The organism is Zwartia vadi (assembly GCF_030410375.1).
Taxonomy (GTDB): Bacteria; Pseudomonadota; Gammaproteobacteria; order Burkholderiales; family Burkholderiaceae_B; genus Zwartia; species Zwartia vadi.
In genome coordinates, this window is sequence record NZ_JAUHHE010000011.1 from 1 (window position 1) to 57,048 (window position 57,048).

54 protein-coding genes are annotated in these 57,048 nt (G+C 51.1%); 31 read left to right on the plus strand and 23 right to left on the minus strand.

Annotated features, from left to right (window positions below):
- Positions 1-123: 123 nt before the first annotated feature.
- Positions 124-1,383, minus strand: coding sequence for a Zn-dependent hydrolase (locus QWY27_RS10425; RefSeq protein ID WP_290197425.1), 1,260 nt, complete (start codon positions 1,381-1,383; stop codon positions 124-126).
- A 151-nt stretch (positions 1,384-1,534) separates the two neighbouring features.
- On the opposite strand from QWY27_RS10425, the gene pyk reads away from it, so the two are divergent.
- From pyk to QWY27_RS10440, 3 genes are all read left to right on the plus strand, one after another.
- Positions 1,535-2,986, plus strand: a complete 1,452-nt coding sequence (pyk, locus tag QWY27_RS10430) for a pyruvate kinase (RefSeq protein ID WP_290197427.1) — start codon at positions 1,535-1,537, stop codon at positions 2,984-2,986.
- Between the two features lie 187 nt (positions 2,987-3,173).
- Positions 3,174-4,031, plus strand: a complete 858-nt coding sequence (locus tag QWY27_RS10435; RefSeq protein WP_290197429.1) for an SAM-dependent methyltransferase — start codon at positions 3,174-3,176, stop codon at positions 4,029-4,031.
- A gap of 125 nt (positions 4,032-4,156) precedes the next feature.
- Positions 4,157-5,506, plus strand: coding sequence for an APC family permease (locus QWY27_RS10440; protein WP_290197431.1), 1,350 nt, complete (start codon positions 4,157-4,159; stop codon positions 5,504-5,506).
- Here QWY27_RS10440 and QWY27_RS10445 read toward each other — a convergent pair.
- From QWY27_RS10445 to QWY27_RS10455, 3 genes are all read right to left on the minus strand, one after another.
- Positions 5,503-5,823, minus strand: a complete 321-nt coding sequence (locus QWY27_RS10445; protein ID WP_290197433.1) for a hypothetical protein — start codon at positions 5,821-5,823, stop codon at positions 5,503-5,505. The two genes, QWY27_RS10440 and QWY27_RS10445, sit on opposite strands and share 4 nt — an antisense overlap.
- Before the next feature lie 28 nt (positions 5,824-5,851).
- On the minus strand, positions 5,852-6,766 hold the full coding sequence (locus QWY27_RS10450) for a recombination-associated protein RdgC (RefSeq protein WP_290197434.1): 915 nt from the start codon (positions 6,764-6,766) through the stop codon (positions 5,852-5,854).
- A gap of 61 nt (positions 6,767-6,827) precedes the next feature.
- A complete protein-coding gene (locus QWY27_RS10455) occupies positions 6,828-7,460 on the minus strand; it encodes a TetR/AcrR family transcriptional regulator (protein WP_290197437.1) in 633 nt (210 codons plus the stop codon).
- A gap of 118 nt (positions 7,461-7,578) precedes the next feature.
- On the opposite strand from QWY27_RS10455, the gene QWY27_RS10460 reads away from it, so the two are divergent.
- From QWY27_RS10460 to QWY27_RS10500, 9 genes are read left to right on the plus strand one after another with little or no spacing between them, the layout of a single operon-like run.
- Positions 7,579-8,166, plus strand: coding sequence for a hypothetical protein (locus QWY27_RS10460; RefSeq protein ID WP_290197439.1), 588 nt, complete (start codon positions 7,579-7,581; stop codon positions 8,164-8,166).
- A complete protein-coding gene (locus QWY27_RS10465) occupies positions 8,163-9,455 on the plus strand; it encodes an NAD(P)/FAD-dependent oxidoreductase (protein WP_290197441.1) in 1,293 nt (430 codons plus the stop codon). The genes QWY27_RS10460 and QWY27_RS10465 overlap by 4 nt, the downstream gene beginning before the upstream one ends.
- Positions 9,448-10,251, plus strand: a complete 804-nt coding sequence (locus tag QWY27_RS10470; protein WP_290197445.1) for a DUF1365 domain-containing protein — start codon at positions 9,448-9,450, stop codon at positions 10,249-10,251. The genes QWY27_RS10465 and QWY27_RS10470 overlap by 8 nt, the downstream gene beginning before the upstream one ends.
- The gene (locus QWY27_RS10475) at positions 10,248-11,480 is read left to right on the plus strand and encodes an SAM-dependent methyltransferase (protein WP_290197447.1); all 1,233 of its coding nucleotides are present in this window, start codon (positions 10,248-10,250) and stop codon (positions 11,478-11,480) included. Before QWY27_RS10470 ends, QWY27_RS10475 begins: the two co-directional genes overlap by 4 nt.
- On the plus strand, positions 11,456-11,974 hold the full coding sequence (locus QWY27_RS10480; protein WP_290197449.1) for a chalcone isomerase family protein: 519 nt from the start codon (positions 11,456-11,458) through the stop codon (positions 11,972-11,974). Before QWY27_RS10475 ends, QWY27_RS10480 begins: the two co-directional genes overlap by 25 nt.
- Positions 11,971-13,248, plus strand: coding sequence for an MFS transporter (locus tag QWY27_RS10485; RefSeq protein ID WP_290197451.1), 1,278 nt, complete (start codon positions 11,971-11,973; stop codon positions 13,246-13,248). Before QWY27_RS10480 ends, QWY27_RS10485 begins: the two co-directional genes overlap by 4 nt.
- Positions 13,245-13,793 carry a DUF3833 domain-containing protein gene (locus tag QWY27_RS10490; protein WP_290197453.1) on the plus strand — a complete coding sequence of 183 codons (549 nt, stop codon included), beginning with the start codon at positions 13,245-13,247 and terminating at the stop codon, positions 13,791-13,793. Before QWY27_RS10485 ends, QWY27_RS10490 begins: the two co-directional genes overlap by 4 nt.
- On the plus strand, positions 13,790-14,569 hold the full coding sequence (locus QWY27_RS10495; protein WP_290197454.1) for an SDR family NAD(P)-dependent oxidoreductase: 780 nt from the start codon (positions 13,790-13,792) through the stop codon (positions 14,567-14,569). The genes QWY27_RS10490 and QWY27_RS10495 overlap by 4 nt, the downstream gene beginning before the upstream one ends.
- An 8-nt stretch (positions 14,570-14,577) precedes the next feature.
- Entirely contained in the window at positions 14,578-15,006 is a 429-nt protein-coding gene (locus QWY27_RS10500) for a nuclear transport factor 2 family protein (protein ID WP_290197455.1), read from the plus strand.
- Positions 15,007-15,077: 71 nt separating this feature from the next.
- On the opposite strand, the gene QWY27_RS10505 is transcribed toward QWY27_RS10500, so the two are convergent.
- From QWY27_RS10505 to QWY27_RS10530, 6 genes are all read right to left on the minus strand, one after another.
- On the minus strand, positions 15,078-17,207 hold the full coding sequence (locus tag QWY27_RS10505) for a VC_2705 family sodium/solute symporter (RefSeq protein ID WP_290197456.1): 2,130 nt from the start codon (positions 17,205-17,207) through the stop codon (positions 15,078-15,080).
- A gap of 1 nt (position 17,208) precedes the next feature.
- The gene (locus QWY27_RS10510) at positions 17,209-17,472 is read right to left on the minus strand and encodes a DUF4212 domain-containing protein (protein WP_290197457.1); all 264 of its coding nucleotides are present in this window, start codon (positions 17,470-17,472) and stop codon (positions 17,209-17,211) included.
- Positions 17,473-17,582: 110 nt separating this feature from the next.
- Positions 17,583-18,149, minus strand: a complete 567-nt coding sequence (locus tag QWY27_RS10515) for a tetratricopeptide repeat protein (RefSeq protein ID WP_290197458.1) — start codon at positions 18,147-18,149, stop codon at positions 17,583-17,585.
- On the minus strand, positions 18,146-18,442 hold the full coding sequence (locus tag QWY27_RS10520; protein ID WP_290197459.1) for a hypothetical protein: 297 nt from the start codon (positions 18,440-18,442) through the stop codon (positions 18,146-18,148). Before QWY27_RS10520 ends, QWY27_RS10515 begins: the two co-directional genes overlap by 4 nt.
- A 169-nt stretch (positions 18,443-18,611) precedes the next feature.
- Positions 18,612-20,003, minus strand: a complete 1,392-nt coding sequence (locus tag QWY27_RS10525; RefSeq protein ID WP_290197639.1) for a sensor histidine kinase — start codon at positions 20,001-20,003, stop codon at positions 18,612-18,614.
- 154 nt (positions 20,004-20,157) lie between these two features.
- Positions 20,158-20,835, minus strand: a complete 678-nt coding sequence (locus tag QWY27_RS10530) for a response regulator transcription factor (protein ID WP_290197460.1) — start codon at positions 20,833-20,835, stop codon at positions 20,158-20,160.
- A 245-nt stretch (positions 20,836-21,080) separates the two neighbouring features.
- Between QWY27_RS10530 and recA the strand changes: the two genes are divergently transcribed.
- The 10 genes from recA (at position 21,081) to QWY27_RS10580 (ending at position 31,237) form a co-directional block, all read left to right on the plus strand.
- Entirely contained in the window at positions 21,081-22,250 is a 1,170-nt protein-coding gene (gene recA, locus QWY27_RS10535) for a recombinase RecA (RefSeq protein WP_290197461.1), read from the plus strand.
- Positions 22,251-22,264: 14 nt separating this feature from the next.
- Entirely contained in the window at positions 22,265-22,792 is a 528-nt protein-coding gene (gene recX, locus QWY27_RS10540; protein ID WP_290197462.1) for a recombination regulator RecX, read from the plus strand.
- Positions 22,793-22,929: 137 nt separating this feature from the next.
- A complete protein-coding gene (locus QWY27_RS10545) occupies positions 22,930-23,505 on the plus strand; it encodes a DUF2889 domain-containing protein (protein ID WP_290197463.1) in 576 nt (191 codons plus the stop codon).
- A 49-nt stretch (positions 23,506-23,554) separates the two neighbouring features.
- A complete protein-coding gene (gene sucC / locus QWY27_RS10550) occupies positions 23,555-24,715 on the plus strand; it encodes an ADP-forming succinate--CoA ligase subunit beta (RefSeq protein WP_290197464.1) in 1,161 nt (386 codons plus the stop codon).
- Positions 24,716-24,734: 19 nt separating this feature from the next.
- Positions 24,735-25,616 carry a succinate--CoA ligase subunit alpha gene (gene sucD, locus QWY27_RS10555; RefSeq protein ID WP_290197465.1) on the plus strand — a complete coding sequence of 294 codons (882 nt, stop codon included), beginning with the start codon at positions 24,735-24,737 and terminating at the stop codon, positions 25,614-25,616.
- 342 nt (positions 25,617-25,958) lie between these two features.
- Entirely contained in the window at positions 25,959-26,891 is a 933-nt protein-coding gene (hemC, locus tag QWY27_RS10560; protein ID WP_290197466.1) for a hydroxymethylbilane synthase, read from the plus strand.
- A gap of 6 nt (positions 26,892-26,897) precedes the next feature.
- Positions 26,898-27,710, plus strand: a complete 813-nt coding sequence (locus QWY27_RS10565) for a uroporphyrinogen-III synthase (RefSeq protein WP_290197467.1) — start codon at positions 26,898-26,900, stop codon at positions 27,708-27,710.
- Positions 27,711-27,789: 79 nt separating this feature from the next.
- Positions 27,790-28,968 carry a uroporphyrinogen-III C-methyltransferase gene (locus QWY27_RS10570; RefSeq protein WP_290197468.1) on the plus strand — a complete coding sequence of 393 codons (1,179 nt, stop codon included), beginning with the start codon at positions 27,790-27,792 and terminating at the stop codon, positions 28,966-28,968.
- A 2-nt stretch (positions 28,969-28,970) separates the two neighbouring features.
- Positions 28,971-30,503, plus strand: a complete 1,533-nt coding sequence (locus QWY27_RS10575; protein ID WP_290197469.1) for a heme biosynthesis HemY N-terminal domain-containing protein — start codon at positions 28,971-28,973, stop codon at positions 30,501-30,503.
- Positions 30,504-30,538: 35 nt separating this feature from the next.
- Complete coding sequence (locus QWY27_RS10580) at positions 30,539-31,237, plus strand: fumarylacetoacetate hydrolase family protein (RefSeq protein WP_290197470.1); 699 nt, start codon at positions 30,539-30,541, stop codon at positions 31,235-31,237.
- A gap of 11 nt (positions 31,238-31,248) precedes the next feature.
- Here QWY27_RS10580 and QWY27_RS10585 read toward each other — a convergent pair whose 3' ends face one another.
- The 6 genes from QWY27_RS10585 to QWY27_RS10610 all read right to left on the minus strand — a co-directional run bounded on the left by QWY27_RS10585 (position 31,249) and on the right by QWY27_RS10610 (position 37,870).
- Positions 31,249-32,196 carry a hydroxymethylglutaryl-CoA lyase gene (locus tag QWY27_RS10585; RefSeq protein WP_290197641.1) on the minus strand — a complete coding sequence of 316 codons (948 nt, stop codon included), beginning with the start codon at positions 32,194-32,196 and terminating at the stop codon, positions 31,249-31,251.
- 79 nt (positions 32,197-32,275) lie between these two features.
- Positions 32,276-33,466: a CaiB/BaiF CoA transferase family protein gene (locus QWY27_RS10590; protein ID WP_290197471.1), complete on the minus strand. Its 1,191-nt coding sequence runs from the start codon at positions 33,464-33,466 to the stop codon at positions 32,276-32,278.
- A 22-nt stretch (positions 33,467-33,488) separates the two neighbouring features.
- On the minus strand, positions 33,489-34,145 hold the full coding sequence (gene leuD, locus QWY27_RS10595; RefSeq protein WP_290197473.1) for a 3-isopropylmalate dehydratase small subunit: 657 nt from the start codon (positions 34,143-34,145) through the stop codon (positions 33,489-33,491).
- Positions 34,142-35,566 (minus strand): 3-isopropylmalate dehydratase large subunit, encoded by a 1,425-nt coding sequence (gene leuC, locus QWY27_RS10600; RefSeq protein WP_290197475.1) that lies wholly within the window; start codon positions 35,564-35,566, stop codon positions 34,142-34,144. Before leuC ends, leuD begins: the two co-directional genes overlap by 4 nt.
- 45 nt (positions 35,567-35,611) lie before the next feature.
- Positions 35,612-36,565 carry a cation diffusion facilitator family transporter gene (locus tag QWY27_RS10605; protein ID WP_290197477.1) on the minus strand — a complete coding sequence of 318 codons (954 nt, stop codon included), beginning with the start codon at positions 36,563-36,565 and terminating at the stop codon, positions 35,612-35,614.
- Between the two features lie 27 nt (positions 36,566-36,592).
- Positions 36,593-37,870, minus strand: coding sequence for an NAD(P)/FAD-dependent oxidoreductase (locus QWY27_RS10610; protein WP_290197479.1), 1,278 nt, complete (start codon positions 37,868-37,870; stop codon positions 36,593-36,595).
- 142 nt (positions 37,871-38,012) lie between these two features.
- On the opposite strand from QWY27_RS10610, the gene QWY27_RS10615 reads away from it, so the two are divergent.
- The 7 genes from QWY27_RS10615 (at position 38,013) to QWY27_RS10645 (ending at position 47,489) form a co-directional block, all read left to right on the plus strand.
- On the plus strand, positions 38,013-38,936 hold the full coding sequence (locus QWY27_RS10615) for an NAD(P)-dependent oxidoreductase (RefSeq protein ID WP_290197480.1): 924 nt from the start codon (positions 38,013-38,015) through the stop codon (positions 38,934-38,936).
- Positions 38,937-38,946: 10 nt separating this feature from the next.
- Complete coding sequence (locus QWY27_RS10620; RefSeq protein WP_290197483.1) at positions 38,947-39,939, plus strand: Bug family tripartite tricarboxylate transporter substrate binding protein; 993 nt, start codon at positions 38,947-38,949, stop codon at positions 39,937-39,939.
- A gap of 55 nt (positions 39,940-39,994) precedes the next feature.
- Positions 39,995-41,590: an efflux transporter outer membrane subunit gene (locus tag QWY27_RS10625; RefSeq protein ID WP_290197485.1), complete on the plus strand. Its 1,596-nt coding sequence runs from the start codon at positions 39,995-39,997 to the stop codon at positions 41,588-41,590.
- A complete protein-coding gene (locus QWY27_RS10630; RefSeq protein WP_290197486.1) occupies positions 41,587-42,717 on the plus strand; it encodes an efflux RND transporter periplasmic adaptor subunit in 1,131 nt (376 codons plus the stop codon). Before QWY27_RS10625 ends, QWY27_RS10630 begins: the two co-directional genes overlap by 4 nt.
- Before the next feature lie 24 nt (positions 42,718-42,741).
- Entirely contained in the window at positions 42,742-45,936 is a 3,195-nt protein-coding gene (locus tag QWY27_RS10635; RefSeq protein WP_290197489.1) for an efflux RND transporter permease subunit, read from the plus strand.
- Positions 45,937-45,998: 62 nt separating this feature from the next.
- Positions 45,999-46,910 carry an NAD(P)-dependent oxidoreductase gene (locus QWY27_RS10640; RefSeq protein ID WP_290197490.1) on the plus strand — a complete coding sequence of 304 codons (912 nt, stop codon included), beginning with the start codon at positions 45,999-46,001 and terminating at the stop codon, positions 46,908-46,910.
- A gap of 54 nt (positions 46,911-46,964) precedes the next feature.
- A complete protein-coding gene (locus QWY27_RS10645; RefSeq protein WP_290197492.1) occupies positions 46,965-47,489 on the plus strand; it encodes a carboxymuconolactone decarboxylase family protein in 525 nt (174 codons plus the stop codon).
- A 46-nt stretch (positions 47,490-47,535) separates the two neighbouring features.
- On the opposite strand, the gene QWY27_RS10650 is transcribed toward QWY27_RS10645, so the two are convergent.
- Genes QWY27_RS10650 through QWY27_RS10670 form a run of 5 tightly spaced genes read right to left on the minus strand, consistent with a single transcriptional unit; the run spans position 47,536 to position 52,946 of the window.
- Complete coding sequence (locus QWY27_RS10650) at positions 47,536-48,324, minus strand: class II aldolase/adducin family protein (protein ID WP_290197494.1); 789 nt, start codon at positions 48,322-48,324, stop codon at positions 47,536-47,538.
- Positions 48,325-48,359: 35 nt separating this feature from the next.
- Positions 48,360-49,337, minus strand: coding sequence for a 2-hydroxyacid dehydrogenase (locus tag QWY27_RS10655; RefSeq protein ID WP_290197496.1), 978 nt, complete (start codon positions 49,335-49,337; stop codon positions 48,360-48,362).
- Between the two features lie 35 nt (positions 49,338-49,372).
- Positions 49,373-50,947 carry an acyl-CoA synthetase gene (locus QWY27_RS10660; protein WP_290197643.1) on the minus strand — a complete coding sequence of 525 codons (1,575 nt, stop codon included), beginning with the start codon at positions 50,945-50,947 and terminating at the stop codon, positions 49,373-49,375.
- Between the two features lie 14 nt (positions 50,948-50,961).
- Positions 50,962-52,128 carry an acetyl-CoA acetyltransferase gene (locus tag QWY27_RS10665; protein WP_290197498.1) on the minus strand — a complete coding sequence of 389 codons (1,167 nt, stop codon included), beginning with the start codon at positions 52,126-52,128 and terminating at the stop codon, positions 50,962-50,964.
- A gap of 20 nt (positions 52,129-52,148) precedes the next feature.
- Positions 52,149-52,946 (minus strand): SDR family NAD(P)-dependent oxidoreductase, encoded by a 798-nt coding sequence (locus QWY27_RS10670; protein ID WP_290197500.1) that lies wholly within the window; start codon positions 52,944-52,946, stop codon positions 52,149-52,151.
- Between the two features lie 166 nt (positions 52,947-53,112).
- Here QWY27_RS10670 and QWY27_RS10675 point away from each other — a divergent pair, with 166 nt between their 5' ends.
- Positions 53,113-53,799 carry a glutathione S-transferase N-terminal domain-containing protein gene (locus tag QWY27_RS10675; protein ID WP_290197501.1) on the plus strand — a complete coding sequence of 229 codons (687 nt, stop codon included), beginning with the start codon at positions 53,113-53,115 and terminating at the stop codon, positions 53,797-53,799.
- Positions 53,800-53,803: 4 nt separating this feature from the next.
- On the opposite strand, the gene QWY27_RS10680 is transcribed toward QWY27_RS10675, so the two are convergent.
- Positions 53,804-54,778 carry a Bug family tripartite tricarboxylate transporter substrate binding protein gene (locus QWY27_RS10680; protein ID WP_290197503.1) on the minus strand — a complete coding sequence of 325 codons (975 nt, stop codon included), beginning with the start codon at positions 54,776-54,778 and terminating at the stop codon, positions 53,804-53,806.
- A 245-nt stretch (positions 54,779-55,023) separates the two neighbouring features.
- Here QWY27_RS10680 and QWY27_RS10685 point away from each other — a divergent pair, with 245 nt between their 5' ends.
- Positions 55,024-56,472, plus strand: coding sequence for an MmgE/PrpD family protein (locus QWY27_RS10685; protein ID WP_290197505.1), 1,449 nt, complete (start codon positions 55,024-55,026; stop codon positions 56,470-56,472).
- On the opposite strand, the gene QWY27_RS10690 is transcribed toward QWY27_RS10685, so the two are convergent.
- Positions 56,397-57,017: a glutathione S-transferase family protein gene (locus QWY27_RS10690; protein ID WP_290197506.1), complete on the minus strand. Its 621-nt coding sequence runs from the start codon at positions 57,015-57,017 to the stop codon at positions 56,397-56,399. The two genes, QWY27_RS10685 and QWY27_RS10690, sit on opposite strands and share 76 nt — an antisense overlap.
- Between the last annotated feature and the right edge of the window lie 31 nt (positions 57,018-57,048).

A 57,048-nucleotide genomic window follows, 5' to 3' on the forward strand; every position in this document is an offset into this window, starting at 1 on the left:
GCGTTGTCTTGTACGCAATCGGATTGGGGCTGCCTGATCCATCGTGAACACTTCTCCACTTGTTTTTAGTGGAGACATGTTCACTTAACCCCGACTCAGGGGCAACATGTGTTCGCCAGACGCTTACGAGGCACCAGCACGCTCCAACATTGCATGCAACAAGACATTACAACCTGCCTCAAGATGCTCTGGCCGAGCATCTTCGATCTCGTTGTGACTGATTCCATCTTTACAAGGAACAAAAATCATAGCAGTGGGTGCCACCCGAGCCAGATAGACTGCATCATGTCCAGCACCGCTCACGACATTCATCTCTGACAAGCCAATCTTTTGGGCACCATTGCGCACTGCGCTGACTAGCTCTTTCGCGAAAGCTTGGGGTGGGAAATACACCACCTGTGTAATGTTGATTTTGACCTTGCCATTCTTGGCGATCTCCTGCGCTTTGGCATGCAGGTTTTCCACCATTTTGGTGAGGATTTCATCACTGTCGGCACGGAAATCGACAGACATTTTGACTGTGCCTGGTATGACGTTACGCGAATTGGGATAGTTGTCCAGCATGCCAACGGTTCCGCGCGCATTGGGTGCATGATCCAGTGCAGTTTGATTGACTAGCTGAACCATGTGTGAGGCGGCAAGTAGAGCATCTTGACGCAAGGCCATCGGCGTCGGGCCTGCATGCGCTTCGGACCCAGTAATGACAACATCGAACCATCGCTGTCCCAAGGCGCCCGTCACAACACCGATTGTCGTGTCGTGCGCTTCTAGAACAGGGCCTTGCTCGATATGCGCCTCAAAATACGCTCCGATATGTTTGGGATCGATCTGATCTGTGCCGTGATAACCGATCGATTTGAGCGCCTCCCCGACGGAAATTCCATCGCGATCCTTTTGTTCAAGGATAAAGTCAGTTTTGAACTCTCCAATGAAGGCTCCCGAGCCCATCATCACCGGGACAAAGCGCGAGCCTTCCTCATTGGTCCAGACGACAACCTCCAATGGTGCTTCAGTCTCAATCCCTGCATCGTTCAAGGTGTGGAGAACTTCGATGCCAGCTAGCACACCATAGTTTCCGTCAAATTTACCGCCAGTAGGCTGAGTGTCGATATGGCTACCAGTCATGATTGCAGGCAAGCTGTTATTGCGACCGGCACGACGGGCAAAAATATTGCCAACGGCATCAATCCGGATAGAGCATCCTGCAGCTTTGGCTTGGGCGACAAAATAGTCACGGCCTTGACGATCCAGATCTGTTAGCGCGAGCCGGCAAACCCCTCCCTTTTTGGTTGCACCGATTTTTGCAAGCTCCATCAGGGCTTGCCAGAGACGCTCTCCATTGACGCGCAGATCAGTCAGAGAGGCAAGGGCGGTAACAGACATAATCGAACTCCGTGAAAGTTTCGTGAATCGTGTGGCAATAAAGCGACTCTAAGCATAAACAGTTTTATTGCGCTTAACCTGATATCTAGGTTAAATGATGGCATGCGTTCGCGCAATGCGTGAGCGTATTTAAATCAGATAAGGTCTAAAGATGAAACTTGATGCGATTTCGCACCGTCACCGCAATACAAAGATTGTTGCCACATTAGGTCCGGCTAGTAGTGATCCTGCCATGATTCGTCAGCTATTTGATGCTGGAGTGGATGTTTTTCGCCTGAACTTCAGCCACGGTACGCATGCTGACCACAAGTTGCGTTATGACGCGATCCGTCAGATCGAGGCTGACGTGGGTCGTCCGGTCGGCATTTTGATGGATCTGCAAGGCCCAAAACTGCGTCTGGGGAAAATTGTCGACGGCAAATTGGCCTTGACTGCCGGTCAAAAAATCCGTTTGGATTTAGACCCTACACCCGGAGATCTGAATCGTGTCCCGTTGTTGCACCCCGAGATCTTTGCTGCGATTCGCACGGGTGATGATTTGCTAATTGATGATGGCAAAGTGCGTTTGCGCGTGTTGGCGAGTACGTCGGAATATGCCGATGTTCAGGCATTGAATGCTGGTGTCATCTCGGATCGCAAAGGGGTAAACGTGCCTGGGGCGATTTTGCCGATGTCGGCGTTGACGACCAAGGATCGTGAAGACCTCGATTTTGGTTTGAGTATCGGCGTTGACTGGATCGCTTTGTCGTTCGTGCAGCGTCCTGAAGACATTATCGAGTTGCGTGAAATCGTTGGAAATCGAGCCTGGATTATGGCTAAGCTTGAAAAACCCTCGGCCATCGACTCACTGGAAGCGATTGTGGCGAACTCCGATGGGGTGATGGTCGCGCGTGGCGACTTGGGTGTGGAGTTACCACCGGAAGAGGTACCGGTTTTGCAAAAACGCATTGTGCGTGCTTGCCGCGAGGCCGGCAAGCCTGTCATTGTCGCGACGCAAATGCTTGAATCGATGATTACCTCACCTGTTCCGACCCGCGCCGAGGTCAGCGATGTGGCAACCGCCGTCTATGATGGTGTGGATGCTGTGATGTTATCTGCTGAGTCTGCATCAGGTGCCTATCCTATCGAGGCTGTGACCATGATGGACAGGATTTTGCTCAGCACCGAGCGCGATCCTTTGCAACGCGTCACGATGGATGCCGTGCACTCCAGACGGAAAAATGATGCGCGGGATGCTATTTCCGCTGCGATTCGCACTGTAGCTGAGACTTTGCCCGTGGCTGCAACGGTCGCCTATACCTCTTCGGGGGCGACCACGTTGCGTGTGGCGCACGAGCGTCCCCGTGCACCCATTCTAAGCATGACGCCAGTTGCAGCGGCTGCACGCCGCTTATCGCTGGTTTGGGGCGTGCATTCTATTCAGGCTGCCGATGTCGACAGCACAGAGGAGATTGTGATGCATGCTACGCAGGCGGCCAAGAAAAACGGATTTGGTATTCCCGGGCAGGCATTGCTGATTATCGCCGGCACGCCATTCGGGGTGCCGGGTTCAACGAACCTCCTGCGTATTTCCTGGATCGGTGAAGAGCCGGATGTTTCCTAAGCATTTCACTTCTAGGCAAGAGGGCTCCAGACGAAAGGTGTAGGGGCATCCACACTAGGAATTTTTGCGGCTGAATGCTACGCTTTTTGAAAAATATACGCTATTCCTTATCGGTACAGGCACTAAACTAGTTTCAATGCTAAAAATTTCATACTTACGCTCTATCAATCTAACTAAGAGGTTTTTTATGCGTTTTCGTTTGGCTTTAACGGCAGCAACGCTCGTTGCAAGTATGTCTGTTGCAACCTCTTTTGCTCAAGGTACAGACTCCCCCAAAATCGGCGATGAAAAATACAAGCCATCTGTCGGACAAAGCGGCAAGGATGTGATTTGGGTGCCAACCAATGACGCCGTTGCCGAAGCAATGCTCAAAATGGCTGACGTTAAACCCGGTGATTTGGTGTATGACCTCGGCTCAGGTGATGGAAAAATCGCGATTGCTGCGGCTAAAAATTTCGGCGCGACCGCTGTGGGTATTGAGTACAACAAAGACATGGCTGATCTGGCGACACGTAATGCCGCCCGAGCCGGTGTTTCGGACAAAGTCAAAATCATCAATGGTGATATTTTTGTCGAGGACTTTTCCAAAGCAAACGTTCTCACGATGTATCTCTTGCCAGATTTGAACCTCAAGCTTCGTCCGACGATCTTGAAAATGGCTCCAGGCACGCGCGTAGTCACCAACTCCTTCCACATGGGTGACTGGGAGCCAGATGCATTGATCGGTAATGGTTACACCCAAGGCTACTACTGGGTTGTTCCCGGAAATGCAGCGGGTAAGTGGACAATCAAAGGAATCGAGGGAAGCAAGTCGGCCACGCTCGATATCGCACAGCGTTATCAGCGTGTCGGGGGTACTTTATCCATCGACGGCAAATCACAACCTATTCTTGGGCCCACCTTGGTTGGAAATCGCCTGAAGTTCAGCTTTGTAGACCAGGGCGGCCAATCTAGAATTGTCGACGTCACGCTCAAAGGAAATACCTTCGCGGGTAACGTTGTCGAAAACTCTCCTCTCTACGAAGTCACAGGTACGCGTAACTAAGCAATCCTGTTTAAACTGTTTAAAGTCCCTTTGATTTGTCACCACGCCGCAATCCGTGCTGTCAGCACAGGTTGCGGCGTGAGTGCGCATGATTCCAAACCAAACACACCCATCTGCATGCCTTTATGACTCAGCCAACATCGATAGTGAATGAACCAACAAAAAGATTGACTGCTTTTAGTGCGATCGCGATTATTGTGGGCATTGTCATCGGAGCCGGTATTTTTAAAACACCCTCTATGGTTGCAGGCGTCACAGGCGATGCAGGTTGGTTATTGGTAGCCTGGTTGCTCGGTGGTGTGATTTCTTTGGCAGGTGCGCTTTGTTATGCAGAGCTCGCAACAACTTATCCTCATGCGGGTGGTGACTACCATTTTCTGGCACGTGCATTTGGCAAGGACATTTCTTTTCTCTATGCCTGGGCAAAGGCAACCGTCATCAACACAGGCTCGATTGCTTTGCTTGCATTTGTCTTTGGCGACTACATGACCAAGGCTATCAATCTGGGCCCGTATTCTTCAGCAATCTGGGCGATTGGTGTAGTTGTTGCGCTAACACTTATTAACTTGATCGGTATTTCAGCATCCTCCTGGGTGCAGACTCTGCTGACCTTGATCGAGGTGACCGGTTTGATACTGGTTGCGATCGCGGGCTTTTATATTTCCAGCGATGCGCCGGCTTCGCCTGCATTCTTTTCATCGACACCCAGTCTTGGAATGTTTGGCCTCGCCATGGTCTTCGTGCTGTTGACGTATGGCGGATGGAATGAGGCTGCTTACATCTCCGCAGAGGTCAAAGGAGGACGTCGGGCGATTGTGCCGGTGATTTTGATCAGTATTTTGATATTGACGTTGATTTATTTACTTGTAAATATCGCATTGCTTGCTGGCCTCGGTCTCGAAGGGCTTTCCAAGAGCAGCGCTGTTGCAGCAGACTTGATGGGTAAGGCCTTCGGTCCGTGGGGAGAGCGAACCCTCGGTGTATTTGTTGCGATAGCGGCGTTGACCAGTATCAATGCGACCATGATTGTTGGAGCAAGAACGAATTACGCGCTGGGTCGTGACTGGCCGGCACTTCGTTTCATGGGACACTGGGAGGGCGGCAGAGGCTCTCCAATCCGTGGGTATATGGTGCAATCCGTGATCAGTTTGGCACTCGTGATCTTTGGCGTCTGGCAGACGGATGGCTTTGGTGTCATGGTTGAATTCACGGCCCCGGTTTTCTGGTTCTTCTTGTTTTTGGTCGGTATTTCAGTTTTTGTCTTGCGGGTAAGGGATCCCAAGGCTGATCGTCCCTTCAAGGTGCCTCTCTATCCCCTTACACCGATTTTATTTGTGTTGACGTGTGGGTACTTAACGTATTCGAGCATTACTTATGCAGCGAGCAAAGGCGCTGTCCACATCTCCTTAGTGGTGATGGCGATTGGTGTGGTGGCGCTGTTGTTTACGCGTGGAGTGAAGGGCGTGAATCGCTAGTGCTTGATACCGAGTACGGAGAGCGTCTCTCCGTACAGCAAGGTATCTTCACACAAAAAGACGACGACATCCTCGGGAGACATGTTTTCTAGAATTTGGATAACTTCTTCCGGGATATCCATTCCGGCTTGTATGCCAGCAACGTGAACTTGTACGCCGCTCTCAAAGACAGTTCCGGGGACGAGTTTTTCAACAACTGTCAGATCGATTGGGGAAATCACGACGTAGGCGCGAATGGCCAAGTCATCTGCGGACACGTCGAGTAAGACTCCGCTTTCAACATTTTCTGCAAGTGTGCTTTGAATCATCAAATCCATATCTTCCCCGTGAAGTGCCACTGATTGTTTAGCTTGTCTGACTCGCGAAAGTCTTTTCTTCAAGTGCCTCGAGCAATCCAGATAAAAGATGATTCAGTTCGGCACACATCAGTGTGAATTCGCCGTCAAATTTTTCCGCATCATTCGCTGGAGCGAGTTGTTCGTTCCCATCCAGAATGTCTTGCGGTGCAATCCGCTTGATATCGAGTGATTCAGTGAGAACAAATGACACTTTGTCATGCCACGTGAGAGCGAGTCGCGTACATTGCTTGCCGGCTTGAATGTGTTTTTCGATATCGGTAATGTCTAGTGTATGTTTGACATAGCGAATCGCTGCAGCCTTGTCGCCGCCTGCTCGCAATTCAGCATCTTGGTCAATGCTGAAGTTGGCAGGAGCCTGACCACTCGTTATCCATTGAGTCATGGCGGCGGCGGGGCTGAGCGTTACCTGAATAGGTTCGACTGGAAAAGGGTAGATGGCTTTACCCAAAGCAGAGAGGATTTCCTCGGCCTTGGACGCTGAAGCTGTATCAATCACGAGCCAGTGATTGACTGGGTCAATCCATACGCGTGTATCACGTGTCAAGCTAAATGCACGAGGGATGAGCGCGTTGGTGACTTCTTCTTTGAGGTCTCTGAGCTGTTTGCGGCCGGGTTTAAACCCTTGCTGCTCTTCAAGTTCAATCGCCCGTTGTTTGACGAATTGGTTGATCACCGAGGCGGGAAGAAGTTTCTTTTCCGAACGAAAGGCGCATAGAATTTGCCGATCAACACTGTAAGCCAAACGAACATCGTCCTCCCTTGGTTGCGTCCAGCCCGAAGCAGTGGGCGTTGCTGCACCCGGAGAGGTGAATTGCTCTTTAGCCAGTAAGGCATCGAGCTGTTCTGCGGTCCAATTCCATGTATTTGAAAGACGAAACAGCTTGAGATTTTTAAACCACATAACTTACCTTGCCAAAGGTAAGGATTCTAGCTGAAGTCGGTATGACAAATTTGCTGCATGTTTATACGCGCCCAGTCATACCTTCAAAAGTGGTGTGAATCAGTAAGTCAACAATATCTTCATCTGAAAAAGCACCACCCATTTTGAGGAAGTCCGCAACGGGGTCACATGTTCGAGCAAAAATTGTGTAGAGAATGACTTCGCCTGGTAGGGAGGGCGATAAGCTGCCTTTTTCTTGTGCCTCTCCGATCCATTCGCCAAGTAGCTCGGTGAGTTCACTGAGCTTGGCCATGTAGGGCGGATGATTCAAGAGCGCTTGTTGAATACTTGAGCGCGTGGAGGGTAACAACGGCATTGTTCCATCCAGATGCAGTTTGATGGCCCAACGCACCAGTGCCTTGAGCTTGTCCAGGGGGGACGTTTTGGCAGGGATGGCCATGGCGACTTGTATGGTGTCTTCAAGCAAACGGGTCATGGAGGCCGCAGCCAATGACTCTTTTGACTCAAAATGCTTGTACAAGCTCGCTTTGGCGATTCCCACATCGGCGGCGACCTCGTCCATCGTCATCAGGTCGAAGCCTTTTTGCGCCAATAGTTTATTGACAGCATCCAAAATCGCGTTTTCACGGAATTTCAATTGCTGCTGTTTAAACGAAAGTTTATTGCTGCGTATGGTTTGGGGATTGGCGGACATTGGTGGCGTCAGTTGAATTTTGTCTGAATGGTTCATAATATTACTATTCGGTCGCAAAATATACTAATATGTTGAAAATATCCCGTAATAGTTACTTTTGAGTCACTCGCGTCAAATTATGCCCTTAACCAATAAAGTTGACGATACCTTTAGGCGTACGCCTGATGCTATCGACTTGCCTGAAGCTTTTAGCGTGCTTTGCCATGACACTTGGCGGGTGTGCGGTGAGGGTGTTTTCACTTGGAGTGTCTTCCGGTTCTATCGTGCGCGTCTGCTTACGGCTACTGGGCTGTTTGATGACAGGGAGCCTTACCTTTTAGATCTTCACTACCTGCGGTCTTTATCTGGACAGCAGATCGTGTCGACCTCCATGGACGAGATTGCAAGATTGTTCCCGCTAACTGATATGCAAAAAAAGTCATGGTCTGACCAACTGACGACAATGATTCCGGATGTGTCTCTTGGAGATCGTTTGCTGGGTTGGTTTGTGCCAGGCTTGTGTGTTCAGTTTTTTTCGGCAACACAATCTTTAGGCAAGATTGAGGATCCCGATTTTGTGCGGATGTTTAGTGCGATCTGGTTGGATGCTCGCACACGCAGTCCGCAACTGCGTACAGCTTTGCTTGGTCCCTCGCACGGTATCGAACGGACCGCTTCTCCAAATCTTGCTGTTGAAGACGTCAACGCGAAAAAGGTATTGTCATGAGTGATCAGATGATCCCTCGCAATAGTCGTATTGCTGTGATCGGTGCCGGTATTTCGGGTCTTGCTGCGGCTTGGTTGCTTAGGGATCACTCGCGGGTAACCTTATTCGAGTCGGGTGCCTATTTTGGCGGGCATTCCAATACAGTGGATGTTTCAATTGAAGGCATGACGCACCCGGTCGATACGGGTTTTTTAGTTCATAACGATTTAACTTATCCCAATCTGATTCAGTTGTTTGCCCATCTCAATATTCCCGTTCACTCAAGTGATATGTCTTTCGGGGTATCTATTCAGGAGCCCGATATTGAATGGGCTGGCTCCAATCTTGGAACTGTGTTTGCACAACGCAGCAATATTTTCAAACCAAAGTTTTTATTGATGCTGCGCGATATTTTGCGATTCAATCGCAATGCTCAACATTATCTTGATATGTGCCGGGATCAAGCTGTGACGCTGGGCGAGTTGCTTGATCGTGAGCGTTTTGGTCAAGCCATGCGCGACTGGTATTTATTACCAATGGCCGCCGCGATCTGGTCTTCGTCCGTCAAGGATATTCTTGGTTTCCCTGCCGCGACATTTTTGGCTTTTTGCCTGAATCACCGACTCTTGCAGATTGAAAACAGGCCGCAGTGGAAAACAGTCGTTGGTGGTTCGCGTGAGTACGTCAAAGCCATGGTCGCCCAAATCAGCGATGCGCGCGTTAATTGTCCAGTCCATCGCGTACAAAGAGAAAACGATCAAGTGATTGTCCGCTCGGCACAAGGTGTCGAGCATTTTGATGCGGTGATATTTGCCTGTCATGCCCCCACAGCGCTTGCCTTGCTCGATGTAAACGAAGCTGAAAGAGAGGTCTTGCAAGGTTTTCGCTATCAGCCCAATAAAGCCGTGCTGCATCTTGATATCGCGCTTCTACCTCGTCGTAAAAAAGTTTGGTCAGCTTGGAACTACATGTCTTCGCCGGGTGAGGGCGAGCAGCGTCCTGTTGCGGTGAGCTATTTATTGAATCAATTGCAACCTTTGCCTTTTCAGTCACCAGTGATCGTGACACTTAATCCCAACCAAGAACCCAATCCAGACTTGGTACTGCGCACGTTTGACTATGAACATCCCGTGATGAATCTTCAGGCAGAGCGTGCCCAAGGTCTTTTGCCCAATATTCAAGGACTCAATCGCGCTTGGTTTTGCGGTGCATGGTCTGGTTACGGCTTTCATGAGGATGGATTAAAGTCTGCGTTACGAGTGGTGAGAGACTTCCATGTAGACATTCCCTGGGTACCAGTCTATGCGTGATGAATTACTCGAAATTTGTCGTGGACGCGTGATGCATGCGCGTTTGAGACCTTTCGTGCATCGGTTTGTATACCGTGTGTTCTGTTTGCGCCTGCGGATCGATCAGTTCAGTCGTTTAAACCATTTTAATAGCTGGTTGTTTGGCATTGATAAAAAACGGATTGTGAGTTTTCAGAGCCGTGACCATGGAGCGCGAGACGGTTCGGATTTAATGGAATGGCTGTCAAATACCATGCAGTCCTCTCAAGTCTCGGTTGAGATTGGAAGCGTCTGGTTGCAATGTTTTCCTCGCGTATTCGGATACGTTTTTAATCCGGTCAGTTTTTGGTTTGTCCACGATCGACAGGGTTCGCTTCGCGTGCTCTTGGCAGAGGTAAACAACACCTTTGGACAGCGGCATCAATATGTCTTGACTGCTCCCGGCTTCGGTGTGATCGAAGAAGGTGTGACGCTGGAGTGCACGAAGGTTTTCCATGTTTCGCCTTTTTGCGATGTAGAAGGACTTTACCGCTTCAAGATGAGCGGTCATGGGTCACAAGAGCGTATGGCAATTGACTATTTTGATGAACCTGGACTGACTGAGCCTTTGCTAAAAACCGCGATCGTTGTTCAGTTACAGAGATATACAACAAGAGGACTCTTGTCGAGCCTTCTCTCTATGCCAATGATGACGTTTGGCGTGATGGCGCGCATTCATTGGCAAGCATTCAAACTTTGGCGACAAGGCGCAAAGTACCATCCGGTTCCTCCTTTACCTAAGGAAGAAGTCACTAACAATGGAAAGGTTTCCTCATGAGTGTGAATGAAGAGCGTTTGACGGGTTCCCTAGTCAAGACACCATGGGCCGGCAAGCTTCTTGTGAACTTATTGAGCCGTATTTCTCATGGCTCACTTAAGCTGATTGACCCAGCCGGTATCGAGATGATGTTGGGACAAAATGCTTCTGATCCAGAGCGTTTGGTCGACCATGCAGAGCTCAAGATTTGCGACTGGCGGGCAGCGAGTTTGATTTTGCGCCAAGGTGATGTTGGTTTTGCCGAAAGTTTGCGTCGAGGTTGGGTGGACTCTCCTGATCTGGTCGCTTTATTTACTCTGGCGATCCGCAATGATCAGATATCTGAGGCCGTCAATGGACACTGGTGGGCCTTGCTGCTTAAGCGTTTGTCGCACTGGGTTCTCAAAGACAATAGTCGAGCAGGCAGTCGGCGAAACATTTTGAGTCATTATGACGTGGGTAATAATTTTTATCGTCTGTGGCTTGACCCGTCGATGACGTATTCTTCGGCACTATTCCAAGGCGATTTGTCTCAAGAGCTCGAACGTGCCCAAGAGGCAAAATATGATCGTATTCTCGATCAAATTCAAGCTCAGGCAGGACAGACTATTCTTGAAGTCGGCTGTGGCTGGGGAGGGTTCGCGGAGCGTGCAGCGCGTCGAGGTTTGAAGGTGGTGGGTATCACCTTGTCAGATGCGCAACTCGAATGGGCGAATCAGCGCATGCATGATGCGGGCTTGAGTGATCGAGTCAGTCTGCGGCTACAGGACTATCGTGACGTTCATGAGCAGTTCGATCATATCGTTTCCATTGAAATGTTCGAGGCAGTAGGTTTGTTGCACTGGCCAGGTTATTTTCAAATGCTGGCCCGATGCTTAAAGCCAACAGGGCGGGTGGTGGTGCAAACCATCGATATCGCTGAGGACCATTTTGACGCATATCGTCGTGGGACGGATTTTATTCAGCAATACATTTTCCCAGGCGGCATGTTACCGAGTCCCTCACGCTTTAAAAAGGAGAGTGAGTCATCCGGTCTGCGCGTGCTGGAGATCCTGTCGTTTGGTCAGGACTATGCCGAGACTCTTAAACGTTGGGCTCAACGCTTTGAAGCTTCTCTCCAACAGATCCGCGAGCAAGGTTATGACGAGGCATTTATCCGTATTTGGAGAATGTATCTTGCCTATTGCGAAGTGGGTTTCAGGCAATCTCGAACGGATGTCAAACAATGGACACTATGCGCAAACTCCTGATCGCTCTCTTGTTCGCATGTACTGTTGCCATCGCGCATGCGACCCCTTTTTTCACAAGCTTATTGCCTGGCGCACAACAGGTCGGTCAAGGCGTGTTCAAGCGCTTTGGTTGGTCCATCTATGAAGCGACACTCTATGCCCCCGGCGGACGTTTTGATCCAAACAAACCCTATGCTTTGTCCTTGACCTATGAGCGTACGATTGCAGGTGATCGTTTGGTTCAGGCGTCTCTTGACGAGATGCGCAAGCTTGGCGCACCGATCGATGAACGACCTGATTGGGGGCCTGCACTCTCCAAGGTTCTACCAAGCGTTTCCAAAGGCGTCACACTGACAGGTGTCTATCGTCCCGGGGAAGGTGCCACGTTTTACCAACAAGACCGCGAAATCGGCAAAGTCGACGACGCCTTGGCTCGGATGTTTTTTGCTATTTGGCTGGACCCCCGAACCAGTGATCCCGGCCTACGTCAGGCGCTGTTGGGAGTGACGCAGTGAAAGTGCAAGGACTCGTTGCCTATGCAGCGTTGGGCTTGCCCCTCGCCATGGCAATGTTGCCTATCTATATGATCTCCCCCAAGTTTTATGGTGATGGCTTGGGACTGGACCTTGCGGCACTTGGCGCAGTGCTCTTTTTGACGCGTATGTTTGATACCGTGCAGGATCCTTTCCTTGGAAGGGTTGTGGATGTGTTTCAACGCAAACGTAAAGGTTGGTTGCTGCTGATGATCATTTCAGCACTCCTACTTGCCGTGGGCTTTGTGCTGCTTTTTTCTCCTCCTGAATGGTCTAAAACGGGATTGCTTGTGTGGTTAACGCTATCCTTATTACTCGTTTATTTTGCGCATAGTTTGTTGAGTATTTGCTATTTGACCTGGGGCGCCAGACTGACTGACGACATCAGCCTGCGCTCGCGCGTGACGGCCTGGAGAGAAGCGTTCGGGCTGATCGGAGTGGTATTGGCGTCTATTTTGCCAACTTTCTGGGTCGCTGAATGGGGACCCAGGCAGGGCTATCAATGGTTCGCTTGGATCTTTGTCATCATTTTATTTTTCGGGTTGTTCTCAACGCTGCGTTGGGCACCATCGCCTCTTGTGCCTGTCGTGAGTAGTTTGGATGGTTGGCGCGAGGCTCTCAAGCCTCTCGCGGTTCGAAGGGTGATGTGGTTTTATCTTTTCAATGCGATATCCGTTGCGATACCCGCTACGCTTGTTTTATTTTTCATCGATGATGTTGTGCAAGCGCCTCAGTACGCGGGAATGTTTCTTGGTATTTATTTTCTTGCAGGGATGCTGACACTTCCTCTATGGGTGGCGGTGTCGGATCGGATTGGTAAAACCCGGGCATGGATGTTTGGGAGTGTGTTCGCCGCAGCGGCTCTACTTTGTTCAGGTTGGGTTGCAGGGGGAGATGTCATCGCCTATGGTTTGATATGCCTTCTTGCGGGGACTGCGCTGGGTGCTGACGTTGCCTTGCCTCCAGCGATGCTTGCCGATGCCATCCCAGAACAGAATCGTAAAAGCACTGGACTGTATTTTGGAATCTGGGTCTTGATCAGCAAATTTGCGCTCGCGCTTGCTGCGGGTCTTGCTTTACCCAGTCTTAAACTCTTTGGTTATGTTCCCGGTCAGTACCAAACCACCGCTGCCTTGACTGCGCTTTATGTTTTTTTACCCATCGTCTTTAAAGGCATCGCCATCCTGGTGCTGTTGCCTCAGTTCGATGGACATTCGTCATCGCGGGTTTTTGCCCGCAAGGAGTCATTAAAGTGAAACTCAAAGCCTTGATAGCCTCAGCGACCACTGCGCTGATGACGGCGTGTGGCAGTGTGGATGTTGACCATTACGCCAAAGAAACACCCAAACTTGAGCTGTCGAGTTTTTTTACTGGCACGATTGATGCATGGGGGATTTTCCAAAAACGTAATGGAGAGGTCGCACGTCGCTTTCACGTGGAAATCCTGACTGAATGGAAGAGTCCTGATGAAGGCATACTTGATGAGCGTTTTACCTATGCTGATGGCGAAAAGCAGCGTAGGGTCTGGACATTGAAGCGTCAGGCTGACGGAAGCTGGCAAGGAACTGCTGATGATGTGGTGGGAGTTGCCACAGGGCGTGTATCGGGTAATGCGTTGCACTGGACCTATGTGCTGCGCTTGCCGGTAGATGGCAAGGAGTATTTGGTCAATTTTGATGATTGGATGTGGCAGATGGATGAGCATTCCATGATGAATCGCTCCACGATGTCCAAGTTTGGAATCGATCTTGGCGAGGTGACATTGTTTTTCCGCAAGCGTGCACCCGGTAGTCCTTCATGATGCGACCGCTCAATGCGCCAATTAAAAATTGGACAGGTAAACGAGTCTGGGTTGTTGGAGCCTCTAGTGGCATAGGGGCTGCACTTGCCAAGGCTTTACTCGATGCTGGCGCATGGGTCACGTTGTCCGCACGTCGGCAAGATCTCCTGCAGACGATTGCTGCGCACCATGGAAACGCCCACGTTGTGGCCTTTGATGCGGGTGACAAGCTTGCGTGGCAAGACGCATTTGAAAGAACATTATCTTTGATGGGTCACATAGACCTGGTTGTACTTGGCGCAGCACGTTATGATCCCACCCATAGTTGGGAGCTCGATCTTGAACACGTGCAAAAAAGTTACGATTTGAACGTGGTTGGCGTCTACAGCGGCGTGTCTGTATTGGTTCCGTATTTTTTAAAACGAGGTGAGGGTGGTTTGGCTGTCATTGCAAGTATCTCAGCCTATACAGGACTCCCCAAGGCCGTGATTTATGGCGCGACCAAGGCAGCGCTCAATAACATGGCCCAAACACTTTACTTTGAACTGCAGCCCAAGGGTTTATCCGTTTACTTGGTCAATCCGGGGTTTGTTGAAACCCCTATGACAGCTGTGAATGATTTTGATATGCCCGGCTTGATGAAGCCGGTCGATGCGGCTAAATCAATTATGGCGGGCTTTGAACGTGGTGATTTTGAAATTCGCTTTCCTCGTGGCTTTGCAGGTGCCTTGCGATGGCTGAGCTTTTTACCTGATCGCTTACGCTTTCCTTTGCTACATAAAATCACCAATCTTTGAGTGGCCAGATGTCGACTCCGCGCTTTTCTGAAATCGCCCGATGGTTTGAAACGCTATCTCCCGAATCCCTCGATAAAGTAGGTGAGGTGTATGCGGCGGAAGCGATCTTTATCGATCCGTTCAATACGCTGAGCGGTCTCGAGTCTGTCCGGGCAGTCTATCAACATATGTTTGATACGCTAGAGCAGCCAAAATTTGTGGTGACGACGATCGTCGCAGATGCCAGGAGAGCTTTTATGACGTGGGATTTTCATTTCCTGCGCAATGATGAGGCCATGAGCATTTCAGGCTGTACGCAGTTTGAGCTCGATGACCATGGACGTATTATTTTGCATCGCGATTATTGGGATGCCGCCCAGCAGATCTACGAGAAAATCCCTCTTCTAGGGAGTCTCTTGCGTGTATTGAGACGCAAGATATCACTTACGCTTAAATAAAAAAAAGCCCCCGAAGGGGCTTAAAAGCCGTTTGAGCGCAGCAGTCTCAGACGGCGGGGAACGTTTTATTTTTAGCGTGCTGCATCACCACGCAGTGTGGGATAGCGCACATGATCCACAAGATCTTGAATGTCTTTGCGTGGTTCTGGTGTCAGCAGGCTCACGATGATGATCAAAGCGAAACCGACTGGAACACCAAAGATACCGGCGGAGATTGGCAAAATACCGTACCAGAGCTCGACAGGTGAGGTCACGCCAAATACGCTACGCAACCAAGGTTGTGTTGTCACCATGTAATAGAAGGTGATACCAAGGCCACCGATCATACCGACGACAGCGCCATACTTGTTCGCACGCTTCCAGAAAATCCCCAAGGTCAGGGCCGGGAAGAATGCTGCTGCAGCGAACGAGAACGCGGCAGATACAAGGAATAAGATATCAGCCGGTTTTTGTGCCGCAACATAGGCAGCCGCCAAGGCAACAAGCAATAACAAGATTTTCGAAATCAACACTCGGCGAGCTGTCGGAGCGTTGGGGTTGATCATCTTGAAGTACAGGTCGTGAGACAGGGCGTTAGCAATCGTTAACAACAAACCATCCGCTGTTGAGAGTGCAGCAGCCAAACCACCGGCTGCAACCATGCCTGAAATCACATAAGGCAAGCCACCAATCTCTGGTGTGGCCAACACAACGATGTCGCCACCGATACGCATCTCCCCTAGCTGCAGGATGCCGTCTTTATTGATATCAACGACAGACAGCAGAGATGGGTCGACAGTGGTCCATTGGGCGATCCACCCCGGCAGTTTATCGAAAGGCGTACCCACCAAGACATGGAAGACCTCATATTTCACCAATACTGCGAGAGCAGGTGCGGTGAAATAAAGCAGGAAGATGAAAAACAGAGACCACGTGACCGACTCACGCGCCTGCTTGACTGAGGGAGTAGTGTAGTAGCGCATCAGAATATGAGGAAGCGCGGCCGTACCGACCATCAAGCAGAAAATCAATGCCAGGAAGTTACGACGCGAGGTGTCGTAGGCGACCTTTTGAGCATCTGTGCCGTTAGGATCCCCTGCAAATTGCTGAGCATGGCGTGGCATACCTGCCAAGGGAACTGCGCGTGCGTTGTTCGCTGCACGTTCTTGAGTCCACAGTTTTTGTGCTGCGGCCTCAGTCGTTGGCACAGCTGCCAATGCCTTAATCGCTGCATCTTGCTCGGCTTTAGGTGCGTTAGCGGCCTTCAAGTCAGCAACGCGCTTTTCAGCGGCAGCTTTTTCCGCAGCCATAGCGGCTGGGATATTCTTGAGTTTGGCTTCCGCTTCTTCAGCGCGTTTTTTGAAGATGGCAATCACCTCAAGCTCTTTCGGGTCCTTGAGCAACTCGGCTTCTTTGGCGGTCACTTTTTCAAGTTGATAACCGTAGATAGCCTGTGGAACAGGGACGCCTGTTTGCTTAACTGAGAGCCAAACGACTGGAATCATGTAAGCAACGATCAGGATGATGTACTGAGCAACCTGCGTCCATGTGACCGCGCGCATACCACCCAGGAAAGAACACACCAAAATCCCGCCCAGACCCAAAAAGATACCAATCTCAAAAGGCACACCTGAAAGACGTGTCGTGATCAGACCCACACCGTAGATTTGTGCCACCACATAAGTGAATGAGCAAAGAATCGCGGCAATGATGCCGAGTAGACGCGGTAAATTACCGTCATAGCGCTCACCAAGAAAGTCTGGAATGGTGAACTGACCGAACTTGCGAAGATAGGGAGCAAGAAAGAGAGCCACCAAGCAGTAGCCGCCTGTCCAACCCATAATGAAGGCCAGTCCGCTATAGCCTGTCAGGTACAAAGTACCAGCCATACCGATAAACGATGCAGCCGACATCCAGTCTGCGCCCGTTGCCATACCGTTGTACAACGCAGGAACACGTCGTCCGGCAACGTAATACTCTGCAGCATCGTTTGTGCGGCTCATAATACCGATGCCAGCGTATAACGCGACTGTTGCAGCCAGGAAGATATAACCGATCCAAGCGCGCGTCAGGCCCATTTGCTCAGCAATGGCTAACAGAATCACAAAAACGGCAAAACCGCCGGTATACCAAGTGTAGACCTTGTTGAGAGATTTTTTAAACTGCGCGTTCGTAGTGTTAGAGGCGAACAGGCCGCCTTCGTCTGGAGTCATGCCGGCCATGTTATTCCTCCTCCTCTTCGCTGACGCCACATTCTTCGTCAAGCTTGTTCATGTAATGGGCGTAGAAGCCGATGATCAGGCAATACACCACCAGAGAGCCTTGCGCCCCCATCCAGAAACTGAAGGGCCACCCAAAAAAGGTGAAACTCAATTCCCGAGCGAAATAGCTCACCACAAATGTGACAACAAACCAGATCAGCAACAGAAGCGAAGTGATGCGTAGGTTTTTTTGCCAGTACACCCGATGTTTTTCAGTCAGTTGCACGGTTAAGTCTCCTCATCGTTATCAGGCCAGGTTGCCCCGGTTCGATTCATTTGAAACAAAAAATAAAACTACTAAACAACAAACTACAAAGAAAACAGATTGGCCTTGATTCAGCCACTGAGCCCAGTTTCGCGCTCGAGTTGACGTGCGAACTTGGGTTCAAAACCTTTTAAGTGCCTAATAATTTTGGTAGCTTCATCCGGCTTTTGTCGATCGACCTGGACCCGGGCAAGCTGATACCAGGCGTAAGGACTCATAGGCTGAAGTTTGGTGTTGCGCTCAAGTGCCTCAACTGCTTCGTCAAGTCGCCCTTGTTGAATGAGCGTCAGTCCCAAGCCATACCAAGCTTGATCAAGATTTGGATTGAGTTCTAGGGCGCGGCGAAAGGCGCGTTCAGCCTCATGGGGGTGTTCAAGTTCTTGCTGTAGAAAACCAAGGTTGAACCAGGCATAGACTGGAGCATCAGGTTGCTGCAAAAGTCGCTCATACACCTCGATTGCCTTTTGCTTGTCACCGAGCTCCGCGCTCAGGTGGGCAATGCTGCCCAGTGCATAACTGTCCTCAGGGTAGTCTTTGAGCATGTCTTCAAGCAGGCTGATGGCGCGTCGTCGTTGCCCAAAGACAATTAAAGTCACGACACACCACTTGTATTTTTGCCAGTTCAGATCAATTTTCATTTGCAACCCGCCATCCCGACAGAAACGCAGTGTTCAATTTTTGCAACGGTAACCGCCAGATAAAGAGCGGCAACTAAACAAAACGCCACAAAAGCATGGTGGCGTGTGGCGATTTGTTTTGGGGAGATCAACGCAGCGAGGGAAATCCAAGGTTTGTTGATAACTTGAAATAGTTGGTAAAACAAATTTGTGTCACGTCTGGCGCCAGCGATAAGAAACAAGACACCTTGTCCCAGTAGCGCAAGCAGTCCGATGTAAAGCAATAACTGCAGAATGTTAAGAAATTGCAGCAACCCTAGTCTCCCTGCTTATTTTGTTCGCCACAGAGCGAATTTGTTTGATTGCAATGCGATGGTCGCAATGTAAGACTGATTTCTGACATCTGTCTGACAAATTTGCGAGGGTCGACACATCTGTTGCGGATCGGCAAATAATGGTTAATTTTTACCTGAAAACAAAGGGTTAACCCTCACTTTTTGGTTCTGCGTGTGTGCGCTGCAGCATGCCTGGAAAGTGGATTTCGATGCGTGCGCCAGTGGCATGAGTTTCATGATGTTGACGATGCGTATCCGTGATGAGCACATTCGCTTGATGTCGCTGAGCAATTTCTTTCACAATGGCCAGTCCGAGTCCGCTACCATCGACGCCTGAGCCCAACACCCGATAAAACCGATCAAATACGCGCTCACGTTCTTCTGGAGGGATGCCAGGGCCGGAGTCCTCGACTGCGAGAACTACCGAGTTTGTCTGCTCGTAAAGGCTGACAGTAATGTGACCGGACGCTGGCGTGTAGCGAATGGCATTGTCGATGAGGTTGTTCAGTGCCTCACCCAAGAGAAGGCTCTGGCCCTTAATATAAACAGGATGTTCTGGTCCTTCAAAACCTAAATCGATTCCATGTTTAAGGGCGACATGTATCCATTTTTGTATGTGCTCTTTAGCTAAGTGTGTCAGATCGGTCGGTGGCATGGCCATCGTGTTCGGATTTTCGGCGGTTGCCATCAGGAGTAACTGGTTCACCAGTCTTGTGGCGCGTGTCGTACCAGCAATAATTTGCTCCAGACTGGCTTGAGTATGGGAAGTGGGCTCGCCTCGCATGGCGAGCTCAGCTTGCGTGCGCAAGCCAGCCAGCGGGGTCTTGAGCTGATGCGCCGCATCTGCGACAAATCGTCGTTGCGCAAGGAGGGTAGCTTCAAGTCGACCCAGCAAATCATTCATTGCCGTAATTAACGGACCAATCTCGGAGGGGGCTTGACGCTCATCGATTGGCGAAAGGTCATCGGGTCGACGGGCTCTGAGTCTCCTTTGTAAAGCATTGATCGGAGCCACTCCGCGTGACAAACCAAACCACACCAATACCACCGCAATCGGTAGCACGATAAATTGAGGAATAATCACCCCTTTGATAATGTCATTGGCAAGTTGCGTGCGTCGATCGACAGACTCGGCGGCAACGAGAAGCACTGGCCCACTGCCGCGTGTGCTCAGATCCATCCAAGTGTAGGCAATGCGAATTTCAAAATCCCGCAGAGTGTGATTTTCATAGTAAATGGCATCCGGCTGATCGCCAGCCGTGCGCTCGGGTGTAGGGAGTTCTCCGTCCCCCCCTAGCAAATCGCCATTGGGTCCGATCGCTTTCCAAAAGACGCCATCATTTTCTCTGACGCGCAGTGCGAGTCGTGCGGGGGCCGACATCCGTAAAGCCACGACATCATCATTTGCTTCTACTTGTTGCCCCAAAATTTGCAAAGCATTGACCAGTCCTAAATCGTAAGGAATATTGGCCAGGTTTTGTGCAACAACGTACGTAATGGCAATACTCATGGGCCAGAGTAAAAACAGTGGCGCAAGCATCCAGTCCAGAATTTCGCCTAATAATGAACGCCTTGATGATTCCGCACTGGGTTTCTCAGCGCCCACTTGAAGCACGGCGAGTGCCTCGAGATTGACGGGATTTGATTTTGGCATCACAGCCAAAACGTCAAAGGGTGCCAACTACACAGGGGCATCATGTTGCGCTCGAGTCACGCTCAAGGCAGTAGCCCAGACCCCGCACGGTTGCAATTTTGACACCGCTGGGCTCAAGCTTTTTACGCAGACGATGCACATACACCTCGATTGCGTTGGAGCTGACTTCCTCTCCCCACTCGCATAGATGGTCAACGATTTGCGTCTTGCTCACCATGCGACCGCTGCGGGTCAGCAAGATTTCAAGCAGACTGACTTCGCGAGCCGAGAGGTCAAGCGCGTGTTGATCGACGGTTGCCACCCGTCCGGTCTGGTCAAACTCAAGCTTGCCATGACGCAGGATCGTGGAGCCGCCGCCCGCGCCTCTTCTGGCGAGTGCCCGGACTCTGGCTTCAAGTTCGGACAGGGAGAAGGGCTTGGCCATATAGTCATCCGCGCCGAGATCCAATCCTTTTACCCGCTGTTCGACACTATCTGCTGCAGTGAGAATCAACACAGGCAGATGAGAATTTTTGCTGCGCAAGTTACTGAGAACCTCAAGACCCGACATGCGCGGTAATCCTAGATCCAAGATCAGCAAGTCAAATTCTTGGGAGCGAAGTGCAGAGTCGGCGGCGAGACCATCGCTGACAGCATCTACAGCATAGCCGTTGAGGCGCAGAGATCGAGTCAGGCCATCTGCCAGAATGCTGTCATCTTCGGCAATCAGGATTCGCATGGGTAGGTGTCAACAATGCTTCTATCGGCGAGAAAGTAAAATTTTGATCTATTCTGGCATAGCACCAAGTTACTGCATATGGGGCAAGTCATAAATCCTTCATCGTTCAGTACAAACCCCAGTGCCCGAGAACAAAAAAACATAAAAGAACATGGAAACTATTGTCATACTGTTTATTTGTACAGTATAATTGAATGCAATAATTTCCATACTATTCGCGTTTCACTACAACTCAAGGAATTTCCATGGATGATAAAACCCTCAAGGCTGGCTCTTCTGAAAAAGGCAAGGCACTGGCTGCAGCGCTTTCCCAGATCGAGAAGCAGTTTGGCAAGGGCTCGATCATGCGCTACGGTGACAACGAAGTCGAACACGACATCCAGGTTGTCTCCACAGGCTCTCTAGGGTTGGATATTGCGCTCGGCGTCGGGGGCTTACCCAGAGGACGCGTCATTGAGATCTATGGACCTGAGTCATCCGGTAAAACCACCCTGACTCTCCAAGTGATTGCTGAAATGCAAAAGGTAGGAGGAACCTGCGCCTTCATCGATGCGGAACACGCACTTGATGTGCAATACGCTGCCAAACTGGGTGTCAACCTGACCGATTTATTGATCTCGCAGCCTGACACCGGTGAACAAGCTCTGGAGATTACTGATGCGCTTGTGCGTTCTAGCTCCGTCGATCTAATCGTGATCGACTCCGTCGCTGCGCTTGTGCCCAAGGCTGAGATCGAGGGTGAGATGGGTGATTCCTTGCCTGGATTACAAGCTCGCCTCATGAGCCAAGCGCTACGTAAACTTACCGCAAGCATCAAGCGCACGAATTGCATGGTGATTTTTATTAACCAGATTCGTATGAAAATCGGCGTGATGTTCGGAAACCCCGAGACCACGACAGGTGGTAATGCACTGAAATTTTATTCTTCCGTGCGATTGGATATCCGTCGGATTGGTGCAATTAAAAAAGGGGATGAAGTCGTTGGTAACGAAACACGCGTAAAGGTTGTGAAAAACAAGATCGCTCCTCCGTTTAAACAGGCTGAATTCGACATCATGTATGGAGCCGGTATTTCGCGTGAAGGTGAGATCCTGGATTTGGGAGTGACTGCCGGTATCGTCGATAAGGCAGGTGCGTGGTTTAGCTACAACGGTGAGCGTATTGGACAGGGTAGAGATAATGTCCGTGAGTACCTGCGTGAGCATCCTGCTATGGCAATTGAGATTGAAAATCGTGTCCGTGAACAGCTTGGTGTTGTTCCTCGCGTCGGTGGTTCTGCCTCTGCTGGTACTGCGGCGGGCACTTCAGCCAGTGCTGCCGCATCAGCTAATACTCCAGCTCCAGCTACTAAAGCCAGCTCAGCCAAAGCGAGCAAGCTCGTTGCCGCAGAGCCAGATCTTGACGAAGACCTGTAAAGTGTAGAACCCCTGTGTCTGTCGACTCAGATGACGAAGAGTTTGAAGTAGGTCCCAAGCCTGCAGCACCACGGCCTGGTCTGTCCCTCAAGGCCAGAGCCGTGGGTTTGCTGTCTCGCAGGGAGCACAGCCGAAAAGAGCTGGAGCGAAAGCTCGCTCCACACGCCGCGAGTCCAGAGGAGCTGTCCGCAGTACTGGATGAGCTTTCAGAAGCAGGCTGGCAGTCAGACGAGCGTTTTACTAATGGCTGGGTCCATCGAAAAGCATCTGGACATGGTTTATCCCGTATTGTCCAGGATCTGAAAGCTCAAGGGATTGCGCCAGAGGCTATCTCGATAGTCATGACAGAGCTCAAGGAAACTGAGTATTCTCGCGCTCAAGCGGTCTGGTCAAAAAAGTTTGGATCACGCCTGACTCAGTCACCTATTACTCAAGCCGAATACGCCAAACAAGGGCGCTTTTTAGCTTCAAGAGGCTTTTCCACTGAAATTATTCGACGCGTCTTAAAGGATGCATCCAACCCCGATTTTCCAAACGAGTGAGCGTAGCATTTTAAGTATGAGACCATGACGTCAATATGGTCAAACGAATGGCTGACCCTCTAAAGTAGGTCATAGGGAATATGGTGAGCTATACTTTTGATCTTTGTTGCAATGTGTCAACTGACAACTTATCCCGTATGCCGCTCCCAGCGCCAGCTTGCCCTCGCAAACCGATGCACAATCGTTCGATACAGGTTCACTCCTTCGAGCGCGAGGATGGTCTCTGGGATATCGAGGCCGAGTTGATTGACAGTAAATCTTACTCTTACACCAAGAGAAACGGTACATTGCAAGAGGCTGGTCAGCCTTTCCATCACATGCATCTTCGTATCACCATTGATCGTTCATTCGAGATTAAAGAAGCCATTGCGTTGTATGATGCTTCGCCATTTGGTGTTTCTTGTTCGTCCATTTCAGGTGCGTATCAGGATTTGGTTGGGATGAATTTGTTAAAAAGTTTTCGCCAGCAGATCAAAGATCGTTTCGGTCGAACTGCTGGTTGTACGCATATGACTGAGCTGGCTGCGGTGCTGCCGACTGCTGCTGTTCAAAGCATGGCGGGTCAAAAACGCGCTGAGGCTGAGTCCGCAGGACGAAAGCCTTTTCAGTTGGGTGGGTGTTTTGCCTGGCGTACTGACGGCGAAGTGACAAAAGAACATTATCCGCAGTGGTATGTAAATTCTAGTGCAACACCCCCGGTCCCTGGTACTTAGTACACCAGGCTCTCGCTTTTTTTAGTTTATTTGGACGGACAGGATTCCCATGAAAATCCATGAGTATCAAGGCAAAGAGTTGCTTCGGAAGTTTGGTGTAGTCGTTCCTAAAGGCTATCCTGCATTTAGCGTGGATGAGGCTGTAGAGGCGGCTAAAAAACTTGGCGGACCAGTTTGGGTGGTTAAAGCCCAGATCCACGCAGGTGGACGAGGCAAGGGGGGCGGTGTCAAATTGGCTCGCTCAATCGACGAAGTCAAAAAACTGGCGTCGGAAATCCTGGGTATGCAATTGATCACGCATCAGACCGGTCCTCAGGGGCAAAAGGTTCGTCGCCTGCTGGTCGAAGAGGGTGCTGACATTAAAAAAGAATACTATGTCGGCATTGTGACTGATCGTGCCACGCAACGCGTATGCGTGATGGCCTCAAGTGAAGGCGGCATGGATGTTGAAGAAGTCGCTGAAAAGCATCCTGAAAAAATTCTCAAGGTTTTTGTTGACCCCGGCAAGGGCTTGACTGATGAAGAGGCGTCAAAGCTTGCTCGCGGCATCGGCGTACCTGAGGCTTCCGTTTCAAAAGCTTGTGCAGAATTTCAAAAACTCTATAAAGCGTATTGGGACACGGATGCCTCATTGGCCGAAATCAACCCTCTCATTTTGACAGGCTCTGGCGACATAATCGCCTTGGACGCAAAGTTCAACTTTGACCCGAATGCGATGTTCCGTCACCCTGAGATTGTTGCCTATCGTGACTTGGATGAAGAGGACCCAGCCGAGATCGAGGCCAGCAAGCACGAGTTAGCTTACATTCAGCTTGATGGAAACATCGGGTGTCTGGTCAACGGAGCGGGTCTTGCGATGGCGACGATGGACACGATCAAACTGTTTGGTGGTGAGCCAGCAAACTTCCTCGATGTTGGTGGTAGTGCCACGGCTGAACGCGTGACCGAAGCATTCAAAATCATGCTTGCCAACAAAGGCACCAAGGCCATTTTGGTGAATATTTTCGGTGGCATTATGCGTTGTGACGTGATTGCCCAAGGCATCATCACTGCTTGCAAAGCCGTCAACCTGAATGTGCCACTCGTGGTGCGTATGAAAGGTACCAACGAAGAGTTGGGCAAGAAAATGTTGGCCGAATCGGGCCTGCCCATCATCAGCGCTGACACGATGGCCGACGCGGCTACCCGTGTTGTCGCAGCAGCCAAATAATTCTGCCAGGGATTCTGAAATGTCGATTCTTATCAACAAAGATACTAAAGTCATTACACAGGGAATCACCGGAAAAACCGGTCAGTTCCATACTCGGACCTCGCGTGCTTATGCCAACGGGCAGGCCGCGTTTGTCGCGGGTGTCCACCCCAAGAAAGCCGGCGAGGATTTCGAAGGGATTCCAATTTTCGCCTCTGTTAAAGACGCCAAGGCCCAGACAGGTGCGAATGTTTCCGTGATCTATGTCCCCCCCGCAGGTGCTGCTGCAGCGATATGGGAAGGGATCGAGGCTGAGCTGGATTTAGTGATTTGCATCACCGAGGGTATTCCTGTTCGCGATATGCTCGAGATCAAGCACCGTATGGCCACGATGAACAGCAAGACCAAGCTTCTGGGTCCCAACTGCCCCGGGCTGATCACACCCGATGAAATCAAGATCGGCATTATGCCTGGCCATATCCACCGCAAAGGCCGTATTGGTATCGTCAGCCGCTCCGGAACCTTGACTTACGAAGCCGTGGCTCAAGTCACCGAGCTCGGCTTGGGTCAGTCAAGTGCAGTGGGTATTGGTGGAGATCCAATCAACGGTATGAAGCACATTGACGTGCTCAAGATGTTTAATGATGATCCGGATACTGATGCTGTCATTATGATTGGTGAAATCGGCGGTCCAGACGAGGTCAACGCGGCCTTGTGGGCAAAAGAGAATATGAAAAAGCCAATGGTTGGCTTCATTGCTGGTGTGACCGCTCCTGCTGGAAAACGCATGGGACACGCCGGTGCACTGATTTCAGGTGGCGCTGACACTGCGGATGCCAAGCTTGAAATCATGGAAGCCTGCGGTATTCGTACGACCAAGAATCCATCGGAAATGGGAAAGTTGCTGAAGTCCGTACTCTAAAACCATATCGCCAGAACTGACGTTCCTTGTTCTACAAGCGCCGGCTCGTCTTGGACGTGTCGGCGTTTTATTTTGAATGTTTTTATTTCAAATCAAGCAGATTTGGCACAGAGGGTGAATTAATCCGCAGTCCGTGTTCAAATCTAGTTATGAGGGAGTTGGATCTACCGAGTCGTAGTGTTGGATCACGGCTTTATATTTATTTTGTATGAACGATAGGATGAATGATGGAAAACAACAAGCCGAAACGCAGCTTAACGATTTTGCAATGGCTTGGACTGCTTGGTGTAGTCGGGATCGTCTTGACGATCGTTTTAAACTATTTGCGCTGAGAGCATACGAGTGACTTCTAGGAAACTAGTCATCGCGACGCGCGCGAGTCGCCTCGCTCTCTGGCAAGCTGAGCATGTTCAGGCACGCCTCTTGGCTTTATATCCGGACGCACAGGTTGAGTTGCTTAAGCTGAGTACGCGCGGCGATGAGATTCTCGACCGTAGCCTCTCAAAAGTCGGTGGCAAGGGTCTATTTATCAAAGAGCTTGAACTGGCATTGCTTGATGGGCGTGCCGACTTGGCCGTGCATTCCCTCAAAGACGTGCCTGTTGATATGGAAGCACCTTTTGAGCTTTCCACTGTCCTTGCACGTGCAGACTGTCACGATGCTTTTGTTTCGAATGATTATGCTTCGCTTTCTGACTTACCTTCTGGTGCAGTGGTTGGGACTTCGAGCTTGCGTCGCGAGGCGCAACTGAAATCCCGCTTTCCGCATTTAGCGATCCAGCCTTTGCGTGGCAACCTTGATACGCGGTTGTCTAAACTTGATTCGGGACAGTATGCGGCAATTATTCTTGCAGCGGCTGGTCTTGAGCGTTTAGGGCTTGGCCATCGCATTCGCTCGCGCATGACAATAGAGGAGTCCTTGCCGGCCGCCGGTCAGGGTGCGCTTGGTATTGAGATCTTACAGACACGCTCTGACTTGCGAGAGCTACTCGCACCGCTCGCATGCTCCGAGACGACGGTGTGCACGATGGCCGAGCGCGCTGTCTCGCGCGCCTTGGGAGGCTCTTGTCAAGTTCCCTTGGCAGCCTATGCTCAACTGCATGGCTTAACGCTGACTGTGCGGGCTTTGGTTGCGACACCGGATGGTCAAACTATTTATCGCGCATCGACGAGCGGTCCTTCCGCTCAGGCTCAGGCACTTGGTTTGAACGTTGCGCAGGAGTTGATCGGGCAGGGGGCGGGTGTCATTCTTGCCAGCCTCTCTGAGAGCAACTGACGCAAGATGACACAGGATCGACTGACGGCGATACTGACCAGACCTGCCGGGCGGAACACTGTTGTGATGAACAGCCTGCAACGTCGCGGATGGTCTGTCACGGAGTGTCCCGCGCTCGATATACGCGAGGTGCCCGTTGATACTGTTTCGGTCCCTCGTCCTGAACAGTTCGATCTCGTTGTGTTTGTCAGCCGATCCGCCGTGACGGGCTATCACACACAACTTTCATCAGCGGGCTTTTCTGCCTGGCCACCTCAAACGCTTGCCGCCTGCATGGGTCCTGTGACGGCGGGTGCGATTGGCAGATTATTTGGGCAAGCAACTCCAATTCTTCATCCTGATGGAACCCATGCCCAAGACTCAGAGTCTTTGTGGCCACTTTTGCAGCAGCTGCAGACACCTTTAAACAAAGTGTTGATTGTTCGTGGACAAGATGGTCGCGATTGGCTGAGTCAGCGTCTGCGTGACAAGGGGGTTGAGGTGACGCTTCATCAGGCATATCGTCGCCAAGAAGCGCAATGGCCTACCTCTTTGTCCGAACATTTTCAGTCTCTACATCTTCAGGGTATAAAACCTTATTGGCTTTTGACCAGCCCTCATGGCGTGGAGGCGATTTTTAGAAATATCAAAACCTTGGGCTTGATCGACTGGTTTGCCTCGAGCCGTTTTATCTTGACACATGAGCGACTTCAGACAGTTTTGTGTCAGTTGCTTGAATGCCCAGTTGCGCAGCTGTCATGTATCGTTGCAAGTCCTGAGGATGTTGTCATTTTGGAGGGTTTTAAGCGCATCTCCGGCCAAGTGAGCCCGGAGGGCTAGTCCGAGCCGACACCTTCTCAGTTAGGGAGCTTTTTCGAGGAAAAGACAAAATTTTGATCGCTGAGGCTACAATATAAGCATGACCGAAACCCATACTCCCAGCCATCCCCAGCCGAGCGCTGCCTTGTTAAAAGGAAAAAAGCGTTCAGGCGGGCCGACTTGGCCTTTCATGCTAGTCATCTTGTTTTTATTGATCGCGCTCGTTGCGGCTGGCGTTGCGTGGTTTCAACAAAAACGTTTTGAGCAGATCGGCAGAGAGTTTGCAAATCAGGTTCAAACTCTCACCTCACAGATCAACGATGTGCGCCGTGATGCAACCCAGGCGCTCGGATTGGCCCAATCCCAAGCGGGTCGAGTCTCCGCGCTCGAACAAGCACAGCAAGAAACGAAAAGTCAGCTTGGCGCGCTCGAGCAACTTTTGGCTAGCTCCAATAATGGCATGGAAGATTCCATGCTTGCAAATGATATTGATCGTTTGTTGACCACGGCGAGTCAGCAGCTTCGCTTGTCTGGAAATGTCAATAATGCGATTGTGACGCTTGAGGCGGCACAGTCATTACTCGCGCGTGCGGACCGTTCTCGTTTTGCGGGTGTACAGCGTGCCATTACCCTGGATTTGGAGCGCTTGCGTGCGGTGCCACTTGTTGATGTTGCGCAGCTTTCCAATAGGCTTGAGATGTTGGGTACGCTGTTGGCTCGTGCCCCGTTGGTATTGCCAGATGCTGCCGCCCCAGTGTTGGCTTCGTCTAATGCCCATTCCACAGAAACTGCGGCGCAAAAATCTCTCAACAGTGACGCTCAAACCACCAAAGATAAAGCACCTGTCTTGCCGGCCGATATGCCATGGTGGCAGCGTGTATGGGAGCTCACGCTCCATTGGACAAAATCTGCTTCTGCAGTCGTGACACGAGAGTTCGCAGAAGTCGTCAATATTCAGCGTGTCAGTGATTCCAACGCGTTGCTGATGTCCCCCGAGCAAGGCGCTTTACTGCGTGCCTCTTTGCGAACACGCGTGCTCACTGCTCAAATGGCGCTCCTCATGCACCAGGCTCCTGTTTGGAGGTCGGAGCTCGCCCATATCCAGCAGAGTCTGACCTCGAGATTCGATCCAAAGGCAGTTGATACGCTGGCGGCGCTGCGCTTGGTTCAGGAGTTGTCGAGTATTCAGATTGCCGCGCCTCTTCCAGACATTAAAGACAGCTTGGCTGCCTTGGAGTCGGTCCGCTCCTCTGAGCCTGCTCCATCAGGCGGACAGTAATCATGCGAACCTGGCTTTGGACACTTGTACTGCTGACTGCGGCCGTCGTGTTTGCCGTTGTTTTACGTGAGAACACTGGTCATGTGCTGATTTTGGTGAATGACTGGCGTGTGCAGGTTTCGCTTGCATTTGCGGTGCTCTCTTTAGTTGGCTTGTTTGTTTTTGTTTATTGGTTTTTGCGTATTTCGGCTTGGTTGACAGCCATTCCCACGCGTGTGCGTGGCTGGAATATCAGGCGCCAAGTGAATCGCGATCAGGCGCTGTTGGAGCAAGGGTGGACTGAGCTGCTTGAGGGTCGCTACTCGCATGCAGAAAAAGATTTGACTAAGTTATTTGATCGTAGCAAGGATGCCAGTCGACAGGTGTTGGCGGCCCTCTCAGCCGCACGTGCAGCGCATGCGCTCGGCGAGTTTGGCAGACGCGATCATTTAATTTCGCTTGCCAAGGAAAAGACCTCTGACGATCGATCGCTTAAAGAGGCGATCGCGACTGCCGCGGCTGATTTGTACCTGGATCAGGGACTTGCCGCTCAAGCTTTGGAAGAGCTTTTGCCACTCCAGGAAGGCAACGCGAGGCATATTCATACCTTGCGTTTATTGCTTCGCGCCTATCGTCAGCTCAACCGACACGAACAGGTTTTTACTCTTGCCCGTACGCTGAATCGACGTGGTGCCTTGCACGATACGGAAGCACGTCAGATTATTGAGGCCGCTGCGGCTGCGCGTCTGCGAGAGACTACGCACTCCGGTGCTTGGCAGGGTTTCTGGAAAGACCTTAAATCCGAAGAACGAACATTGCCCGAGGTCGCGTTGGCAGGCGCTGCGGCCTTCGAAGCCAATGGCTTACTGGATGAGGCTTCGCGAGCCCTGGAGCAGGCGATTCCTCTTTCGTACGAGCCCCGTTTGTTGGCTGCGTATGCACGCGCCGAACCCTCCCAAGTGAAGCGACGCCTAGAAAAAGCTGAAGCCTGGGTGCAGTCTCGACCGAATGACGCGGACTTGCTTGCTTGTGTAGGTAATTTATGTCTGATTGGTCAGATATGGGGACAAGCTGAAAACTATTTGGTGCGCAGCTTAACCAAGCGCGCAGATGCGCGCGTACATGCTCTGCTTGGCAGCTTGTACGATAAGCTCAATCGTCCTAAAGATGCTGCGGATCAGTGGCGCATGGCAACAGCGATCGGTGCGGCACTTCCAGTGCTTGCGTCGGATAGTTTCTTGCCTATTGCTGAGACTGCGGCAGACCCTGGCGTTTTGCATGCGGAAGGCCTTTCATATTTGTCAGAAAGCGGTTTCCCGGCGAACTGGGATCGCGATACGGCATCGCTTTATCCTGACAACTCAGGGTCGACTTCTGCGTCACGTCTTTCCAGTCACGAGCATGATGTTGAAACGAGAACCACCTCGGTCAATCCAACCATACTTGAGCCTGGGCGTGACAATCTCGACGACTACTTCGACAGCGCGCCTGTCACGGGTCTGGGTGAACCGGCTCCAGTGACAACACTTCCGCCTTTGCCGGACAAGAAAGTTTAATTATTCCTCTTCCAACTCCCTGGATGTCAATCAAAATGTCTGACTTTATTTTCGAGCCGCAGGCAACTGTTGGTTTGCCTGTTGTGGGTAGCAACAAGCTTTTCCCTGTGCGCCGGGTCTATTGCGTCGGCCGCAACTATGCGGAACATGCTAAAGAAATGGGTTTTACCGGCCGCGAAGATCCTTTTTTCTTTTGCAAGCCAGCCGATGCCTTGATTCCAATTCCGGCGGGTCAGGCCGGTGAAATGCCTTACCCCGTTAAGACCTCCAATTTGCATTACGAGATGGAGTTGGTGGTGGCTTTGGCCCGGGGTGGACGTGACATACCCGTAGAACAGGCCAATGATTGCGTCTTTGGTTACGCGTTAGGTTTGGATATGACGCGTCGCGACTTGCAGGGCGAGGCGAAAAAGCAGGGCCGTCCCTGGGAGGTTGGTAAAGGCTTTGATCAGTCAGGACCGATTGGTCCCATTCATCCAAAAACAGCGACGGGCATTTTGTCTGAGGGCAAGATCTCTCTGCATGTCAATGGTCAGCAAAAACAGACCAGTGATTTGTCCCAAATGATCTGGAATATTCCTGAAAGTATCTCTTACCTATCAGGATTATTCGAACTCAAAGCCGGTGATTTAATTTTCACGGGCACCCCCGAAGGAGTTGGGGCTGTGGTCAAAGGTGACAAACTTGTTGGTCACATCGCCGGCTTGGGTGAGTTCGAAGTTCATATAGTCTAGGCAGGGGTTGCTTATGCCTTGCCGATCTCAGCGGCATAGGCAGGGGCGGGGTGCAAGGTGTTGCGCCCGCCTGCTTTGAGCAACTGACTGGGTACATCGTGACCGATTAAGCCAGGTAACATTGCGGCCACTTTTAATAGTCGATCTAGATTGATATTGGTATTAAAACCTTCCAGTTCCAGCATATGCACCATATCTTCCGTGCAGGCGTTTCCGCTTGCGCCGGGTGCATAGGGGCAGCCACCGATTCCGCCCAAAGAGGCATCAAACCGATCGATGCCGGCGCTAATTGCAGCAAGAGCATTGGCTTGTGCCATCGCGCGCGTATTGTGGAAATGCATGGTAAATACGATATCCGGAAATAACGATTTTGCGCGCGTGGCAATCGAACGGACCTGTGATGGGTAGGCCATACCCGTTGTGTCACACAGCGTGGCACGCTTGACTCCCAAATTGGCAAAGCGATCAATCCAACGCATGACCTCGTCTTCACTGACATCGCCTTCCATCGGACACCCAAAGGTGGTGGAAAGCGAGATATTGATGGCAACCGGGCTACCGGAAATCGCGGCAACGACTTGCTCTAATTGAGCGAAGGATTGCTCTCGTGTCATGCGCAGATTTGAACGATTGTGCGTTTCGCTCATAGACATCACCAGATTAGCCTCATCGATCCCGCAAGACAACGCACGTTCCGCACCGCGGACATTCGGTACGAGTACCGTGTACTCAACACCCGGTTGACGGGTGATTTCGTGCATGACTTGCTCGGCATCACGAAGTGCCGGGATCGCTTTGGGTGAGGTAAATGAAGTGACTTCAATTTTGGCAAAGCCACACTGACTCAAGGCATCGATGACGCGGACTTTGTCTTCTGTCTCGATAAACTGGGCCTCGTTTTGAAAGCCATCGCGCGTGGCGACTTCCTGCATATATATTCTGGGGCGTGCGCTTGTCATCATCGTGTGTCTCTTTAAATATCAGGATAAAACAATCATTGAATGAAGTATGTGGCAGAACGAGGTGTCTAAATAGCAACTAAATAATGCCTCTTGTCTTCCATTCTGCCTGCTTGGAGGCGTCGATCCCAAGACTGTCGAGTACCTCAGCGGTATGTTGCCCAAGTTCTGGCGCTTGACGGGTGATTTGTCCAGGTGTTTGACTTAATTTTGGCACAATGCCCGGTACCTGCACAGTCGAGCCGTCAGGCAATGTTGCATCAAGGATCATGTCCCGAGCCTGATAGTGCGGGTCATGCGCGATGTCTGAAGCGTCATAACTTTTTCCGGCTGGCACACCTGCTTGATTCATCGCTTCAAGCACCTCATCCAGGCTATGTCGCTCGGTGTAGGCGGAAATCGCCGCATCAATACGCTCGGCGTTGGCTGCGCGACCGACATTGTTAGCCAGCTTGGGATCGTTCGCTAAATCGCTTCTTCCGATTGCCTCCATAAGTCGCTTATAAATACTGTCCCCGTTGCCTGCAATCAGGGCGTATCGGCCATCATTGCACAGGTAGGCGTTGGTTGGCACAATGCCAGGCATACTCGCACCCGAGGGTTGGCGCACGACACCGAATTTTGAATATTCGGGTAACAAGCTCTCCATCATATTAAAGACGGACTCGTAGAGCGCAACGTCGACTTCTTGACCTAAACCGCCTTGTTGTTCGCGGTGTCTCAACGCCATCATGATTCCGATGACGCCGTGAAGACCGGACAAGGTATCGCCAATAGAAACGCCCACGCGCACAGGTGGACGACCAGGCTCTCCACTGAGGTAGCGTAATCCGCCCATTGCTTCTCCGATCACTCCAAAACCAGGACGGTCTCGATAGGGGCCGGATTGGCCGTAACCAGACACCCTAAGCATGATGAGCTTTGGATTGATTGCATGGAGATCTTTAAAGCCCAAACCCCATTTTTCCATTGCACCTGGACGGAAATTTTCAATCAAAATATCAGCATCCGCTGCCAGTTTGCGGATGACCTCCTGGCCTTCTGGCTGACGCAAGTCAAGTGTCACCGAGCGCTTATTGCGCGCATGGGCAGCCCACCATACAGATGTCCCGTCATGAAGAAGACGCCAAGTTCTCAACGGATCACCCGTTTGAGGAGGCTCGATTTTTATTACATCCGCACCAAATTCAGCGAGGATTTTCGAGGCGAAAGGGCCGGCGATCAGCTGACCAAGTTCAATGACCCGCAGGCCGCTCAAGGGAAGAGTCATAGAGATAGAGGTGAATGTGGATTTAGTTGGAAAGCTTGGCGTTTAGCCAAGGCTGCTCGTTTCTGTGTTTTTGTTCAAAAGTATGAATCTGATCCTGATACCCAAGCGTCAGTTCGATTTCATCGACGCCTTTCATCAGACACTCCTGCCAAAAAGGATCTATTTCGAAGTGCAATGGCTGAGCCAAATGTGAAGCGTGCACGGTACGTAGAGCAAGATCGATTTTGATTCTCAGATCATCGGACACAATAGCAGGAGGAGTCTTGGATCTTGACGCATGCGCGAGTTGCAGGCGCAAGGTTTGCAAGACCTGCTGCGGGAGCACAATTGGCAACACGCCATTTTTCAAGCAATTATTGTAAAAAATATCGCCGTAGCTAGGGGCCAGAAGAGCTTTAATGCCGTAGTCGACTAAGGCATAAACAGCGGCTTCGCGCGAAGAGCCGCAACCAAAATTTTCATCACACACTAAAATGTTTGTGTGCTGATAAGCAGCTTGATTCAGCACAAAGTCTTTGCGCGGTTGTTGATTGGCGTCTACACGCAGATCATAAAAAAGATAATCAGCGTATTCGCCTCGTTTTTTCTTAAGAAAGCGCGCAGGAATAATCTGGTCTGTATCAATATTTCGACCTTCGATCGGAGCGGCAAAACCATCCAGTGTCAGAAAGGGCTTCATGAAGAGATCCTTGAAAGCATCGTGCGTACATCCGTCAAGCAGCCTGTGACCGCGGCAGCTGCGACCATGGCGGGGCTCATCAAATGCGTTTTTACACCTGGCCCCTGACGTCCTACAAAGTTACGGTTTGAAGTTGAGGCGATACGAACACCGGCCGGGGCGGTATCACCGTTGACTCCCACACACATCGAGCAACCGGGTTCGCGCCATTCAAGCCCAGCTTGTCTGAAGATACGATCCAGTCCTTCTTTTTCAGCCGCACGCTTGACTTCCATCGAGCCCGGGACAACGATGCCGGGTACTTTGGATTGGGCGCCTTTTAAAATCCTGGCCGCGCTGCGCAAGTCAGACAGTCTGGCATTGGTGCACGAGCCGATAAATATTCTGTCGATCTTGATCGTACTCAAGGGGGTGCCGGGGGTGAGGGCCATATAGTTGAGCGCATCAGACATTGATTGTCTTGTTGCAGCATGCGCAACATCAGCAGGATCTGGAACAACACCCGTAATAGGCAGTGCAGCCTCCGGACTGGTGCCCCAGGTGACCATCGGTGCCAGGTCGCCAATGTTCAGTTCGATTGCTTTGTCCCATGTGCTGTCGGGGTCGGAGGCCAGGGCACGCCATTGTTGTAGTGCCCGATCCCAGTCATGTCCTTTTGGTGCAAAAGGCCGACCATATAAATAGTCAAACACCTGCTCATCGGGAGCCATGATGCCAAAGCGTGCTCCTGCTTCGATGGTCATGTTACACATCGTGAGGCGATCTTCGAGAGAAAGTGAGCTCAGACTAGGTCCGTCGAACTCGACTGCATGACCGGTCGCACCCGAGGAGCCGATCCGGGAAATGATGGCGAGGATAATGTCTTTTCCCGATACGCCCTCAACGCGTTTACCCGTCAGAGATATTCTGAAACTGCGTGGTTTGTTTTGCCAAAGAGACTGAGTGGCCAAAACATGCGTGCTTTCGGACTGTCCGATGCCAAAGGCTAGGGCGCCAAACGCGCCATGGGTCGAAGTATGGCTATCGCTACAGGTCAGTGTCGCACCAGGCAAAGTTATGCCTTGCTCCGGTCCCATGACGTGAATGATGCCTTGACGCGCATCGTTGATCGGGAAGTAATGGGCGCCGCTCCATGACATATTGCTGTCAAAGCGCGTGATCATCTCCGTGATCTCGGGTGTCGCAGCATCTTGTGGTTTACGACTGATGGTGGGGACGTAATGATCGGCGACGCCAAAAATTTGATTGGGATTTCTGATCTTCAATCCGCGCTCGCGTAAGGCGCTGAAGGCGTGAAATGATCCTTCGTGAATAATGTGTCGATCGATATAAAGCAGTGAGGGCCCGCTTGATCGTTCGACAATAAGGTGTTTGCGCCAGATTTTTTCAAACAGCGTTTGAGGGGAGTGAGGGGATGTCATCTGTCAGACTTCCTGATTGATCAAAATGAGCTTAGATGTGTCGTTTTACGTTGAAGACGTGGCGGTGATATTTTTATCCGTTCGCGATGGCACAGGGTCGATGTGTGTCAAAAGATTCAGTACACGGTGTCGCTGCATGACAGCTTGTCGCGCGGCCAGACCGATATCATGGCCTTCTTCAACAGTAAGGTGGGCATCGACTTCAATATGCGCATCGACCACAATCATATCGCCCATCTTGCGTGTGCGGACATCGTGTACACCGAGCACTCCCGGTGTTTGCAAGAGAGTCGCTGAAATCGCCGCTACTTCTTGCTCATCAACTGAACGGTCCATGAGGTCGTGAAAGGCACTTGAGCCAAAGCTCCAGCCCATTTTTCCAATCATAAGGCCTACAAATAACGCGGCAATTGGATCGAGAATGGGGTAGCCCGCAAGATTGCCGATAATGCCCACTGCCACAACCAGAGAGGAAGCAGCATCTGAACGGGCATGCCAAGCGTTTGCAACCAGCATGCTGGACTTCACGCGTTTAGCGACCCTCAACATGTAGCGAAAGAGGGTCTCTTTTGAGATGAGTGCGATACCAACTACCCATAGCGCTGCACCATGAACAGTCGGAATATCTTCAGGGTTTTTGAGTTTTTCAAAGGCAGACCAAAGCATGCCAATGGCGACCACCATCAGTAAAACGCCCAGTACCATCGAAGCGGCTGTCTCGAAGCGCTGATGCCCATAGGGGTGGTCTTCGTCGGCGTCTTTTTTGCCGTGGTGGCTAGCCAATAGCACAACAAAATCACCCACCAAATCCGAAAGCGAATGGATACCGTCAGCGATCAACGCTTGAGATTTAGCCAAGACACCCACGATGATTTGGGTAGTCGAAAGCACCAGGTTCACAAAAACACTGACCCAGGTGCTTCGATTGGCGGCCGCGGCTCTTTGCTCGATCGTAAAAGCCGATTCCTCACTATCATCTTGCAGATCAGAAGGGAGCATGGGTAAGTCTCGTTTTAGCGGAGTTCATTAAGGAGCGTGTGTAAAACGCTGAGGGCTAAAAGGTGCCAGGGAAATTTCTGGTTGAGCGCCCTGGGCCAGTTGGGCAACCAGACGACCCGTTCTGGCCGAGCCAACTAACCCGACATGACCATGGCCGTAGGCGTGAATGATATCCGCACAGCCTGAGGCCAGGCCGATGCAGGGAAGTCCGTCAGGCGTACTTGGCCGACGTCCCATCCAAATCTTGATTCTATCTGTTGAAAGATCTGTCGGTAGCTTAGGATAGAGTTTGACTAGGTGTTGACGTAAGATTTCGGCACGTCTCCAATCAGGCACATCGTCTATGTCGGCGATTTCGACCTGCCCGGCTACGCGCAGTCCTTGCTCCATGCCAGTGACGATTACTTTGCAGTCTGCGAACATTGTAGGTGTCCGAGGACCTGCTTCCGGATGACTCAACACGGCGTGGTAGCCACGTTCGGATTCTAGAGAGACCTCATCGCCTGCCTGACGCGCAAGAGCCTTGGCGCGTGCGCCAATTGCGATGACAGCTTTGTCACAGCTTATCTCGCCCTTATCTGTCAGAACGGCGCTAAGTTTACCTTGTTCAATACGAAAGCCCGTTGCGTGCGCGCGAATGAGCTGCGCTCCCCTGGACTGAGCATAGCGAATGAGTGCGGCGGTGTAGGCGCCAGGATTTCTGCAGCTGCCGGTTTCGGGTACCAGTACACCAAATGTGTAGCGGCGATCCAAGTCAGGCTCAAGAGCGGCAAGCGCTTCGGCGTCAAGCTCTTTCCATTCGACGCCTTCTTTGCGACGAATCTCCCAGGCTTTGGCATCTTCGAGAAAGTGAGCTTTGGACAAATAGACATGTAAAAGCCCAGTGCGCACGATGAGATGACTGACCCCGGCCTCATCAGCCATTTCTTCATGGATAGCCGGTGCCCCGGCCAGCAGCGATCTCAAGGCGACAGCAGTACGTTCAATCTTGGTGTAATTGGAGGCCGCGCTGAGATATCTCCTGAGCCAAGGAAGTGCACGAGGAAAGTAACGCCAGCGTATGGCGAGCGGTCCAAGCGGGTCGGCTAGCCATTTAGGCACATGTTTCCAGGCTCCCGGCGTGGCGGGTGGGAGAACGGAATGTGAAGACAGCCACCCGGCGTTGCCATAGCTTGCAGCCTGCTCGTTGCCTGGCTGTTCGGGTTCTACCAAGGTAACCCGAAGCCCGGCCTGGAGACACTGATAAGCGCTCGTCGCGCCGATGATGCCTGCCCCGATAATGACGACGTGGTCTTGACTGGCCATGTTTTTGAATTTTAAGAAGGAAGTTAATAGCCCAAAGTTATTTGGGTTTTTAAGAGAAAACATCGTAGCATCAAGGGGTGTTCGCGTCCGCGCGTACTCCGGTATGATCTATTTTTACATTTTTATCCGGGAACCGATTCACATGAAAGCTGTTTTTATCGATGCGAGTGCCACGTTGGGTGATGTGGCTGAGCGTTTGCACCGCCCTGATGATATCGCTCTGGTCGTTAACCGCCAGGTTGATATCACACCGCAAGAGATCCCAGCTGTGATGGGTGATGCTGAGATTTTGATTGTCGATCACACAGCGGTACCTACTGAGATCGCAAAACAGTGCAAGGGCTTAAAACACGTCGTCTTTCTCGGTACCGGCGCACGCTCTTACATGAATCCTGAGGAGTTGGCTCAAATCGGAATTGAAGTGCACATTATCAAAGGCTATGGCGATACAGCCGTTGCGGAGTGCGCTTTTGCTTTGATGTGGTCCTCCGCGAAAGGTTTTGCCCGCATGGATCGTGAGATGCGTGCTGGCAACTGGTTGCGTACTGAGGCTGTTCAGCTGACCGGCAAAACCCTGGGGTTGATTGGTTTCGGCGGTATTGCAGCTGAAATGGCAAGATTGGCGCTAGGCGCCGGCATGCAAGTCCTGGCCTGGAACCGCACACCAAAGTCCTACCCGGGTGTCAAGTTTGTCTCCCTTGATGAGTTGTTGGCTAACAGTCAGGTGATTTCACTGCACTTGCTACTGAATGACGAGACGCGCGGATTTATCTCGCGTGCTCGCATTGCTCAAATGAAAGATGGGGTGATTTTGGTCAATACCGCTCGTGGAGCGGTTATTGATGAGCCCGCTTTGATTGAGGCATTGAAAGCTGGCAAGATTGCCCACGCCGGTTTGGATGTATTCGAAATCGAACCTCTACCCAAAGATCATCCTTTCACCCAGATTGAAAACGTCACGCTCTCGGCTCACTCTGCTTTTAGAACACCTGAAGCAAGTGACAATCTGATTGAAGCATCTTTAAACCACTGCCGCCGAATTTCGGGGCAGGGCACCATTCGCTAAGGAGCATTCCATGCGTCACGTCATTCGAAAAGTCACTCTCGCGCTGCTAGCCGCTGCAGTCAGTTCATCTGCCTTTGCACAAGCTGACAAATGGCCATCGCGCTCGATTACGATCGTCGGAGGATTTCCAAACGGGTCAGGTGTCGACATCTATGCGCGCAAAATAGGCGAGGCCCTCACCGCCGCCTGGAATGTTCCGGTCGTTGTGGACGCTAAAACCGGCGCGGGTGGCAATATCGCCTCTGATCTTGTTGCCCGTGCTCAGCCAGATGGCTATACCTATTTGTTCGGTACTGCCGGTACGCATGCGATCAATCCTGCTCTCTATAAAAAGCTTAGTTTTGACGTCGAAAAAGACTTTACCCGCATCGCCATTCTGGGTGATGTACCGAATGTGTTGTTGATCAACCCTAAAAAACACCCAGAGATCAAGACTTGTGCTGATCTGCTCAAGCTCATGCGCGCCAAGCCTGGTGCGTTGAACTACGGTTCGACCGGTAACGGAGCGTCCACCCATTTAGCGGGGGCGCAGTTTGCCAGCGCTGCCAAGGTTGACATGGTGCATGTACCTTATCGCGGTCAGGGTCCTGCCATGACGGCACTGCTTGGCGGCGATGTGGATATGTTTTTTAACCAGAGCGCCCCGGCCATTGCTTCCGTCAAGGGGGGGCGTACGATTGCGCTCGCCGTGACGAGTCCGACCCGTCTTGCCGCACTGCCTGATGTCCCGACGGTGGCTGAAGCGTGCAATTTGCCAGGATTTGTGAGCACTACTTGGTACGGATTATTTGGTCCAGCCAACCTTCCGGCAGATATTTCCTCCAAAATGAGCGCTGAAATCGTGAAGATCGTTTCTACGCCTGCCTTTAAAACCTGGCTCACAGATACACAAGGCATCACGCCTGCGGCGGATCCTGGTCCAGCAGCTTTTGCGCGCATTCACAAAGAAGACATGAAAAAGTGGGCGGAAATTGTAAAAATTTCAGGTGCGCAAGTTGACTGATGGGATTGTTCTAAAAGCATAGACGAGGTAAGTAAAAGTGCTTTAGAATCCTGCGATGTTTCCATCTCAGATCGTATTGCCCAAAATCTGGCTCCTAAGACTTTGTTTATTCGTCTCAGGAGCCGTTTCCATTTCTGGTTGCATGGTGGGGCCTGATTTTCAAAAGCCAGAAGCAAAACTTCAGCCCGCTTTTTCGACGCCAAAAAAAACCGAGTTCACGGAATCTATCCCCATTGCGATTGAAAATGCCCCCAATCCAGTGCGTTGGTGGTCGGACTTCAACGATCCTGTTTTGAACGATTTGCTCAAGCGTGCGGCCAGGGATAATCTCTCGCTCCAACGCGCAGCGCTGCGCATTTATCAGGCACGTTCCCAGCTCGGTGTAGCGGATGCCACCCTGCTACCTACAGTAGGCTTAGGGGGTGGGGTTACGCGCACCGATCAACCCAACGCTCTGACCCAGTTTCTGAATGCCTCGTCGTTGTCCACTACGCAAAATTTAGTCGTCCAGGCAAATTGGGAAATAGACTTTTGGGGTAAGTACAGACGGGGCATCGAAAGTACTGTTTCTTCTCTTTTTTCAACGACCGCAGCATATTACGCCGCCGATGTCTCGCTTGCGGCTGATGTGGCCAATACCTACATAACGATTCGCAATTATCAGTCATTGATTCGGGTCGCGCGCACGAACCTTGCGCTTCAGGCCGAAAGCCTGAGAATCGCATCTTCGCGTTTTAAAAATGGTGCGACATCCTTGCTCGACCTGAGTCAGGCGGAGTCCCAGTACGAGCAAACCAAGTCTGAGATCCCCACCTTGATTGCAGCCTTGAAAAATGCAGAATACGCCATGAGTATTTTGCTCGGCGAGCCGCCGGATTTTTATGAAAAAGCATACGGAGAAACCACATCCAGCCTGCAGCCACCTAAATCCCTTCAGGTTGGCATACCCAAGGACTTGCTGCGACGACGTCCGGATGTCCTGCAAGCTGAGTATGCGGCCGCTTCGCAATCTGCCCTGATAGGCGTCAATACCGCAGCCCTCTACCCAAGCTTTTCATTAAGCGGGTATTTTGGCTTCCAGAATGTATCGGTCAACAATGTCAGTCAATCCAGTCTGTTTTCCTGGGACAATCGAACAGGCTCAATCGGTGGCAGCTTTTTGTTTCCTCTTTTTTACAGGGGCGCGATCGTCGATCAGATTCGAGTCCAGGACGCGGTCTTTCAGAGCAGCTTGTTAGCTTATCAAAATCAGGTATTACAGGCTCAAAAAGAAGTCGAACAAGCGCTCACCTCTATTTCCACCACGCGCAGTTCAACTGAAGATCTTAAAAAGTCTGTGACTGCCGCCCAACGCGCAGCCGCACTGGCGCTTGATCGCTACAAGGCGGGTCAAAACGATTACAACACAGTGATTGTGGCGCAACAGCAGCTTCTTCAGGTTCAAAACAGCTTGGTTCAAACCCAGACAAATAACTTGCTGGGCTATGTTGCCGCTTTTAAAGCACTTGGGGGAGGATGGAGCGGCGAATTAGCCATTCCCGCCCTGCCTGCCGCCATGGTTGAGCAGATGCAGGCGAGAACGAATTGGGGCGATGCCTTGGTCAATCCTGCCGAGCCACGTTTAGTGAAGTCAAGCGAGGCCATTCAATGAGTACGATGATAATGAATATGATTGCCAGACGGATGCCTGTTGTGGGTGTGTTGTTGTTTTCCGCTCTGTTTCTTTCAGCTTGTGACAAAAAAGCGCCCGCCAAAGTTAATCCTCCACCTGCAGTGACTGTTGCTAAACCTGTTTCTCAGGACGTGCGTAGTTATGAAATTTTCGATGGTAACGTTGCGGCATATTTATCCGTAGATCTTGAAGCGCGAGTCCCAGGCTTTTTGACAAAAATTGCCTTTGAAGATGGTGCACCGGTTAAAAAAGACCAGTTACTCTTTGTCATTGAACAGGATCAGTACGCACAGCAAGTCAATCTGACAAAGGCTGTTTTTGAAGAAGCAAAAATAGAAATCAACCGTCAAAAAGCGTTGCTCAAAGACAATGCGACGTCCCAGGCGGCTGTTGATAAGGCCATGTCTCAGTACCTACAGGCCGAAGCGAATCTGAAGCTTGCTCAAATCAACTATGGTTACACGGAGGTCCGCGCGCCTTTTGATGGGTTGATGGGACGCCACCTGATTGATGTCGGCAACTATCTTGGCTCGAGTCCCCAAGGCGTCAAGCTCGCAACGATCCAAAAAATTGATCCGATCTACGTTTATTTTTCAATCAACGAGCGAGATTTACTGAAATATCAAAAGCGGTTTGTGAATGAGAAGGAGCGCAAGTCCCAAGTCAACAAGCTTCCTGTTCATGTCCAGCTTCAGGGCGAGCAGGGCTATCCACACACCGGGACGTTGGATTTTGCGGCCAATCTGCTGAGTACGAGCACAGGCTCCTTGCAGCTGCGAGCCGAACTTCCTAATCAGTCTTTCAGCCTCTTGCCCGGTTTATATGCCAAAGTACGCGTGGAGTATGGCGAGCCACGTTTAGCTGTGATGATCCCCAACAGCAGTGTCCTGACTGATCAGCAAGGTGATTATGTGTTTGTGGTGGATGCGTCCAACAAGGCCTTGCGAAGGAATATCAAACGGGGCCAGGTATTCAGTCCTCTCGTTGAAGTCACGAGTGGCTTGAGTGCGAACGATACTGTGATCATCAACGGTTTTATCAATGTGCGAGACGGACTGGAGGTCAAGCCTGAACTCTCGACCGTTGCGCCGTTGCCTGCACGTTAAAACAGTCAGGCAACAGGATCCCCCATGCTTTCAAAATTCTTTATTGAACGCCCAGTTTTAGGCAATGTGATCGCGTTGATCACCATGCTGATCGGTGCGGTGTCTATCTTTGGTTTACCGATTGCGCAATATCCGCCTATGACGCCGCCAACGGTTCAGGTCACCACAATGTGGCCTGGCGCGAGTGCGAGTCTCGTTCAGCAGCTTGTTGCCAGCAACATTGAGAATCAGGTGAACGGCGTAGAGAATATGCTCTACATGCAGTCTGATTCGACAAATGACGGGCGCTACACCCTGACAGTCACTTTTGAGGTTGGAACAGACCCGAATATGGCCCAGGTCACTGTCCAGAACAGGGTTGCGATCGCGCTCGCTTCCTTGCCGCAGGCTGTTCAAAAACAGGGGGTCACGACGAAGGTCCAATCCACTTCGATCTTGCAATTTGTCACCTTGACCTCGAGCAATCCTGAACATGATGCCTTGTTTCTGAGTAATTTTGCCAACTTGCAATTACAGAATCGCTTGGCACGTATTCCAGGTGTTGCCGCTGCCAACGTGTTCGGTGTGGGTAACTACAGCATGCGGATCTGGTTGGATCCCGCACAACTCAAAATGCGTAATTTGACGCCCACTGATGTGGCAACAGCGATCAGTCGTCAGAACGTCATGCTGGCAGCCGGCCAAGTTGGCGCACCCCCAGTTCCCATGGGGCAGGACTTTCAGCTCACCCTGAACGTGACCAGTGCACTTGAGACGCCAGAGCAGTTTGAGCAAATTTTGCTTAAGACGAATGATCAGGGTGAAATCACACGTCTCAAAGATGTCGCTCGGGTTGAAATGGGGAGTCAGAACTACAGCCAGTTTTTCCGTCTAGGTGAAAAGCCGGCCGGAGGAATTGCGATCTATCAATTGCCCGCAGCGAATGCAATTGATGTGGCGAACGCTGTACGTGCTGAAATGGAAAAGATCTCCAAGACTTTCCCAAAGGAAATCAAGTGGGAAATACCTTTCGATACCACGATGTTTGTAACGGCTTCGATCAAGGAGGTCTATCACACCTTGTTTGAAGCTGGCATCTTGGTACTCTTGGTCATCATGCTTTTTTTGCAGGATTGGCGTGCCACGCTTGTGCCTGCCACGACTGTGCCAGTCACGATTATCGGTGCCTTTGCTTGTATGGCTGCAATGGGGTTTTCCATCAATTTGCTGACATTATTCGCAATTGTTCTGTGTATTGGTATCGTGGTGGACGATGCGATCGTCGTGGTGGAGGGCGTCGCTAAAAAGGTCGAGATGGGTCAGACCCCTCGTCAAGGCGCAATCAATGCGATGAATGAGTTGCTCGGGCCAATCATCGGGATCACTTTAGTTTTGATGGCAGTATTTTTACCCGCCTCGTTTATCGCTGGGATTACGGGTCAGATGTATCGACAATTCGCCTTGGTGATTGCCGCGACGGCACTGATTAGCGGGATCAATGCAATGACACTCAAGCCGACTCAGGCTGCGCAGTTCATTACGCCAAAGTTACCAGGAGCTAAAAAGAACTGGTTCTTCACAAAGTTTGATCAGGTTTTTGAAAAAATTTCAGATTGGTATGCCAGTCTGATGAAACACTTGATGGCAAACCGCAAAATCACCACTTTGGTGGGGCTGGTGTTGATCGTGGGCGCTATTGCGGGGTTGATTCGTTTGCCGACAGGTTTTATTCCCAATGAGGACCAGGGTTATTTGGTCGTATCTGTGCAGTTGCCTGACGCTGCGGCCTTGTCTCGGACTCAGGTCGGTATGGCCAAAGTGGTTGCAGCCATTGAAAAAGTTCCTGGTGTGCAGCAAGTTGTGTCGATTGGTGGCGTCAATGCTTTGAGCAACAACAGTTCCCAGTCGAATACGGGCGTGATGTATGTGATTTTGAAACCCTGGGAGGCTCGAGGCAAGGGTGAGGATTTGCGTTCTATCTACACAGGAATGAGCGAGGCAATCAAGTCCGTTCAAGAGGTGAGCGCCAATGTCCTGTTACCCCCTGCGATTCCTGGTCTGGGTTTGTCGGGCGGTTTTCAAATGCAGTTGCAGCTTGTTGACGGTAGTAACGATTTTAAAAAGCTTGAACAAATTACCGAAAACTTTCTAAGTGAAGCGCGTAAATTGCCTGAAATTATGGCAATCTTTACGCCCTTTAGAAATAATGTTCCACAGCTCAAGCTTACTTTTAATCCTTCTCGCGCCGAGACATTGGGTGTTTCGCTCGGGGACGCTTATGACGTACTCCAGTCATCGATTGGTTCGACGTACGTGAATCAGTTTTTTAAATATGGTCAGACCTATCAGGTCTTCTTGCAGGCGGATGGAAAAAGCCGCGTAAGCGCGGATCAGATCAATCGCCTCTACGTCAAGAATAAATCAGGCAATATGGTTCCACTTGGTTCATTCATTGAAATTTCAGAAACAACCGGCCCGGCGATTGCTTCGCAATACAACATCTATCCTACTGCCGCTATTTTGGGGGCGGCAGCCGAGGGTTATAGCTCTGGTCAGGTGATTACTGCATTGGAGTCACTTGCTCGTACAACGTTGCCCGAGTCTGCTAGCTTTGAGTGGACAGCGATGTCCTATCAGGAAAAGTTAGTGGGCAATACTGTTGTGTTAGTCTTCGCACTTTCCATTCTGCTTGTCTATTTGGTTCTTGCCGCGCAATACGAGTCTTGGTCAGCGCCGATTTCTGTGATTTTGGCCGTACCGCTTGCCTTGGTTGGAACAGTGATCGCGTTGTTCGCCACAGGCTTGGCTAACAACATCTACGTACAGATTGGCCTTGTACTAATGATTGCTCTAGCATCCAAAAACGCAATTTTGATTGTGGAAGTGGCGCTCGAAGAACAGAAAAAAGGATTAACAGCAGTCGAGGCTGCCCTTAAAGCTTCCCACGAGCGTTTCCGGCCGATTGTTATGACTTCCATTGCGTTTATTTTGGGCGTCGTACCATTGCTAACAGCTTCAGGCGCAGGTGCTGCCGCACGCGTATCGATTGGTATCACGGTGTTCAGTGGCATGATTGCCTCAACATGTTTAGCCGTGGCGCTTGTGCCGATCTTTTATGTTGAAATTCGAACTTGGGCTGATAAACGTCAAGCTAAGCACGAAGCAAAGCAGGCCGCTCGCCTGGCTGCACACGAACGTGCATTAGCAGCTGAAAAAGCGGGCTCTACTGAAGGGTCGTGATCGATGCCTCCATCAGTTTTGCTCCATTCCATTCCTAGCCTTCTACCGGAGACCGTATCGTCATGAGTCAGACAAATCAGGGTGCAGGTGTTGCGGTTGGTTTAGTGGGTTTGGGGGTGATGGGGCGTGGTGTGGCTGTGAACCTCATTAAAAGCGGGTTCAAACTATTTGGCCGCGATGTGAACCCCGAGGCGTTGAAATGGCTGGAAGCGAGCGGAGGGCATGCTGCGCAAAGCCCTCTCGAGATGGCGAGCGCTTGTGAGGTGATCGTTAGCTTTGTGGTGAATGACGCCCAGACCGAGGAGGTTCTTTTCGGTGAGCAGGGTCTCGCTGCGCACATGAAGCCTGATTCAGTATTTATTGCCTGCAGCACCATGCCGCCAAAGTATGTCAAAGATTTGTCACAACGGCTGGCAAAGCTCAAGATTCATCTGGTGGATGCTCCGGTAAGCGGTGGCAAGAACGGTGCACTGAATGGGACACTGACAGTCATGATGGCAGGGGATCCCTCGGTCTGTGAACGCGTCAAGCCTGTGTTGTCTAGTTTTGGTGGCAACATTTTCTCCCTCGGATCGGAGCCTGGGCAGGGCAGTCAGATGAAGGTAATTAATCAGCTACTGTGCGGTGTGCATATCGCTGCCGCCGCTGAAGCCCTCGCAATGGCCAAACGCAATGGACTGCCGCTCGACACTTCGCTCGAAATTCTTAAAAGCGGGGCTGCATCGAGTTGGATGCTTGCTGACAGGGGACCGCGAATGGTGACCGAGTCTTTTGATGATGTTGCATCGGCGGTGGATATTTTTGTGAAGGATCTCGGTTTGGTTGTGGATAGTGCCCGACAGTGCATGTTTCCCGCTTCGATGGCCCACGCGGCATTCTTGCAGTTTGTCCAAGCCAGTAGCAGCGGTCATGGCAAACAGGACGACTCGGCTGTGATTCGGAACTATACAGATTCTCATCACAAAACGCGGTGATCTTTCAGAACGATATGGGTAAACTGTGATCTTTAACCCCTAGAGATCACTTTCATGGCACGCATTGCATACGCTGATTTAACTAATCCCGAAGCCAAACCTCTTGTGGATCGCATTACTGCCGAGCGCGGTAGTGTGTTGCATCTGTATCAAATGCTCTTGCACAGCCCTCCGGTTGCGAGCGGCTGGTTGAATTATTTGACTGCGATCCGTCAGCAAAGCTCTCTACCTGGCGCATTGCGTGAGCTTGTCATTATGCGGATTGCGATTGTGAATGGCGCGCCATACGAAGCTGAGCAACATGCCCCCATCGCTTTGCGAGAAGGTGTGACGCAAGCGCAGCTTGACGATTTGGCAAACTGGCAGCAATCAGCGAAGTTTGATTCGACCCAACGTGCCGTCCTCGCTTATGCCGATGCAATGACCAAAGATATTCATGTGTCACCGGAAGTCTTTGCTAGCGTGAAGGCCTTGCTGAGTGAGCGTCTGATCGTCGAGTTAACCGCGACGATCGGAGCCTACAATATGGTGTCGCGTTTTCTTGAAGCACTGCAAATTCATTCGCACGACACCCGTTAACGCACGTTGCCTGTCAGGAGAAGTATTTCCCTCAGGCCTAGCTAGTTTAGGACGTATACAGAGGGTAGCCGCCAGGCTCGGCATCCAACAGTCTGAGCATGGCGTGCCATTCGAGCTCACCGTAGGGGCGACGCACACCAGGTTGATACAGATGCGCAGACTTCTCCAGTATTTCCTTAGGAGGAATATTTAAAGCGGCCCCTGCGGCCATTGCATCAACCTGCGCACGGCAGGACATTTCGAGTTGATACATCAAGTTAAACGCCTGAGGGACTGAGGCGCCACTGGTCAACAGGCCGTGATTGCGCAAAATCATCGCATTGTGCTGACCTAAATCCCTAACAAGGCTTTCACGCTCGGCAAGGTCAATTGCTGGTCCATTAAAGTCGTGGTAACCGATATGGTTATTGAAACGGCTCGCTGTTTGAGTCATCGGCAGTAGGCCACAATCCATGGAGGAAACCGCCATGCCCGCACGAGTATGCGTATGAATGACACAGCTGATGTCTGGTCGAGCGGTGTGGATGCAGCCATGAATGACATAACCACTTTTGTTGATGCCGTAGTCAGTATCTGGTTTATGTACGATTTCACCCTCAACAGTGATGCGCACAAGGCTGGAGGCGGTGATTTCTTTGTAGAGCAAGCCGTATAAATTAATCAGTAAATCTTCAGTGCCGGGAATCCGTGCCGTGATGTGGTTGTAAATCATATCGGTCATGCCGTACTTGTCCATCAAGCGATAGCACGCAGCTAGAGTGACGCGTGTCTCCCATTCCTCTGGGCTGACTTTGCCTTTTAGTGACTCAAACTGTGTTGAATATTTGCCGCTCACAATAATCTCCTGAGTGTATTTTGTTTTGATCTAGATTAGCTTGGTCGCGCAACGATCACGTCTGCTGCATCCAGTGGTTGCTGATTAAAAAATAATTCGATGTTTCGAAACATGTGCCCCACGATATGCGGAACGTTGTCGTAGACTCCGCCTGCAGCGTGCGGGGTGGCAACGACTTGATCCATGTGCAGCAAAGGATGATCGGCACGGGGCGGCTCGCCTTCAAACGTGTCAAGTCCGGCACTAGACAGCTGTCCTTTAAGGAGTGCCTCAACGAGAGCGTGTTCATCAATCAGCTCGCCTCGAGCTGTGTTGATCAACATCGCACCGCGCTTCATTTTTTTAAACGTTTCGGCGTTAAATAAATGTTTGGTTTGAGGCGTCAGTGGGGCATGAAGACTGAGAATATCGCTTTCTTTGAGCAGAGTGTCAAAGTCCACATAGCGTACGTTGTAGTGCTGTTCAAGAGCCGGATCCAGCCTTGTACGGCTGTGGTAGATGAGGTTGACATCAAAGCCACTGAGCCGTTTGGCAACATAACGAGCAATATTACCGAATCCAAAGAGTCCGACTGTTTTGCCATCAAGCTTTGAGCAAACCGTCCGCAATTCAGCCGCAATCCATTTGCCTTCCTGAAGACTTCTGTGGGCAAGCGGCAAGCGCCGCGAGGTGGCAAGGATCAACATCAAGGTATGCTCTGAGACAGGTATAGAAGTTGCCCCAGCCGTAATCGCGACAGTGACCCCCGCGCGTCGAGCCGCTTCAAGGTCGATTTTGTCTACGCCAATTCCCCATTTTTGAATGAGTTTCAGACGGGGAGCCTGAGCGATGATCTCTGCCGTGACGAAAGTACCGGCTGCCATAATCACTTCCGCGTCTTTTACCAGCTCCAAATGCTCTGAGGACTGATTGGATTGCGCAAAGGCTATTGTGAATCCCTCAGGGATAAGTCCACGAATCACGTCGATAGTGGGCTGAGCCATGGGGGTCAGAAAGGCAATATGAGATGACATAATTGTGCTTGAAAGAGAAGCGAGGTGATTAGGGCTTATACCTGCGGAATGATGATTTCACCGCGCTCAATGAGCAATGCCTTGATGTCTTTTTTGACAATTTTTCCATACCCTGATTTGGGCATCGTTTCCCAAAAGACAAAATGCCTCGGCCAACGGTACTTTGCGCAACGCCCCTCGAGATAACCAAGTAGTTGCGCTGCATCGATCGCTGGCTGATCGGCGCGCCTGACAACAACAGCTACACCGACTTCACCCCATTTTTCGTCAGGCACACCAAGAATGGCGATCTCGTCAACGGCGGGATGTGTTAGAAGTACTTCTTCAACTTCGCGGGGGTACACGTTTGATCCGCCTGAGATGTACATGTCTGATTCGCGGCCGGTAATGTAGAGTAAACCGCGGGCATCGAGTCTGCCCAAGTCGCCGGTGTGAAACCAGCCCCCTCGCAGTGCTTTGGCGGTCGCCTCTGAGTTACCATGATACCCAGCAAAAACTGCAGGGCCTCGACAGCAGATTTCACCAATTTCGCCAACTGGAACAGGCTCAAGTTTGTCATTCAGTATGGCCACTTCCATGCCGACACGGGGTCTTCCGCAGGAACCAATATTGGCATTGGGATCCGTATCATCGGCGCTGTGCATTTCTCTTGGAAGGACTGTAATGTTGCCTGTCACTTCGCCAAGGCCAAAGTATTGCACCAATACTTGGCCGAGTTTTTGAAGAGCAAGCTTTTGATCCGCCCGATACATCGGGGCACCCGCATAAATCACATAGCGCAGCGATGAGTGATCAAACTCGTCAACGGTTGGATGCTCTACCAGCATTTTGATGATTGTGGGCACCGTGAAAAGATTGGTGACACGGTGACGCTCGACTGCTTGCCAAAATAACGCCGGATCAAGTTTTTCGCTGGGCATCAAAACAGTTGCCGCACCTCGAGCAACGTTCAGGAGCGCATGTATGCCTGCACCGTGTGAGAGCGGGGCCACAGCGATGGAACAATCCCGCTCCGTGGTGCCCGGAATCAAATCAGCCAGATGATTGTTGACGACAAAGGCCATCTGTCCGTGCGTAAGAATGCCCGCTTTGGGTTTGCCCGTTGTGCCAGAGGTATAAAAAAACCATAATGGATCATCGTAAGAAACGGTTTCTTCGGCATCGGATGCGCCCAGATGTTGAGCAATGAGGGCTTCATAGGATTGTTCGCCTATGCGCGGCGTGCCAATGACGATGACGTGTTGCAAACTTTCAGACTCAGCCTTTACCGCATCGGTATGGGCGTGAAAACAGTCCTCAACAATCATGGCTACTGCACCGCTTGAAGCGCCGAGATAAGCGACTTCAGGAGGTGTCAGGCGGAAGTTGGTCGGTACCCAGACGCAGCCGAGTTTAAACGCAGCCCAACTGTTTTCAAAAGTTTGCAGGTTGTTGCGGGACTGCAAAAGAATACGGTCGCCCTTTTTTAAGCCCAACGCCCGTAAGGCACTAACCATGGCATTGACCCGCGCATTGATTTGCGACCAGGTCCAGACTTGTTCACCCTGAATGAGCGCAGGATGCTCGGGAAAGAGGCGGGCGGTATGGGTAAGTAAACGCCCCAGATTCATTGACTGCGCAGCGTTCACGTGGACTCCAGCACGCTCAGGTAGTTGGCGACAGCTGCCCCGCCCATGTTGAAAACTGCTCCAGTCTGTGCGTTCGGAATCTGCATATCACCGGCCGTGCCTGAAAGCTGCATGGCTGCCATGACGTGTTGCGAGACACCTGTCGCCCCGATGGGGTGACCGCGAGATTTCAGTCCCCCAGAAGGATTGACGGGCAGCTTACCCTCTTTAGTGGTGACGCCGTCTAGAATGACACGTGCACCTTGACCGTGTGGAGCGAGTCCCATGGCTTCGTATTCAAGCATCTCGGCGATCGTGAAGCAGTCATGCGTTTCGACAAACTTTAGATCACCAAGCGATGCGCCAGCATCGTGCAGACCTTTTTGCCATGCGAGTGCCGCGCCTTCAAAGCGTGTCGCATCGCGACGCGAAAGGGGGAGGAACTCATTGACGTGTGTTCTTGAGCGCCAACGCACAGCCGGAACTTTTGCGCCCGAAAGGGTTTCGTTCGACAAAACAAGCGCTGCTGCGCCATCTGAAACAAGCGAGCAGTCAGAGCGCTTGAGTGGTCCTGCGACAAAGGGATTTTTATCTGAGACGTTGCGACAGAAATCAAAACCCAGATCGCGACGCATATGCGCATAAGGGTTGTGCATGCCGTTTGAGTGATTTTTTGAGGAAATCGCAGCGAGCGCATCAGACTGATCGCCAAATCGTTCGAAATACTGGCTCGCGATTTGTCCAAACACACCTGCGAAACCACCCTCCGTATGTCCTTCTTCTTTGACGTAGGAGGCTTTGAGCAAGATTTCGCCAATTTCTTTATTTGGCAGAGTGTTCATTTTTTCCATGCCGATGACAAGTGCGCGTTTGATTCGTCCACTGGCCAGCGCGTCAAGTGCCGCCCAGATGGCGGCCGATCCTGTGGCGCAAGCATTTTCCAGGCGCACGGAGGGTACATGTCGAAACTCTGGAATGGCGATGCCAATGAGGGCACCGCTGAAGTCTTGCTGCACAAACCCGGCATTGAAGTGACCTACGAAAATACCATCAATGTCGCCCGGCTCAAGGCCTGCGCTGGCAATGGCCGGCAGTGCGGCCTCGCGAATCATCTGATCAAAATCAACATTGTCGAGTTTGCCAAAGGGGGTGTGGCCCCAGCCGACGATATACGGATGTTTCATTGTTGTCTCCTGGGAGGATCTTAAATAGATCCTGTTTGACTTTTTCTGAGTGTCGGGATGCCCACGCCCGATGCGTCAAAGCCGCCATCGACTGCGATGCACTGGCCGTTGATAAACGAGGCGGCAGGGCTGCACAGAAAACCGACAGCTTCAGCAATTTCCTCTGGCGTGCCATAGCGATTCATTGGAATGGTGTCGTAGTAGTCAGAGCGGATCGCCACGCTATGGACGAGTTTGGCCATTTCCGTGTCGACGGGACCTGGTGCGACAACGTTCGAGCGAATACCGATCGTGCCGAGTTCGACGGCCTGTTGTTTGGTGAGATGGATGATGGCCGCTTTGCTCGTGCCATAGGCGACGCGCAAGGTGCTGGCGCGCAAACCCGAAATGGATGCGATATTCACGATTGAACCACTACCATTTTTTTTCATGTACGGAATACAGGCTTGTGAGCACAGAAACGCACCATCAAGATTGGTACTCATGACGTAACGAAACTCTTCGAAAGACGTTTCACCTAGAGGCTTGAAGACTGCTACGCCAGCATTATTGACAAGCGAATCGATCCGTCCAAATTTCGCTGCGACGAGATCAATCGCAGTCTGGACCTGGTCTGGCTTTGAAATATCGCAAGTCAGAGCCATCACGCGTGAAGGCGCTCCGAGTTCAGACTCTGTTGCTTTGAGTGTGGCGGCTTCGATGTCCAGCAGCGCGACGCGGTAGTCACGTTCGAGAAACCATTTGGCGATCGCGAGTCCAATTCCACGTGCACCGCCAGTTACGATGGCGACAGGACTCGATGAGAGATGAGAAGACAAGAGTGGCTCCAGAGGAAAACATGAATAGTTTCAGACTTTACCAAATCGCGCTAAAGTAAGATTAAATTTTCATAGGTTTATGCGCGCTAGACGGTTTTATTGTTGTTCAGTATTAGAGAATCAAGCTTTCCCACTATACAAGTCAATTTAATAAAGGGAGTACTCTATGATCCTGAAACTTTACGATTTGGCGGGCGCACAGCCCGATCGCCGTTTTAGTCCCTACTGTTGGAGGATCCGTATGGCTCTGGCTCACAAAGGGCTTGAGGCGGAGGTTATTCCCTGGAGGTTTCATCAAAAAGATGTCTTGTCCCCAAGCGGACAGGGCAAAGTGCCTGTCTTGGTACATAACGATAGATGGATCTCTGACTCCTGGGTGATCGCAAACTACCTTGAGGAACAGTTCCCCGGCCATCCCTCGCTTTTTACGAGCGCTGAGGGGCGGGCGCTGAGTTACCTGTATTCAACACTTGGTGATTTTCAGAGTGCGCAAATCGTTCGTCTGGTATTGATGGACATTTACAAGCATTTGGACGAGCGGGATAAAGAATATTTTAGGGATTCTAGAGAAAAACGTCTCGGCATGAAGCTCGAAGAGGTTGTCAAAAATAGAGACGCGCAATTACCTGTTTTCAGGGACAGCCTGTACCCTTTGCGCGCGGTTCTCAAAACACAGCCGTTTTTCGGCGGTGAAACGCCACTTTATGCGGATTACGCCTTGTTTGGTCAGTTTCAATGGGCACGCTGTATCAGTGACTTCGAGTTGTTGGCTCAAGACGATCCAGTGGCCCATTGGCGAACCAGAATGCTTCATGCTTTTGACGGGCTGGCGTTGGCTGCCCCTGCATACTAGGGTGTCACTCTTTTTTATTCATAAACTCAATCAGGTCTGAGAAGGTTTTTTTGTACTCGATCATTTCCTGATCCATTCCCTTTGGATCTCGGACATCCAGGATCAAGCCCATTCTGGTGGCGAAATCCGCAAACTCTTTACTGTTGGCAACTTTAAGGGAGGCTGTGACGAGTTTGTCCAAGACATCTTTTGGCATGCCTTTCGGACCGACGATTCCGTAGTCTGCGGGAAGCGTGACGTTATAGCCTGCCTGAACGACAGATTGGGCATTAGGAAATTGAGCGTATTTTTCTTTCGAAAAGGCTGCGAGTACACGTACAGTCCCGGCATCCACATGGGAACGTACGGTTGGCGCATATCCTGAGACAGCCTCTACGCGACCACCCAACAAGGCCACTAAAGCCTCACCCCCACCTCCGGTAAAGGGAACAGTTGTCAATCTGATTTTTGCCACCTTGTTGAGCTCTTGAATGACCAAGTCAGGTGCTGTGCGGTAGCCAGAAACTGCCACACGGATTTTCCCCGGATTTTTTCTGGCGGCTTCAACCAGATCTTCAAAAGTTTTGTAGGGCGAGTCTGCTTTAACTGTGATGATGGCAGGCAAATCGACAAGTGACACAATGGACTGATAGTCATCGGGGCTCTTCCAAGTCAATGCTTTGTTGACCAAGGGTTGATAGGCCAATACGCTATTCGAAGTCAGTCCAATCGTATAGCCGTCTGGTTTTGAACGTATCACTTGCCCAGTACCAATAGTCGCTGAGCCTCCAGGTTTGTTTTCGACATTGATTGTGGCGTTAAGCTCTTTTGCAAGCTGTCCGGCAAACTGTCTTGAAATGGGATCTGTCGATCCACCGGGTGCGTAAGGCACGATAAAAGTGATGTCCCGGCTTGGGTAAGTCTGAGAGATCGCGGGATGTGAGACCAGTGCTGCAAGTGCGATGGTTGCGACGCGCGCTGTGTATTTCATCAATGACATTGTCTGCTCCGATTTTTGATCTGTTTATCACTGAGACTAAAGACGCTGTTTTCGTCTCATGCTGAATGGTCATTTTTTGGACCTTGCAAAGTATGCCTAATAACAACCTGCAGGGCTAGTGTGGTGGATATTTTGCAGGGACTTTGTTCCGTGATGTGGAAAAACTCAGAATCTAAGCCCCGATGTCCTTTAATCAGTTACAGAATATGCGGGTATCTACCAAGAAAAATAATCGGAGACAGAACATGGGATCAAATATCCTGCCAAGTGCGAGCGAAAAAATAGCTTCGTTTGTCGTCAATTTCAATCCCGCCAGTATTTCTCCCGAATTGCGCCACATTGCCACCCGCGCCGTGTATGACACGCTGATATGCGCAATCGCTGGTTCACGCGAGCCAGCCTCGCTCCTGAGTTTGAAATATGCTCAAGGACACACTGGGCCTCGAATGGGGACGGTTTGGGCGACAGGGGATCGGTTGTCCATTGAGATGGCGGCATTGGTGAATGGCACGACTGGGCATGCGTTGGATTTTGATGATGTTTCCTCACCGCTCAGGGGGCATCCCACCGTCGCGATTATTCCTGCATTGTTGGCTTTGGGGGAGAGTATTGGCGCTCAGGGGCGAGAGATCATCGACGCCTATGTGGTGGGCTTTGAGGTGACGCTGCGTTTGGCCCGCGCGATGGTGGATGATCATTATGCAAAGGGTTGGCATTCAACTGCGTCAATTGCGAGTTTTGGTGCGACTGCCGCGTGCAGCTATTTGCTTAAACTCGATCAGGCGCAAATCGTTCACGCGCTTGGTATCACGGTATCGCAGATTGCAGGAACCAGGCAAAATTTTGGCACGATGTCCAAGCCCTTACAGGCAGGGCAAGCCAATGCAGTGGCGTTGCGATCGGTTTGTTTAGCTGAACTGGGCTTTGATGCTTCCGCTCAGGCAATAGATGGCAAGCAAGGTTATACAGCTCTTTACGCGCAGGGTCTGGATATTCATCCACAATTGGATGATCTGGGACACTTGCCTTTAGAGTTGGAGCGAAGTGGAATCGAAATCAAAAAATATCCGCTTTGTTACGCGACACATCGCACAATAGATGGATTGTTGGATATTTTGGATGAGCATGCGCTGACGCTTGAGAGTATCGAGCGTATTGATATTCAAACAAATTATCGTGCAACCGTACCGTTGATTTACAGTCATCCGCAAACTGGTTTGGAAGCCAAGTTCAGCATGCAATATGCTGTGACGTCCGCTTTGATGGATCGTGCCGTCTTGCTGAGCAGTTTTGAGGATGATGCTGTTCAACGACCGGCAGTACAGGCCTTTCTATCAAAAGTGCACGTAACCGAGGGAGATCCGCCCATGTTTCCTCGATGGGCGAATATCCGTATCACGCTCTGTGATGGACACCTTATCGAAAAACGCGTGGATCAGTTACGTGGAAGTGCGCAACTGCCACTAAGCGATTCAGCCTTGATTGAAAAAGGACTCGATTGTTGCAAGTACGGAAGACACTCCGTGTCGGCGCATGAATTGGCACACAGTTGCTTTGGCCTGGATCATCTGCCCGTCAGTGCGTTAATCGCTGTGCTGACGGGGCGGTCGGACGCCTCTTATGCGAGTGGCAAGGTAAAAACGTTTTTAGAACCCGGGCGCGCAAGCATCTTTGCATACCAAGCCTCGATATAAGGCCGGGGCTTGGAGGGCAGGTTGAGGCCAAACCAGCGATGAATTTCGCAGGCCATTGGGATGTCCGCCATGGTCAGTTTATTACCGCCAACATACTCAGTCGTGCTCATATGCGCTTCGAAGCGATCCAGCAAGATTTCAGTGCCGGTGATTGACGCTTCTATTTTTTTCATATCGCGCTCAGCCTCGGGCACACGGATCAGTTGCCAGAAGGCATCGCGACCCGAGGGGCTAAACGTTGTTTGCTGCCAGTCCATCCAGCGTTCCGCATTAAACCTCTCTTTTAAATCGGTAGGGTACAAATGGCCCAAAGAGTGTTTTGCGCAAAGGTAGCGCACGATGACATTTGATTCCCACAGGGTGAAGTCTCCATCCACTAGCGTGGGAACGACCGAGTTTGGATTCATCGCGATGTATTCGGGTGTTTTCGTTACGCCAAAGGCACCCCCTGCATCAATACGTTCAAATTCAAGACCAAGTTCTTGCGCGGTCCAAACGGCCTTGCGAACGTTGATTGAGGTAATGCGTCCCCAGATGCGTAACATGTTCATATCCTTTTAATTGGTCGATCGGCTT

What these genes read in the sequence shown, in the direction of transcription:
- QWY27_RS10425 (WP_290197425.1), bottom strand. Translation starts at nt 1,383, where the DNA reads ATGTCTGTTACCGCCCTTGCCTCTCTGACTGATCTGCGCGTCAATGGA.
- pyk (WP_290197427.1), top strand. Translation starts at nt 1,535, where the DNA reads ATGAAACTTGATGCGATTTCGCACCGTCACCGCAATACAAAGATTGTT.
- QWY27_RS10435 (WP_290197429.1), top strand. Translation starts at nt 3,174, where the DNA reads ATGCGTTTTCGTTTGGCTTTAACGGCAGCAACGCTCGTTGCAAGTATG.
- QWY27_RS10440 (WP_290197431.1), top strand. Translation starts at nt 4,157, where the DNA reads ATGACTCAGCCAACATCGATAGTGAATGAACCAACAAAAAGATTGACT.
- QWY27_RS10445 (WP_290197433.1), bottom strand. Translation starts at nt 5,823, where the DNA reads ATGGATTTGATGATTCAAAGCACACTTGCAGAAAATGTTGAAAGCGGA.
- QWY27_RS10450 (WP_290197434.1), bottom strand. Translation starts at nt 6,766, where the DNA reads ATGTGGTTTAAAAATCTCAAGCTGTTTCGTCTTTCAAATACATGGAAT.
- QWY27_RS10455 (WP_290197437.1), bottom strand. Translation starts at nt 7,460, where the DNA reads ATGTCCGCCAATCCCCAAACCATACGCAGCAATAAACTTTCGTTTAAA.
- QWY27_RS10460 (WP_290197439.1), top strand. Translation starts at nt 7,579, where the DNA reads ATGCCCTTAACCAATAAAGTTGACGATACCTTTAGGCGTACGCCTGAT.
- QWY27_RS10465 (WP_290197441.1), top strand. Translation starts at nt 8,163, where the DNA reads ATGAGTGATCAGATGATCCCTCGCAATAGTCGTATTGCTGTGATCGGT.
- QWY27_RS10470 (WP_290197445.1), top strand. Translation starts at nt 9,448, where the DNA reads ATGCGTGATGAATTACTCGAAATTTGTCGTGGACGCGTGATGCATGCG.
- QWY27_RS10475 (WP_290197447.1), top strand. Translation starts at nt 10,248, where the DNA reads ATGAGTGTGAATGAAGAGCGTTTGACGGGTTCCCTAGTCAAGACACCA.
- QWY27_RS10480 (WP_290197449.1), top strand. Translation starts at nt 11,456, where the DNA reads ATGGACACTATGCGCAAACTCCTGATCGCTCTCTTGTTCGCATGTACT.
- QWY27_RS10495 (WP_290197454.1), top strand. Translation starts at nt 13,790, where the DNA reads ATGATGCGACCGCTCAATGCGCCAATTAAAAATTGGACAGGTAAACGA.
- QWY27_RS10500 (WP_290197455.1), top strand. Translation starts at nt 14,578, where the DNA reads ATGTCGACTCCGCGCTTTTCTGAAATCGCCCGATGGTTTGAAACGCTA.
- QWY27_RS10505 (WP_290197456.1), bottom strand. Translation starts at nt 17,207, where the DNA reads ATGGCCGGCATGACTCCAGACGAAGGCGGCCTGTTCGCCTCTAACACT.
- QWY27_RS10515 (WP_290197458.1), bottom strand. Translation starts at nt 18,149, where the DNA reads ATGAAAATTGATCTGAACTGGCAAAAATACAAGTGGTGTGTCGTGACT.
- QWY27_RS10525 (WP_290197639.1), bottom strand. Translation starts at nt 20,003, where the DNA reads ATGCTTGCGCCACTGTTTTTACTCTGGCCCATGAGTATTGCCATTACG.
- QWY27_RS10530 (WP_290197460.1), bottom strand. Translation starts at nt 20,835, where the DNA reads ATGCGAATCCTGATTGCCGAAGATGACAGCATTCTGGCAGATGGCCTG.
- recA (WP_290197461.1), top strand. Translation starts at nt 21,081, where the DNA reads ATGGATGATAAAACCCTCAAGGCTGGCTCTTCTGAAAAAGGCAAGGCA.
- QWY27_RS10545 (WP_290197463.1), top strand. Translation starts at nt 22,930, where the DNA reads ATGCCGCTCCCAGCGCCAGCTTGCCCTCGCAAACCGATGCACAATCGT.
- sucC (WP_290197464.1), top strand. Translation starts at nt 23,555, where the DNA reads ATGAAAATCCATGAGTATCAAGGCAAAGAGTTGCTTCGGAAGTTTGGT.
- sucD (WP_290197465.1), top strand. Translation starts at nt 24,735, where the DNA reads ATGTCGATTCTTATCAACAAAGATACTAAAGTCATTACACAGGGAATC.
- QWY27_RS10565 (WP_290197467.1), top strand. Translation starts at nt 26,898, where the DNA reads ATGACACAGGATCGACTGACGGCGATACTGACCAGACCTGCCGGGCGG.
- QWY27_RS10570 (WP_290197468.1), top strand. Translation starts at nt 27,790, where the DNA reads ATGACCGAAACCCATACTCCCAGCCATCCCCAGCCGAGCGCTGCCTTG.
- QWY27_RS10575 (WP_290197469.1), top strand. Translation starts at nt 28,971, where the DNA reads ATGCGAACCTGGCTTTGGACACTTGTACTGCTGACTGCGGCCGTCGTG.
- QWY27_RS10580 (WP_290197470.1), top strand. Translation starts at nt 30,539, where the DNA reads ATGTCTGACTTTATTTTCGAGCCGCAGGCAACTGTTGGTTTGCCTGTT.
- QWY27_RS10585 (WP_290197641.1), bottom strand. Translation starts at nt 32,196, where the DNA reads ATGACAAGCGCACGCCCCAGAATATATATGCAGGAAGTCGCCACGCGC.
- QWY27_RS10590 (WP_290197471.1), bottom strand. Translation starts at nt 33,466, where the DNA reads ATGACTCTTCCCTTGAGCGGCCTGCGGGTCATTGAACTTGGTCAGCTG.
- leuD (WP_290197473.1), bottom strand. Translation starts at nt 34,145, where the DNA reads ATGAAGCCCTTTCTGACACTGGATGGTTTTGCCGCTCCGATCGAAGGT.
- leuC (WP_290197475.1), bottom strand. Translation starts at nt 35,566, where the DNA reads ATGACATCCCCTCACTCCCCTCAAACGCTGTTTGAAAAAATCTGGCGC.
- QWY27_RS10605 (WP_290197477.1), bottom strand. Translation starts at nt 36,565, where the DNA reads ATGCTCCCTTCTGATCTGCAAGATGATAGTGAGGAATCGGCTTTTACG.
- QWY27_RS10610 (WP_290197479.1), bottom strand. Translation starts at nt 37,870, where the DNA reads ATGGCCAGTCAAGACCACGTCGTCATTATCGGGGCAGGCATCATCGGC.
- QWY27_RS10615 (WP_290197480.1), top strand. Translation starts at nt 38,013, where the DNA reads ATGAAAGCTGTTTTTATCGATGCGAGTGCCACGTTGGGTGATGTGGCT.
- QWY27_RS10620 (WP_290197483.1), top strand. Translation starts at nt 38,947, where the DNA reads ATGCGTCACGTCATTCGAAAAGTCACTCTCGCGCTGCTAGCCGCTGCA.
- QWY27_RS10625 (WP_290197485.1), top strand. Translation starts at nt 39,995, where the DNA reads ATGTTTCCATCTCAGATCGTATTGCCCAAAATCTGGCTCCTAAGACTT.
- QWY27_RS10630 (WP_290197486.1), top strand. Translation starts at nt 41,587, where the DNA reads ATGAGTACGATGATAATGAATATGATTGCCAGACGGATGCCTGTTGTG.
- QWY27_RS10635 (WP_290197489.1), top strand. Translation starts at nt 42,742, where the DNA reads ATGCTTTCAAAATTCTTTATTGAACGCCCAGTTTTAGGCAATGTGATC.
- QWY27_RS10640 (WP_290197490.1), top strand. Translation starts at nt 45,999, where the DNA reads ATGAGTCAGACAAATCAGGGTGCAGGTGTTGCGGTTGGTTTAGTGGGT.
- QWY27_RS10645 (WP_290197492.1), top strand. Translation starts at nt 46,965, where the DNA reads ATGGCACGCATTGCATACGCTGATTTAACTAATCCCGAAGCCAAACCT.
- QWY27_RS10655 (WP_290197496.1), bottom strand. Translation starts at nt 49,337, where the DNA reads ATGTCATCTCATATTGCCTTTCTGACCCCCATGGCTCAGCCCACTATC.
- QWY27_RS10660 (WP_290197643.1), bottom strand. Translation starts at nt 50,947, where the DNA reads ATGAATCTGGGGCGTTTACTTACCCATACCGCCCGCCTCTTTCCCGAG.
- QWY27_RS10665 (WP_290197498.1), bottom strand. Translation starts at nt 52,128, where the DNA reads ATGAAACATCCGTATATCGTCGGCTGGGGCCACACCCCCTTTGGCAAA.
- QWY27_RS10675 (WP_290197501.1), top strand. Translation starts at nt 53,113, where the DNA reads ATGATCCTGAAACTTTACGATTTGGCGGGCGCACAGCCCGATCGCCGT.
- QWY27_RS10680 (WP_290197503.1), bottom strand. Translation starts at nt 54,778, where the DNA reads ATGTCATTGATGAAATACACAGCGCGCGTCGCAACCATCGCACTTGCA.
- QWY27_RS10685 (WP_290197505.1), top strand. Translation starts at nt 55,024, where the DNA reads ATGGGATCAAATATCCTGCCAAGTGCGAGCGAAAAAATAGCTTCGTTT.
- QWY27_RS10690 (WP_290197506.1), bottom strand. Translation starts at nt 57,017, where the DNA reads ATGTTACGCATCTGGGGACGCATTACCTCAATCAACGTTCGCAAGGCC.